This window comes from Oceaniferula marina (assembly GCF_013391475.1).
In the GTDB taxonomy this organism is placed as follows: domain Bacteria; phylum Verrucomicrobiota; class Verrucomicrobiia; order Verrucomicrobiales; family Akkermansiaceae; genus Oceaniferula; species Oceaniferula marina.
Window position 1 is genome coordinate 461,370 of the sequence record NZ_JACBAZ010000003.1, and the last position, 57,671, is coordinate 519,040.

44 protein-coding genes (2 of these 44 cut by a window edge) are annotated in these 57,671 nt (G+C 53.6%); 20 read left to right on the forward strand and 24 right to left on the reverse strand.

What is annotated here, in order from left to right; translation table 11 throughout:
• Positions 1 to 924, reverse strand: the 5' portion of a protein-coding gene (gene hisD / locus HW115_RS09705) for a histidinol dehydrogenase (protein ID WP_178932423.1). 375 nt of this gene lie to the left of the window's left edge; the window shows 924 of its 1,299 coding nt (coding positions 1–924); it begins with the start codon at positions 922 to 924; its stop codon lies beyond the left edge, outside the window.
• A gap of 174 nt (positions 925 to 1,098) precedes the next feature.
• Here hisD and HW115_RS09710 point away from each other — a divergent pair, with 174 nt between their 5' ends.
• Positions 1,099 to 2,358 carry a M29 family metallopeptidase gene (locus HW115_RS09710; protein WP_227021400.1) on the forward strand — a complete coding sequence of 420 codons (1,260 nt, stop codon included), beginning with the start codon at positions 1,099 to 1,101 and terminating at the stop codon, positions 2,356 to 2,358.
• Positions 2,359 to 2,370: 12 nt separating this feature from the next.
• Here the strand turns inward: HW115_RS09710 and HW115_RS09715 are convergent, their stop codons facing one another.
• Positions 2,371 to 2,751 carry an FHA domain-containing protein gene (locus HW115_RS09715; RefSeq protein WP_178932424.1) on the reverse strand — a complete coding sequence of 127 codons (381 nt, stop codon included), beginning with the start codon at positions 2,749 to 2,751 and terminating at the stop codon, positions 2,371 to 2,373.
• A gap of 190 nt (positions 2,752 to 2,941) precedes the next feature.
• Between HW115_RS09715 and HW115_RS09720 the strand changes: the two genes are divergently transcribed.
• The 5 genes from HW115_RS09720 (at position 2,942) to HW115_RS09740 (ending at position 11,201) form a co-directional block, all read left to right on the forward strand.
• Complete coding sequence (locus HW115_RS09720) at positions 2,942 to 3,685, forward strand: LamG domain-containing protein (protein WP_178932425.1); 744 nt, start codon at positions 2,942 to 2,944, stop codon at positions 3,683 to 3,685.
• Between the two features lie 186 nt (positions 3,686 to 3,871).
• Complete coding sequence (locus HW115_RS09725; RefSeq protein WP_178932426.1) at positions 3,872 to 6,817, forward strand: DUF2339 domain-containing protein; 2,946 nt, start codon at positions 3,872 to 3,874, stop codon at positions 6,815 to 6,817.
• Positions 6,818 to 7,273: 456 nt separating this feature from the next.
• Positions 7,274 to 9,448: a hypothetical protein gene (locus HW115_RS09730; RefSeq protein ID WP_178932427.1), complete on the forward strand. Its 2,175-nt coding sequence runs from the start codon at positions 7,274 to 7,276 to the stop codon at positions 9,446 to 9,448.
• Positions 9,449 to 9,830: 382 nt separating this feature from the next.
• Positions 9,831 to 10,655 carry a hypothetical protein gene (locus HW115_RS09735; protein ID WP_178932428.1) on the forward strand — a complete coding sequence of 275 codons (825 nt, stop codon included), beginning with the start codon at positions 9,831 to 9,833 and terminating at the stop codon, positions 10,653 to 10,655.
• A 108-nt stretch (positions 10,656 to 10,763) separates the two neighbouring features.
• Positions 10,764 to 11,201 carry a hypothetical protein gene (locus HW115_RS09740; protein ID WP_178932429.1) on the forward strand — a complete coding sequence of 146 codons (438 nt, stop codon included), beginning with the start codon at positions 10,764 to 10,766 and terminating at the stop codon, positions 11,199 to 11,201.
• Positions 11,202 to 11,511: 310 nt separating this feature from the next.
• On the opposite strand, the gene HW115_RS09745 is transcribed toward HW115_RS09740, so the two are convergent.
• Together HW115_RS09745 and HW115_RS09750 are read right to left on the reverse strand one after the other, a co-directional pair.
• Positions 11,512 to 13,071: an aldehyde dehydrogenase (NADP(+)) gene (locus HW115_RS09745; protein ID WP_178932430.1), complete on the reverse strand. Its 1,560-nt coding sequence runs from the start codon at positions 13,069 to 13,071 to the stop codon at positions 11,512 to 11,514.
• 79 nt (positions 13,072 to 13,150) lie between these two features.
• Entirely contained in the window at positions 13,151 to 14,131 is a 981-nt protein-coding gene (locus HW115_RS09750) for a proline racemase family protein (RefSeq protein ID WP_178932431.1), read from the reverse strand.
• A gap of 69 nt (positions 14,132 to 14,200) precedes the next feature.
• Between HW115_RS09750 and HW115_RS09755 the strand changes: the two genes are divergently transcribed.
• Positions 14,201 to 14,947 carry an AraC family transcriptional regulator gene (locus HW115_RS09755; protein ID WP_178932432.1) on the forward strand — a complete coding sequence of 249 codons (747 nt, stop codon included), beginning with the start codon at positions 14,201 to 14,203 and terminating at the stop codon, positions 14,945 to 14,947.
• A 118-nt stretch (positions 14,948 to 15,065) separates the two neighbouring features.
• Here the strand turns inward: HW115_RS09755 and HW115_RS09760 are convergent, their stop codons facing one another.
• Positions 15,066 to 16,328 (reverse strand): NAD(P)/FAD-dependent oxidoreductase, encoded by a 1,263-nt coding sequence (locus HW115_RS09760; protein WP_178932433.1) that lies wholly within the window; start codon positions 16,326 to 16,328, stop codon positions 15,066 to 15,068.
• 215 nt (positions 16,329 to 16,543) lie between these two features.
• Positions 16,544 to 17,893: a C39 family peptidase gene (locus tag HW115_RS09765; RefSeq protein WP_227021401.1), complete on the reverse strand. Its 1,350-nt coding sequence runs from the start codon at positions 17,891 to 17,893 to the stop codon at positions 16,544 to 16,546.
• A gap of 152 nt (positions 17,894 to 18,045) precedes the next feature.
• On the opposite strand from HW115_RS09765, the gene HW115_RS09775 reads away from it, so the two are divergent.
• A complete protein-coding gene (locus HW115_RS09775) occupies positions 18,046 to 18,219 on the forward strand; it encodes a hypothetical protein (RefSeq protein WP_178932436.1) in 174 nt (57 codons plus the stop codon).
• 8 nt (positions 18,220 to 18,227) lie between these two features.
• On the opposite strand, the gene HW115_RS09780 is transcribed toward HW115_RS09775, so the two are convergent.
• Entirely contained in the window at positions 18,228 to 19,730 is a 1,503-nt protein-coding gene (locus tag HW115_RS09780) for a sulfatase family protein (protein WP_178932437.1), read from the reverse strand.
• A 293-nt stretch (positions 19,731 to 20,023) separates the two neighbouring features.
• On the opposite strand from HW115_RS09780, the gene HW115_RS09785 reads away from it, so the two are divergent.
• On the forward strand, positions 20,024 to 20,530 hold the full coding sequence (locus HW115_RS09785) for an aminoacyl-tRNA deacylase (protein ID WP_178932438.1): 507 nt from the start codon (positions 20,024 to 20,026) through the stop codon (positions 20,528 to 20,530).
• Between the two features lie 47 nt (positions 20,531 to 20,577).
• Here HW115_RS09785 and HW115_RS09790 read toward each other — a convergent pair whose 3' ends face one another.
• Positions 20,578 to 22,047, reverse strand: coding sequence for a protein adenylyltransferase SelO (locus tag HW115_RS09790; protein ID WP_178932439.1), 1,470 nt, complete (start codon positions 22,045 to 22,047; stop codon positions 20,578 to 20,580).
• A gap of 158 nt (positions 22,048 to 22,205) precedes the next feature.
• Between HW115_RS09790 and HW115_RS09795 the strand changes: the two genes are divergently transcribed.
• Positions 22,206 to 22,436 (forward strand): hypothetical protein, encoded by a 231-nt coding sequence (locus HW115_RS09795; protein ID WP_178932440.1) that lies wholly within the window; start codon positions 22,206 to 22,208, stop codon positions 22,434 to 22,436.
• A gap of 73 nt (positions 22,437 to 22,509) precedes the next feature.
• On the opposite strand, the gene HW115_RS09800 is transcribed toward HW115_RS09795, so the two are convergent.
• Complete coding sequence (locus tag HW115_RS09800) at positions 22,510 to 23,205, reverse strand: hypothetical protein (RefSeq protein WP_178932441.1); 696 nt, start codon at positions 23,203 to 23,205, stop codon at positions 22,510 to 22,512.
• Between the two features lie 287 nt (positions 23,206 to 23,492).
• On the opposite strand from HW115_RS09800, the gene HW115_RS09805 reads away from it, so the two are divergent.
• The gene (locus tag HW115_RS09805; RefSeq protein ID WP_178932442.1) at positions 23,493 to 26,036 is read left to right on the forward strand and encodes an alkaline phosphatase D family protein; all 2,544 of its coding nucleotides are present in this window, start codon (positions 23,493 to 23,495) and stop codon (positions 26,034 to 26,036) included.
• Positions 26,037 to 26,194: 158 nt separating this feature from the next.
• A complete protein-coding gene (locus tag HW115_RS09810) occupies positions 26,195 to 26,701 on the forward strand; it encodes a hypothetical protein (RefSeq protein ID WP_178932443.1) in 507 nt (168 codons plus the stop codon).
• Positions 26,702 to 26,971: 270 nt separating this feature from the next.
• On the opposite strand, the gene HW115_RS09815 is transcribed toward HW115_RS09810, so the two are convergent.
• From HW115_RS09815 to HW115_RS09825, 3 genes are all read right to left on the reverse strand, one after another.
• A complete protein-coding gene (locus tag HW115_RS09815; protein WP_178932444.1) occupies positions 26,972 to 27,235 on the reverse strand; it encodes a Txe/YoeB family addiction module toxin in 264 nt (87 codons plus the stop codon).
• A complete protein-coding gene (locus tag HW115_RS09820; protein ID WP_178932445.1) occupies positions 27,232 to 27,474 on the reverse strand; it encodes a type II toxin-antitoxin system Phd/YefM family antitoxin in 243 nt (80 codons plus the stop codon). The genes HW115_RS09815 and HW115_RS09820 overlap by 4 nt, the downstream gene beginning before the upstream one ends.
• A 104-nt stretch (positions 27,475 to 27,578) precedes the next feature.
• Positions 27,579 to 30,524, reverse strand: a complete 2,946-nt coding sequence (locus HW115_RS09825; protein ID WP_178932446.1) for an endo-alpha-N-acetylgalactosaminidase family protein — start codon at positions 30,522 to 30,524, stop codon at positions 27,579 to 27,581.
• 206 nt (positions 30,525 to 30,730) lie between these two features.
• Between HW115_RS09825 and HW115_RS09830 the strand changes: the two genes are divergently transcribed.
• On the forward strand, positions 30,731 to 32,941 hold the full coding sequence (locus HW115_RS09830) for a hypothetical protein (protein WP_178932447.1): 2,211 nt from the start codon (positions 30,731 to 30,733) through the stop codon (positions 32,939 to 32,941).
• Positions 32,942 to 32,989: 48 nt separating this feature from the next.
• Here HW115_RS09830 and pyrC read toward each other — a convergent pair whose 3' ends face one another.
• The 9 genes from pyrC to HW115_RS09875 all read right to left on the reverse strand — a co-directional run bounded on the left by pyrC (position 32,990) and on the right by HW115_RS09875 (position 46,486).
• The gene (pyrC, locus tag HW115_RS09835) at positions 32,990 to 34,000 is read right to left on the reverse strand and encodes a dihydroorotase (protein WP_178932448.1); all 1,011 of its coding nucleotides are present in this window, start codon (positions 33,998 to 34,000) and stop codon (positions 32,990 to 32,992) included.
• Between the two features lie 64 nt (positions 34,001 to 34,064).
• Positions 34,065 to 35,069 carry a hypothetical protein gene (locus HW115_RS09840; protein ID WP_178932449.1) on the reverse strand — a complete coding sequence of 335 codons (1,005 nt, stop codon included), beginning with the start codon at positions 35,067 to 35,069 and terminating at the stop codon, positions 34,065 to 34,067.
• 84 nt (positions 35,070 to 35,153) lie between these two features.
• Complete coding sequence (locus tag HW115_RS09845) at positions 35,154 to 35,546, reverse strand: hypothetical protein (RefSeq protein ID WP_178932450.1); 393 nt, start codon at positions 35,544 to 35,546, stop codon at positions 35,154 to 35,156.
• A 389-nt stretch (positions 35,547 to 35,935) separates the two neighbouring features.
• Positions 35,936 to 36,259: a hypothetical protein gene (locus tag HW115_RS09850; RefSeq protein WP_178932451.1), complete on the reverse strand. Its 324-nt coding sequence runs from the start codon at positions 36,257 to 36,259 to the stop codon at positions 35,936 to 35,938.
• Between the two features lie 73 nt (positions 36,260 to 36,332).
• Positions 36,333 to 36,935, reverse strand: coding sequence for a hypothetical protein (locus HW115_RS09855; protein ID WP_178932452.1), 603 nt, complete (start codon positions 36,933 to 36,935; stop codon positions 36,333 to 36,335).
• 137 nt (positions 36,936 to 37,072) lie between these two features.
• On the reverse strand, positions 37,073 to 38,752 hold the full coding sequence (locus HW115_RS20070) for a PEP-CTERM sorting domain-containing protein (RefSeq protein WP_178932453.1): 1,680 nt from the start codon (positions 38,750 to 38,752) through the stop codon (positions 37,073 to 37,075).
• A gap of 400 nt (positions 38,753 to 39,152) precedes the next feature.
• The gene (locus tag HW115_RS09865) at positions 39,153 to 40,961 is read right to left on the reverse strand and encodes an MFS transporter (RefSeq protein WP_178932454.1); all 1,809 of its coding nucleotides are present in this window, start codon (positions 40,959 to 40,961) and stop codon (positions 39,153 to 39,155) included.
• Positions 40,962 to 41,060: 99 nt separating this feature from the next.
• Positions 41,061 to 43,244 carry a 1,3-beta-galactosyl-N-acetylhexosamine phosphorylase gene (gene gnpA, locus HW115_RS09870; RefSeq protein WP_178932455.1) on the reverse strand — a complete coding sequence of 728 codons (2,184 nt, stop codon included), beginning with the start codon at positions 43,242 to 43,244 and terminating at the stop codon, positions 41,061 to 41,063.
• Positions 43,245 to 43,351: 107 nt separating this feature from the next.
• Positions 43,352 to 46,486 (reverse strand): endo-alpha-N-acetylgalactosaminidase family protein, encoded by a 3,135-nt coding sequence (locus HW115_RS09875; protein WP_178932456.1) that lies wholly within the window; start codon positions 46,484 to 46,486, stop codon positions 43,352 to 43,354.
• 191 nt (positions 46,487 to 46,677) lie between these two features.
• Between HW115_RS09875 and HW115_RS09880 the strand changes: the two genes are divergently transcribed.
• Positions 46,678 to 47,439, forward strand: a complete 762-nt coding sequence (locus tag HW115_RS09880) for a helix-turn-helix domain-containing protein (protein WP_178932457.1) — start codon at positions 46,678 to 46,680, stop codon at positions 47,437 to 47,439.
• A gap of 23 nt (positions 47,440 to 47,462) precedes the next feature.
• Here HW115_RS09880 and HW115_RS09885 read toward each other — a convergent pair whose 3' ends face one another.
• Positions 47,463 to 48,230 (reverse strand): PEP-CTERM sorting domain-containing protein, encoded by a 768-nt coding sequence (locus tag HW115_RS09885; RefSeq protein WP_178932458.1) that lies wholly within the window; start codon positions 48,228 to 48,230, stop codon positions 47,463 to 47,465.
• A gap of 170 nt (positions 48,231 to 48,400) precedes the next feature.
• Here HW115_RS09885 and HW115_RS09890 point away from each other — a divergent pair, with 170 nt between their 5' ends.
• On the forward strand, positions 48,401 to 49,030 hold the full coding sequence (locus HW115_RS09890; RefSeq protein ID WP_178932459.1) for a nitroreductase family protein: 630 nt from the start codon (positions 48,401 to 48,403) through the stop codon (positions 49,028 to 49,030).
• 111 nt (positions 49,031 to 49,141) lie between these two features.
• Positions 49,142 to 50,572 (forward strand): Gfo/Idh/MocA family oxidoreductase, encoded by a 1,431-nt coding sequence (locus HW115_RS09895; RefSeq protein ID WP_178932460.1) that lies wholly within the window; start codon positions 49,142 to 49,144, stop codon positions 50,570 to 50,572.
• On the opposite strand, the gene HW115_RS09900 is transcribed toward HW115_RS09895, so the two are convergent.
• Positions 50,573 to 51,481, reverse strand: coding sequence for a sugar phosphate isomerase/epimerase family protein (locus HW115_RS09900; RefSeq protein WP_178932462.1), 909 nt, complete (start codon positions 51,479 to 51,481; stop codon positions 50,573 to 50,575). It lies immediately after the preceding gene.
• Positions 51,482 to 51,502: 21 nt separating this feature from the next.
• Positions 51,503 to 52,249: a 3-keto-disaccharide hydrolase gene (locus HW115_RS09905; protein WP_178932463.1), complete on the reverse strand. Its 747-nt coding sequence runs from the start codon at positions 52,247 to 52,249 to the stop codon at positions 51,503 to 51,505.
• A gap of 117 nt (positions 52,250 to 52,366) precedes the next feature.
• Between HW115_RS09905 and HW115_RS09910 the strand changes: the two genes are divergently transcribed.
• From HW115_RS09910 to HW115_RS09925, 4 genes are all read left to right on the forward strand, one after another.
• Positions 52,367 to 53,530, forward strand: coding sequence for a TMEM43 family protein (locus HW115_RS09910; protein ID WP_178932464.1), 1,164 nt, complete (start codon positions 52,367 to 52,369; stop codon positions 53,528 to 53,530).
• The gene (locus tag HW115_RS09915; protein ID WP_178932465.1) at positions 53,531 to 54,064 is read left to right on the forward strand and encodes a CAP domain-containing protein; all 534 of its coding nucleotides are present in this window, start codon (positions 53,531 to 53,533) and stop codon (positions 54,062 to 54,064) included.
• A 114-nt stretch (positions 54,065 to 54,178) separates the two neighbouring features.
• A complete protein-coding gene (locus HW115_RS09920) occupies positions 54,179 to 55,519 on the forward strand; it encodes a DUF1501 domain-containing protein (protein ID WP_178932466.1) in 1,341 nt (446 codons plus the stop codon).
• A gap of 11 nt (positions 55,520 to 55,530) precedes the next feature.
• Positions 55,531 to 57,671, forward strand: partial view of a PPC domain-containing protein gene (locus tag HW115_RS09925; protein ID WP_178932467.1) — the 5' portion only. The gene runs 280 nt beyond the window's last position; the window shows 2,141 of its 2,421 coding nt (coding positions 1–2,141); the start codon lies at positions 55,531 to 55,533; the stop codon falls past the right edge of the window.

Consider the following 57,671-nt stretch of genomic DNA (forward strand, 5'->3'; position numbering starts at 1 on the left):
GGTTCCTTTTTTCAGCACTTCACGGATGTATTTCTCTCGGGACAGTTTGGGTGCCTGCTTTTCAATCTCCTTCTGCACCCGGGTCAGCAGGGCTTTGGAGTTAGTTGCAAATCCGACCACACTGTCACCGGCGTGCTCGGCCTGGGCCAGCATGTCCGCCGCGATAAACCGGGCATTCGCCGACTTATCCGCCACAATCAGAACCTCACTCGGCCCCGGAAGCAAATCGATGGATACCGCGCCAACCAACTGGCGTTTCGCCTCGACCACAAAGGTATTTCCCGGCCCGAAGATTTTTTCCACCGGACGCACGGATTTGGTTCCCAGAGCCATCGCAGCAATCCCCTGCGCACCGCCAACCTTGATGATTTCGGTCGCTCCGGATTCCACCAGAGCATACAACAAGGCTGGATTGATTTTCCCATCCGCCCCGGCCGGCGTAGCAGCCAGAATCTCGGGAACACCAGCGGCCTGACCAAAGGCAGCCGTCATCAAAGCCGATGAGACAAGTGGTGCTTTTCCGCCGGGAACGTAAACGCCCACGCGGTCATACGGAGTGAAGCGTTCACCCACCTCGACACCTTCTTTGTTTTTTGCCTTCCAGTCCTTGCGCATACTCCGCTTGGCGAAGGCGTGAATGTTCCGCTTGCTCATCGCCACTGCCTTTTTAACGTCCTCGTCCACAGAGGCGTAGGCTTCCTCAATCTCCGCTTCGGAGACAAACATCGATTTGGCCGTAAGCTTCAAGCCGTCAAAACGCTGGGTGTATTCAAAGACCGCAGCATTACCCCGCTTCTGCACGTCGGCAATGATACCGGCAACAATCTCTTCCACCTGCTTTCCCGCAGCACCTGGCACGGCACGGCGGTCGAGTTTTTTGACGAAACGGGCGTAGGCTGAGTCCTTGTGACTGAGAACTTTCATGCCCCTGCCCATACATGCTTTGACCAGCCTCTGCAAGCGTGATCCGCCGGTAGATGACAAGGATCCCAAGCCTCATCATCCCTTGGAATAAAGCGCAGAAATGTGTCATGGAGAGGACAATCGATGCTCGTTGAGTTGACAGTCCTCTGACGGAGGATAGGTTAGCCGTTATCTATGGCCTCTAACTCCACTGCACTCTCCCCCCTTTCCTCCGCCGCGGCGGCCCTGCCCCGCACCACCATTCTGGATCCCGCCAAACGCGCATTCCCCCCTTTCTCACTGACCGGCTTACTGGGCTCCGTGTTTGAGCCGACACAGGGTTGCAAGGTCTGCATTTTGATTGATTTTGATGACCCCCAGACCTGGATCACCGATTACGCCTTCGTTGGCAAGGAAGGTTTCGAGGTTCAAAACAAAGCCTATGATGAATTTTTTCAGCCTCTTGAGAACGGCCCGGCATCCAGACAGTTAGGCTTTGCCCCGGTATCAGCTTTCTCCCCTCAAGAGAACGTCGCTTTGTTTGCCTACCGCTGCACGCATGGATCCAATCTGGACCTCAAGGACGAAGCCTGGAACACTGATGGACAACAGCTCTCGCTCGAGCGCGATATCTACCCGAACTTCGATCTGATCTTGTGTATTTCCACCTTCTCGGCCACAGCCCCGTTAACCGAAAAATGCAAGATCCATGGGTTTCGTGGGGCCACGATGCACGGACTCAACGATGTCATTCTGGAATCCGGCCTCGCCGTCAACTACGATGACGTTTCCTCGGATGCAGAAAAAGTGCGCCAGGCCATGACCGAAGCCGATGCAATTGAAATCGATTTTGGTCTGGAAGACGGTCGGGTGCTAACCGCTTGGCTCGGACTGGAGCAACAGGCAGCGCAAAAGTCGCACGGACTCTGCAAGGGGAAGGATAAACCCGACATCGCGAACCTCCCGGCCGGTGAAGTTTATTTCGTCCCTACTGATGCCCGGGGCCAGTTCCCCATGAAATACGAAGATGGCACCCTCGGTGTGCTGGATGTGGAAGACCGAAACATCATTCGCTCAAGCTTGATCGAAGGAAAGCAGTCAACCATTGACGAGCACAACCAACGGCTTACCGACGACCCGATGACCGGAACCATTGGCGAGTTAGGCTTCGGCACCCAGGTATTACCTGTATCCGGTCAGGATATTCAGGACGAAAAAGTACTGGGAACCTGCCACTTGGCAACCGGACGGGATGACCACCTCGGTGGCGACATCATCCCCTCGATGTTCAAAAAGCATGAGAATTCGACGCACGATGACATCCTCTTCGCACCCCACAAAACCCCGAACTTCAACATTCAACAAGTCCGGATGAAACGAGGGGATCAAGAGGAAATCATCATCGAAGACTTCCGCCCGTCCGAGTACATCCTCAACGCCATGGGAGTGGTGTAACGCCCGTGGGGCTTACTCCTCATCCGCGTCTTCCTCTTCCGCGGCCTCGGCTTCCCGTTTCGCTTTGAAACGTTCCTCGGTCAGCTGGTCACATTCCTCGTCGCTCAGACTGAATTCCAGGGAAACGTCCCCCACTTCCACCTCCATACCGTTGGTGAGTGTGATCTCCTCCTGCCTCTCACCATCGAGTTTGACTCCATTTGTGGATTCACAATCGCAGATCACCAAGCCTCCCTTGCGGCGTTCAATCGCCGCGTGTTGCTTGGATACGGATCGATGCTCGATCTTGACATCATTGCTGCTGCTGCGACCCAGGCTCACTTTCATACGCTTCATGTCGAAGCGATAAGCCTGGCTGTCTTTTCCGGGTTCGGTAATACTGATACGTGGCATAATGTTAGAATAGGGTTGGATTATTTCATATTCCCTACGTCAGGGAAAGAGTATTTCTCACAAAGAAATACAAAGCTCTAACCCTGCCCGATTCAAATGGTTGTTGTTCTATAGAAAAATGACCTCCCCCAAAGCTATCGCTTTTCCTTTGACTCTTCAGAGTATTTCATTTACCTAATGGCCTATGTTTATGAAAAAATCTTCCTTAGCAGCAGGTCTGATCATGACCAGCCTGGTGTGCAGCAGCACACAAGCAGCTCTGGTTGGCTACTGGGCGCTGGACGAGACCTCCGGAACAACCGCCTTTGATTCATCGGGTAACAATGTTGATGGAGCCCACGTCAACGGCCCCACCATCGGTGAAGCCTCAGCGGACCTCAGTCTGGGAACAGCCTACCGCTTCAACGGAGCCAACCAGGAAGTTGACCTTGGGGCCACCTACAACAGCCTGAACTCCAACCTGACGGTATCCGCATGGATCAATCCGGATGACACAAACGGCATCCAGCGTGTCTTTTCCTCTTCGACCGGGGCAGGATGGGGGGTTGGCCTCGATGGCGCGAATCTGCGTTTCACCACCTTTACGATTCTCGATTACAACCTCAACCTTGGTGCGAACCCAATCCAGGCAAACGAATGGACCCATCTCGCGGTTACGTTCAACAGCAGCTTCGATGCCGAGTTTTTTGTCAACGGCGTCAGCCGAGGCTCCATCGCGGGCAGCTCTGCAGCCAACCCCGGAACCAACGTCTATCGGATTGGTAGCCGAAATGGAGAAAATTACGACGGCCTGATCGACGAGGTGCGCCTCTACAATGAAGTCTTGAGTGATGCTGAAATCGCTGCACTCGCGACCATCCCGGAGCCCGCTACATCCAGTCTGGCTCTGCTCGGATCCCTCAGCCTGCTCATGCGCCGCAAACGCACAAGCTGAACCCAGGGTTACCGCTACTGTCATAACAATCACCACAAGGGCGAAGGCTCTTCATCCACCAGCGACAAAGGCTTCTCAGGTGGGTGATAGAATTGTAGCGCTCACTCATGCCTCATTCACCTGAGTCGATGATACCGTTATAACAATCGATGCTGTATTCTAGCATCTTTATGCTAGTCTGCGGTTATGGATCGTCATGTTTCTAGCCAAATTGAGGCGCTGCGCCAACAACAGGAGCGCATTCGCGAGACCTTACAGGGGCTCGAAAAACAATGCCAGCAAGTTGACCGGGACCTTGATCAACTGACGGTTCGTACCAGTGAATCCTCATCTGAGGCATTTCCGACTACAGACAAGCCGGCCAGCGATGAGACAAAGCAGCCAGCGAATCCCGCCCCATCCCATCCGCTTCAGCAAGCAATCGCCCAAGACAAACAACAGGTCGAATCTGCCACGCCACCACCGCTGCCCGCAGCCGTAAAAACAGCCGTAAAAACAGCCGTAAAAGCAAGCAAAGCATCCGGGCTCGAAACACCCGTCACATCCACAAACCCCACCGCTGCAGTCGAATCCACCAAGGGTGATTCAAATCCCCGCGATCCCGGCAAAGACAAGCCTGCCAAACCCGCTTCGCCGAGCCACCAATCAAAACCATCCCCTACCCTCGGAGAATGGGAACTGAACTTTGGGAAAATCTGGCTGGTCCGTCTTGGGGTCGTCTTCTTACTCACTGGCCTCATTTTCCTCAGCACCTACGCCTACCGCAACTGGCTGTTCCATTCCGGTCCAGCCGTCAAAGTCGCCTTCTTCATGCTGATCTCAATCTCCCTGACCGGAGTCGGGCTCTGGCTGGAGCGATGGAAAGACCGCTTCAAACACTACGGCCGGGTCCTGGCATCCGGCGGACTGGCCGCAGGCTATTATACATTGTATGCCGCCCATTTTACTCCCGCCCTGAAAATCATCGACTCTCCGGTGCTGGCGGCCACCCTGCTCACGCTGTGGGCTGGAATCATGCTGGCATTTGCCGTATGGAAGCAATCCAGAATCATCGCCGTAATGGCGATTGGCCTCGCCTTCTACGGCACCATCGTCAACCCGGCAGGAACCCTCTCCTTGTTCTCATCCCTGCTGCTGGCATCCGCCGGCGTCTGGCTGATGCTCCGATTCCGCTGGGTCGCAATCGGGCTCGGCACCACCCTGGCTGCTTATGCAGCCCATGCCTTCTGGCTGGGATACTACCCGGGGCAGATCGCAGAGCCCGTCCGCTTAACCTACCTCGCCTCATACTGGTTGCTCTTTTCCTTCAGTTTACTCACTCCGCAGGCAAAACGACTCGATCACGCCGTGCAGCGCGCCATGGCAGCCATCAACAACACTTCCGCCTGGGGGCTGACCGTCTTTCTGATTCCGAGTTTCACCGCCCACCCGCAGATCGGTTGGATCTCGATCGGTATCGGCGTCTTATGGCTGGGGATGGCGGCGGCTATCCGCTGGCTACCCGGTGACCGAGCCTGGCACCGCTCACTCGCCGTCATCTATGGATACCAAGGAGCTTTGATTGCCAGCCTCGGTATTTTGCTCGAAGCCACGGGCTACACCCGCTTTCTGATCTTTGCAGTGGAAGCCTGCATCCTCCTGGCCGGGGCGAGGCAGTTTGGTGGCACTCTCGCGCGTCTGGCATCCACCCTGGCTATCGTCGTCTCCGTCCTCGCGGCATTACCGGAGGCCAATGGCCTGAAAATGGCAAGCTGGCCATCCTACGCAGCACTCGCTCTGGTCTATGCGGTCTACACTGCCATCGTCCGTTGGGACTGCGGAAAAAACAGGCAAAACATCGGGGTCGCCATGATCCCTGCCGGGCTCGTCTGGTTGGTCCTCGCATTCGGGGTGTTCAACCAATGGTCCGCAGTCCTCGGCCTGCATGGGCTATTCCTGACCTCTGCCGCCACCCTATGCGCTTACCTGTTCACGAAAAAGCCATGGTGGTTTGCCGACCTCGCGCTGATCTCCTTCCTCCCCTGCCTGGGTGCCGTCTGGTGGTTTTTCTACGAATCACAAAATATCGGTATCCCCTCTTCTGTGACCCCCGTGGCCACGGTCATACTCTTCTGGTTTCTCATCCCCCGCCACCTGAAAGCGTGGGACGAACTGATGGATCATCGTGAGGCCTCCAGTAGTATGAGTCTCGAGTGGGTATTCAGTATCCTCGCCACTCTGATGACCGCCGTCACTCTGAGCGATCCTTCATTTCCCGACTCCCTGTGGTTGGTCGCCGGCGGCCTGCTCGCCCTATCCGCCCACGCCGTCTCACACTTCACCCAACGTCGTAGTTTCGGCGTCCCGGCATTACTTTTTCACGCCATCGCCTGGGTTCATCTCCTTGCCGAGGGAAGGCAATTCCCCCTGCTCGGCTGGATGCCCATGGTTCTGGCCCTCGTGCAATTGGCTGCGGTCGATACCATCAGCCCGATACTCGGAAAAAGACGACTGCGGATGATGCTCGCTCTGATGGTTCTGGCAAGCGGAGGCGTTCACGCTTACCAAGAACTGGCACGCCCCGACCTGATGCTGACGGTCATCGGTATCGGTATGATCAGCTGGGCCTACGCCCGAAACAGCCGGGGATTCGCCTCAGCATGTGGCACCCCCGCCTTGATTCTCGCCTGTGTTGTCTCGCTGCTGAGCCATCCGGTGGACGACTGGGCTCGCTATCTCCCCATGCTGGCGACTATCGGTGTGCACGCACTGCTCTGGCGACGCAGGCCAAGCACCGACTCAAACGACCCTTGGCTTCCCACCCGTTCACTCATCCTCGGGGCCTCACTGCTCAGCCTGTTTTTCGCCACCTCCATCCATGTCAGGTCGAGCTTCGAGGGCTCCGGACTCTCCATCTGTTGGGCCCTACTGGCAATCAGTTTGTTCTGCCTCGGGCTGCTGATGCGCTGTCGACCCTACCGCTTAATCGGCCTTGCCTGGCTGGCGCTCGCCGCGATTCACGTGGTCAGTGTGGACGTGATGCGTCTCGGCACCCTCGGCCGCATCCTCAGCTTCATCATCCTCGGCGTAGTGCTGCTTCTTCTCGGGTTTCTTTATAATCGATTCCAGGAAACCATCCGTAAGTTCCTCTAATACAAAAACATCGGGAGACACCCTCAAACCCTTGCCCTGCAAGAGGTGAAGCCCGAATGATCCCTATCCGTTGAAACGAACGTTTTACAGTTGTTGGGCGATTCCATTTGTGCGCTTGGCTGAATACCCGTATCGAATACATGTGCCATCCCCCCAGCATAAGTCACTGAAGATTAACATCTAAAGTCAAAGCTGATGACACATCCCCAAACACCCCTTACATCCTCTTCCTCTACTTTGAGACAAGGGAAGAGTTCTGTCCCCGTTGATCGTAGCTTCTTTCGTAAGCTCTACGACGATCCGGATCGTGTGTCCGACCGCAAGGCATAACCTTGCATTTTGTTATTAGGCTCGCTCGCCCCCCCATGGTGAGCCCTCTCCCCCCCACGGAGAAAAATAGACCCGAAACACTGCTGTCGCGGTGATCTATTGCCCTAATAACCCAATACACAACCCATGCAAAAAACCCAGTTCGCGCGTTACGGCGCCGCCGTCACCGCACTCACCCTCATCCCCCTCACTTACCAACTCATCAACCGCCCCAACAGCATTCCCCATGCCGAAACCCATACGGCGGTCGATTCCAAAACTAAACAACAGACACCCCACTCACACTGCCAAGGATGCACCGGTCACGCACCGCATGACGCCCGCCAGAACAGTTCTTATGGAACCATCGGATTGCTCTGGGAGACGTCACTGCCCAACCCCGCGGAAGCCGCCATCACCCTGGAAATCACCAACGGAGCCCCGTTGGCTAGTGAGTATCGTGTCGGCGAACGTCCACAACTTGTGCTCGAAGACGGCACCGAGGTTCAAGTGGAGGTCTCGTCCCGCTATGTCCACAGTGACGGAACCGTGGCCGTGGATGCCCTTGTGCCCATCAAACAAGATGGAGCACCCGATGGCCACTTGCACATGCAGTGGAATGATCAGGATGGATTTTTCCTCGGCCAAATCGAATTCCCCAACCACCCGCTGGCCTACGAAATCACCCGCCAGAATGACGGGACCCCTGTCATTACCCGCCGCACCATCGATCAACTGCTTTGCGCAGAAGTCGAACCTTCGACCATGCATGTCCGCTACGGCATGCCGGCCGTCGATGAAGCTTTGGCCAGCGAATGGGAAGCTACCAGCGAAGAAACCACAGCGGCGGAGGGTGAAACCACCATCACCGAAGAAGCGGCCATGCTGGTACCAGCTCTCAACAGCTACCCTTCGGCCGAAGCTGTCGTTTACCTCGATTTCGACGGAGAAGAGGTTAAAGGCACCTCCTGGGGGTCAAACATCAGTGCAGCACCAACCGGTTACTCCGCAGCCAAAATCACTGACATCTGGAAACGGGTCGCCGCCGATATGGAACCATTCAATTTGAACGTGACCACCGAAGAGGCCGTTTATCTCAACGCACCTGCGACACGAAGAATCCGCTGTATCATCACCCCTTCCAACGAATGGTATTACAGCCCCTCCGTGGGTGGCGTGGCCAAACGCAGTTCCTTCACTTGGTCTGGTGACACCCCGTGCTGGGCATTTTCCGACAACTTGCTCAACGGGACCAAATATATCGCCGAGTGCTGCTCTCACGAAGTAGGACACACCCTCGGATTGGCTCACGACGGAAAAGACTCCACCACTTACTACGCCGGGCATGGGTCCGGAGCCGTTGGCTGGGCTCCCATCATGGGCAACGGCTATTACAAAACCCTGACCCAGTGGAGCAAAGGTGAATACTCCGGAGCTACCAACACTCAGGATGACCTCGCCATCATCGCCTCCAATACCAACGGATTCGGCTACCGCAACGACGACCACAGCAGTAAAAAACAAACCGCCAGCGTCATCCCACGCAATGCCAACGATCAGATAAGTGCCACGGGTGTCATCGAGACCCGGGGCGATGTCGACATCTTCGAACTCGAATCCGGCAGCGGCTCCGTCACTCTGGAGGTCCAACCAGCCAACAGTATTGCCAACGTCGATCTGATGGTCGAACTCTACGACGCTCAGGGATCGCTTATCTCCACAGCCAACCCCGGAAGTTTACTCAACGCCTCCATCAGCACCCAACTAGATAGTGGAACCTACTACCTCCACGTCAAGGCCACCGGATACGGCACGGCCGATACGGGAAGCTCAGACTATGCCAGCCTGGGGGCCTACACCATCCATGGTCAACTGGCCTCCGATTCGCAACCAAGTCCCTACGAGCTCACCGTTTCCAGCCTGCCCGAAGAAGATCGCGATCTTGGTGACGACCCCGATGGCGACGGCTTAAACAACCTCGCCGAGCACGCACTGGGAACCAACCCCGATACTCTGGATACCATCCAAAACTTCACTTCTATAGAAGCCCTCGGACCATCCGCCGCTGAATTTATCATCGATCTGCCCGCTGAGATTCCAGCCGATACCATTTATGTCGTCGAGGCCACATGCGCTCTGGAATCCAATGAATGGACCAGTATCGCCATTTGCAGCGATTCGGGACAATGGTCCGGCGATGCCAGCGTCTCCGAAGAAATCGGCCCGAACGGCAAACGCCGCTTCCGTATCAACGATCACTCCGGCGAATCCTGGACCTGCCGCTTCATGCGCGTCCGCTTTGAACTCGCCAACAACAGTTAAATCCACACTTACTCAAGCTTGCTTAAATATATAATCCAAGCATCAAATGTGTTAGATTATAAATAATGAAAAAAGAGTCGGAAACAAGATGCCAGAATATGCACATAAGTCACTCAAGATGAGCCATCAAACCATCAGCTTTCACAACCAGCTGTTTTATTTTTACAAACTATTAATATCTTGAAATTATCAAGATATGCTTTTATATTAAGTTACCCTGCAACGTGATTTTTATTTACGGCAGGCAAAAAAAAGAGACACTATCAGGTGCTGGATAACCCCCCCCTTTGATCCCGCCCTCAAGACATACATATAGATACATAGACCCTCGGGTCATCCAGTCATTTCACGGAACTTCTAATCAAGGAAGGAACCCCCCTCCATGAAAATGACCCCCAAACCCCCACATAAACGTGCGGCCGCCAAATACGCGCTAGCGATAGGCTGCACCCTCTTCGGTTGGTTAAGTCCACCCGTCGAGGCAGTATCCATTGATTTGACAACCAGCATAAACGCTGGAGGTGAGATCAACGGTGCCATCTTCTTAGTAGACAACTCCCAGCCTGCCGGAACCGGCATATTCGGTCGCGATGCTGGTGGCGTATTTCTGCGTATCCAAGTAACGGGAACCGAGCAAGGATACAATACGAGTGCCAACGGTGTCATGGACAACAAAACAGGTCCATTCACACGAGATTTGCTCTACTCCACACTCAACACGGTAAGCATTGAAGGTTCGCTCTACGTCCCGTTTCTGCTGGACACCAATGAGATGAACACAGTTGAGGGCCGCACTATTACCATGGAGAGCCTGAAAATATTCAGCTCGACCACGGGAGGCCTGTCCCATGGCGACATTGGAGGACTGGAAGGCGATGCGGCAACGACGTTGCTGTATGACCTTGACGGAACTCCAGACGGCGACAGCTCAGTGCTACTCGATTACGACCTAATCGGTCGCGGCAGTGGAGCTGCTGACATGGGAGTATTCATACCGCTGATCAATTTTGCGGGTGTTGAGGATGACGAATACATCGTTCTCTACAGCTCTTTCAGTGGTGCTGATGCTGGATTCGAGGAATGGACACCTGGTGCCCAGGGGCCACTTCCCCCCGATGATCCTGGACCCAACCCTTTGCCTGAACCAAGCACAGGAGTAATGGGATTGATTGGCTTGATGCTGATTCTCCGCCGTAGAAACCGATAAAACCACTACCACCGACCTGCTCGCCTCATGGCGTGCAGGCGGTAGGTTTATTGCGGCTTCCCCGCCGTTGACCCCCAACCGTATCACCCGATGAACATCCCCCCTTTCATGAAATATTGGTTCTCGCTCGTATGGACCATTTCCACAATCACTGGAGCTCAAGCTGCCAGTATTTGCTGCCCATTGAACGGGCAGGCCGCTATCTCCGTCTTGTGTGACCAGCCACAGATAAGCACCGTCGTCGAACAAAGGTCATTTGTTCCCATTCCGGTGCAACCGATCGCCATCATCGACCCGGTGGATATCGTTCAAGTTACCTATTCCTGCGGTCTGGCAGAGAGCAGTGTTGAAATTGAATCGTGGCAAGAAAGCTTCCCGCTCCTCGCCCCAGTTGAGCATGCCGTGACGATTACCGCACCGAATTTTACGATCGGGCAAACAGAAACAATTGAAAACTTTAGCCAATTTGGCGTAGTCCCCGAACCGAGCACCGCGACGTTGGGGGTTATTAGCCTGATCCTACTGTGGAGGCGTAGAATGCCTTAAACCCCCACGAGTAGGAAACATACCGGAAAGAAGTTCCGGAAAAATGAGTCCGCACGCTGTTTGGGCAGTGTGCGGACTTTTATTTTTAAATAAATTACATCTTTACATTTATTTTTAATAAAACTATAGTCAACTGTCGGTTAAACTGACCATCTCGCATTTTTATATACCCCCTTTCCTGGCAGGAAAATTCCGGGTCTCCCGGAGGAACAATAAAGCCCGCGTGCCCTAGGGAGGCATGCGGGCTGTTTGTTTTGATGTGATGTCATTTGTGAAAATACCACGCATGACCACGCTCTCATACCGTATCTTACACTTCGGCACGCACAATCCCCAGGGGATTGCTCTCTTTCAATTCGTCAGGCAAGAGGAAATCCGGACAGTCCTGCCAGCAAACAGCACGGGTAAAGCGGTAAATCGACATCGTGCCCACCGAAGTACTCCGGCCGTCCGAGGTGGCTGGGAATGGCCCTCCATGCACCATGCTGGCACACACTTCCACGCCGGTTGGAAAACCGTTAAACACCAAACGCCCGGCACAGGCTTCCATCCATTGACACAGGCTGGATAATCGGCGCAGCTCATCATCCGTTCCGTGCACACTGGCTGTCAATTGACCTCCCAAGGATGCCATCAATGCCTCGAGCTCTTGATCATCACCATACGTAACCAACAAAGTCGCCGGACCAAACACCTCCTCCGCCAAATCATTGGCAGCAAGAAAATCAGAAGCCGTTGTCTTGAACACAGACGGCACGGCCTGGTTCAAAGCCCCACCGCAGCTGCCCGAAGCCAGAAGTTCGACACGATCATGTTGATTCAAATGCTCCAGTCCCTGATCGTAGGCTTGGCAAATTCCAGCATTCAACATCGTGGCACTAGCACTGGCGGATACGAGTTCGCTCAGCTTGCCCGTAATGTGTTGGGCCGCATCTTCCTGGATAAAAACCAACCCCGGATTCGTGCAAAACTGGCCTACGCCGAGAGTCAGCGATTGGAACAACCCTTCAGCAAGCGTATCCCCTTTGCTTTTCGCCAACTCAGCCAAAATCACGACCGGGTTAATGGCACTCATTTCGGCATAAACCGGGATAGGTTCGGGGCGTGCCGCAGCCAAATCCATCAAGGCCCTTCCACCGGCATAAGAACCGGTAAACCCAACCGCCTTAATCGATGGATGCGTCACCAACGCCTGCCCTACCGTCCGACCCGAGCCATAAAGTAACGAAAACACACCTTCGGGTAATCCACAGTCAGCGACGGCCTGCTGAATCGCCAGCCCCACAATCTCAGCCGTCCCACTATGGGACGAATGCGCTTTGACAATCACCGGACAACCTGCCGCTAAAGCCGAAGCCGTATCTCCACCTGCCGTGGAAAAGGCAAGGGGGAAGTTGGATGCCGCAAACACAGCCACAGGACCGAGCGGCCGCATCATACTGCGTGTATCCACTTTCGGCAATGGCTCGCGATCTGGCTGGGCACGATCAATACGGGCATCCACCCAGGACCCCTCCTCAAGCATGGCAGCAAACATCCTGAGCTGTCCACAGGTCCGGCCTGCCTCACCACGAACCCGCATTTCAGGCAATCCGGTTTCCAATGGCATCCGGGCGACCAAATGATCCAGTGAAGCTTCAATCCTATCGGCAATCGTTCTCAGTAAGGTTGCTTTATTCTTCCCTGAGGTCGAACGAAAGGTCTGGAATGCCTCTGATGCGAGTTGCACAGCCAAAGCCAGTTCCTCGTCGCTCGCCGACACATAGTCCGGCTCGAGTTCCTCATTGGTCGCCGGGTTGATACTGTTACCAGCCTGGGCAATTCCCTGGCCCCTGCGAGCTCCTATAATCGATGTTCCGTTAAGTTTCATATTGTTAAAAATAAATTCGTTATGTTCTCCTGTTGGCTCTGGCAATACACGGGATTCGTGGATGCATGCCCCTGTTGGATTAATGCGTCGGGATACCATAACGGAAAGGGTCCTCTTCCCGAAGAAAGAAAATAGCCTCACCATTGACATGGGCATGTCCCGAGATTTGCGGTGTCATTTGCCCATCTGATTCGGCAATCACCCGCCCCTCAAAAACGGTGTTCAAAATACTTGCCTGCTTCCAGACCTGACCGAGCTGCAACTTGCCGTCAGCAAACAGACAGGCCAGCTTGGCAGAAGTCCCGGTTCCACATGGAGACCGGTCATAGGCCTTACCCGGGCAAAGCACAAAACTACGGCTGTCAGAAATACCAGGCGTCGGATCTCCGAACACTTCCACATGATCAATCTCCATCCCCTCGGCTCCAGTCACCGATTGTTCTTTTAAAGCGGTGGAAACGGCTGAAGAAAATTCAGTCAAGGCTGCGATACACTCAGGAACGACTTCCGGGCACTGCTCGGCTTGCGATCGATCCACGAGAAAAAACCAATTCCCCCCCCAGGCAACATCACCCGTCACCTTTCCCCATTTCCCCACATTCAAGCTTACACCTCTGCGGTAGCGATAACTCGGCACGTTTGTCACCGTCACCGATCCATCATCATGCCACTCCGCCAGCACTTCACCCACGGGTGTTTCAATCCGGTGTTTCCCCACCGCTATTCGACCCAAATGAGCAAGGGTAACGGTCACCCCAATCGTTCCATGAACACAGCCATTCAAGTACCCCACGTTATTGAAAAAAATCACCCCCGTAACACACTCCGGATTAACCGGTGGGCAAAGCAAGGCACCTACCATTGCCTCATGACCGCGTGGCTCGTGAATACAAGCACTACGTATCCAATCATATTTCTCCTCGAGCAGCTTCCGCCGCTCCATCAGCGACCCCTCATCCAGCCCCCGAACAGACTCCGGCCATGCCGTGACGACACGGGTTGGTTCGCCTCCGGTATGTGAGTCAATAATACGGAGAAAGGGCTGTTCGGGGTTGCTCATTGGTGTTGATTACTCTACCATGCGGGTCTTGTCAGAATCCACAGAAGCCACCTTTTAATCCGCACACCTATGAGTAGCCCAGCTGATATCCGAAAAGCCTTTTTTCAACGTTTGGACCGCCCTCTTCTCGTCGAGCATCTGTTTGACCAGGTTCCCGACATCGCTTTCTTTATCAAAGACCACTTAGGCCGTTATGTCGCTGCCAACAAAACCCTCTGCCAACGATGCGGTGTAGAGAACAAAGATGGAATCATCGGCAAAAAAGCAGACGAGTTATTCCCTGCACCACTCGGAACCACCTTTGCCGAACAAGATCAACAAGTACTCAAAATGGCACGCAGCATCAATGCCCGGCTCGAACTCCACCTCTACCCTGATGGCCACGAAGGGTGGGGTCTAACATACAAAGAACCCATCTTCGATAACAACCGTTTGATCATCGGTGTCTCCGGCATCACCCGGGACCTCCACACCTTCACAGAGCACAGTGACGACCTCTCATCCGTCTCGGACGTGTTAGAATACATCCGGAATCACATCGATCAACCTTTGCGCCTGCCTGATCTGGCGAAAATGGCAGACCTTTCCGTATATCAGTTAGATCAACGCATTCGCTCGATTTATCAAATATCCTCCGGTCAGCTGATTACAAAAACACGCGTCAATGCGGCCTGCCATATGCTCACCGCTACCGGCAAAACCATTTCTAACATCGCCCAGGAATGCGGCTACTCCGACCAGTCAGCCTTCAGCCGGCAGTTCAAGCAAACCACTGGTCTGACACCGAAGGCCTACCGTGACCGGCAACTCCCCTAGCTCGGCACAGCAGCACACTAACAACACCTTGATTGAATCCTGATCGAAGGACTGGAGAGATGACCCCGGTCCTTCATTGGACTGCGCACGTGGGCGAAAAGCTTCCTCTGGCCCGCACTCAATCAAATCGCATGGGATCCAACTTTTGAATATCCATCAGAGGAGGACGGCCAAGCATCGATTCCATGACCAGCTGCCCGGTCACGGGCCCCATACTCAGCCCCATCATCGAGTGGCCGGTTGCCACCGTCAGATTGGAACATCCTGCAACACGCCCAATATATGGAAGTCCATCCGGAGAACATGGACGAAGGCCTGCCCATGCTGGGGTGTCTTGAAAATCTTCTTCTGAGAATGAGGGGAAATATTCACAAGCGGAGCGGACAATGCCACGAATTCGGCGGGAATTAACACTCAAATCCGCTCCACAGATTTCCATGGTTCCGGCGAATCGAAGCCGCTCACCCATGGGAGTTACCGCCACCTTCGCCTCCGCTAAAATCGAGCACAATTGTGGCTGCTCCCTGGGGGACTTCAATGTGAGCGAGTACCCTTTGCCGGCTTGCATGGGCATGCGCTTCCCCATCGTTTTTAGCAGACCATCGGTCCAGACACCGCAGCACAAGAGGATTTGACTGCCCGGAGGCACAACCGCACCCTTCAAGGAAACCTGACCATCCCCCTGCCGATCCAGACCCGAGACTTCGGCATCGTAGATCATCTCTGCCCCCATGGACTCAAGCTCACGACGCAGGGCGGACAAAAACGCAGCAGGGTCGAGGTGGCAATCCTGCTTGAACCAGACCCCACCAACAACGTCCATCTGGATCTTTGAATCCAACTCCGTCAAGCGCTGGGGTGAACACAGTTCGGCATCCACTCCAAGCTCACGCGCCATTTTCGCCACTTCAGCCTCTTCCTCCATGCCTTTTTCCGTCCGACACAGCATCAGCAATCCACGTTGCTCCACAGGGATTCCGATTTGTTTTGCCATGTCAAGAAACAGGCGGCGGCTCGCCAAATTCAGATCCCGCAACAACTCGCGGCTCGCCATCACATGTTTATCCGTTGCATGAGAAGTAAACAGCCTCCCCCAGCGCATCAGGTCGAGACTTGCTCGTGGCCGAATAAAAAACGGACCCTCAGGGTCGGCAAGCCACTTGATCCCCTTACCGATGATTCCCGGTGCAGCCAAAGGGATAAAATGGCTGGGGACCACCATACCGGCATTTCCGTATGAGCAACCGGAAACATCAGACTCAGATGGGGCCCGGTCAATCACACTGACGCGCATCCCTGCCCTCAGGCAGTGCCATGCCGTACACAGACCAATAATACCTGCACCTACGATAATCACGGGTTCGGAGTGCTTTGCGTTCATGACAACCAACTTACCATCAGGGTCTAGTCAACATGTGCAGCCCGCACCTCGATATCCGCACAGGTGGCGTCCACCCAAATCATCCAAGGGAACGATTAGCACACACCCCGATGTAACGCCCACATGCGCCACGCACACGAGAACACCTTTGTCACACCTTGAACTCAAGGCCAAACGAGCACCGCCATTCCGACAAACGAACCACTCAAATGGGATTACTTGGTCGGAGGCAATGCCAGCAAGGCACTCGTCATACAAAAGGCATCCGGAACAGGCATCCGCTTTTTACCGTGCCCGGCACCCCAGGAATCCGTGTAAATCAGCTCGTCCGTTTTCTTGTTGTAACCAATGATGAGTCGCATGTGACCGCCAAACGCCTGCGGTAGGTTTTCCTCCTTAAACATACCGAGCTGCAAACACCAACCGACGGGAACCCCTTGGTCGATATAAGTATAAATCTTATTTTTAAACCGTGAATAACTCGATTTTTTGACCATCACACTGCGGTAAATGTCTTTATCACATTCCCTACTCAGCTGCTGACGACTGACAACCCCTTCATCGACATCATCCCGAAATTCTGTTTTGCCCTGTTTCTTAGCGATTTTATTATAGCTCTTTACGTCGCGGGCAAACTCCTTGAGCCCCCGGTTGTAGTTGCGAATCACCCGGTCATAATCCTGATACGAGCTCTTTCCATCCGGCATTTTATCCGCCAAGCCTGTTGGATACTCATACAGAACCAAGACCTTGGAGTGGACGTGGCGCGTCACTTTTTTCAATGAGGCGACCATCTCACCGAGAGACGTTCCACTTCCCGGGCCGGTGCCCGCAATTTGAGCAAGCTCGTGTTGGTCGACTTCCAATCCATAATATTGATAAACACGCGCAGCCGATGCCACGGCGCAGTATCCCTTACGCCCCTGATCGACCATCGGCACCCCTTCGATAAATACATCACCACTGGCCCGGTCCTCGACTACATTGGATTTCAGCGATGAGCGATTGGCAATCTTTGCCTTATCCGCATTCTTGGGCTTCATGCGCAAGCGCAGAAACTCAGCATTTTTCCCATCCCGGCTGATACTCTTCTCCAAGAGCAAAGCGCTTTTGTCCCACATCCAAAGCTGTCGGTCCAGCTTGACAGTGCCTCTCTGGCTCATGTCTCTTGGGCGCACTTTGGTTTTTGTAGAAATCTCGTTCATGATGTGATTCCGGCGGTCATTAAACGCCGACAGGCCAATCGCGCCATCATCACCACGGTTGTATACAGATACCGTCAACGAACTGATTTTACCGTTCTCCGAACGCAGAACCGTTTCCCCTGCTTCCTTCCCGAACAAGGTAAACCCCTTACCTTCCGATCGTAAATCCTTCTTCGCCGCAGACATAAATACAAAGCCATTGGCTTTGTGCTTTTTCTCAAAATCCGTGACAGACATGGACCAGATCTCCTGGTTGAGCACAAGGCTCTCCAACTCAAAAGCCTTGGGTTTCACTTTCGTTTTACTGAAAGCCGGGGCACAAAAGAGCAAACAAACAGGCAGAAGGAGGAAATACTTCATCGTGCTGATTTATTATAAAATCAGACCAATGATGAAAAGAACAATTGTTCCCATTTTCCGTAGCACAGCGATGCAAGCCGGTACGCATCCTAAATCCAGCCTTTACACAGTGATCCAGCCAAGCACATGCTGACGAATCACTTCATCTCGCCATGACCGCTTTCTTCAAATTCTGCCTCCTGATTGTTACCGTCACTCCATTCTGCTTAACGACCTCCTCCTGTGTCGTCAAGCAAACCACCACCAGAGATGGAGCCGTGGTCGATGAAAAATACATCATCAAACGCCCGGTCAAAAAATTCATCCAGAATGCAGAATTTGAATAGAGCTCGAATCATCGTGTCCGACCGTCACTGATGGCTTTTTCGAGCCGCTCCATCAGCTCCTTGACCTTGGCTGGCTGCGTTTTTGCCAGGTTGTTTTGTTCGGCCAAATCGTCCTTCAGATGATACAACTGCAATGCCTGGTCCTTGGATCGCTTACCGGGAACCAGTAGCTTCCAATCGCCCACCCGGATTTGCTTGGCACAGTCCGGGTTACTGGCAACCCAGCTCTGGGTGATGATCTGCTCACGCACCGCTTGCTTTGGATTGGTCAACACCGGCAGCAAACTCACACTATCAGGCGCATCCTGTTCAGCCAGTGGCTGTTTCACGATATCGGCAGCCGTGGCATAACAATCGACCAGACCAACGATTTGCTCACTCACGGAGCCGGAAGGGATAACACCAGGCCACCGAGCGATAAAAGGTTCACGAATGCCCCCTTCATACGGCGTCACCTTGTAGCCACGCAAAGGACCGTTAATCTTCTGGCCATACACTTTCTCCTGCTCGGCGTAAACACCACAGCCACCATTGTCACTGGTGACAATCAGCAGGGTATTGTCAGCCACTCCTTGCTCGTCGAGCGTTTTCATAATTTCACCGACACACCAGTCAAATTGGTGAATCGTATCCCCTCGACGACCAAATCCACTGCTTCCCAAAAAGCGAGGGTTAGGGGCAATCGGAGCGTGGACATCATGAGTGGAAAAATACAGGAAGAACGGCTTGTCCTTGTTTTCCTTGATAAAATGCACCGCCTTGTTCGTGATGGTATCGGCAATCGAATCATCCTGCCATAAAGCCGTCTGACCTCCGGTCATAAAACCAATCCGGCAGATCCCATTCACGATCGAGCCACCCCGAATCTCATGCACCGGATCACGATGCGTCGGACGAATCAACTCCGGGTGGGTTTTTGCCGTCGGGCTATCAAAAACATTCCCTCTGAAGCTCACCTTGATCGGGTCCGCAGGGTCCAGATTCACCACCTTGTGATCTTCCACATAGACGCAAGGCACCCGGTCACCAGTGGCAGGGATCAAAAACGAATAATCAAAGCCCAGCGTATTCGGGCCGGCATCAATCTCAGCATTGTAATCGGTTTTCCCCTCACGCCCCATACCGAGATGCCATTTGCCAATAGCCGCAGTGGTATACCCGGCTTTTTTCATTACCTGGGCAATCGTCGATGTGCCCTCAGGAATACAAAGCGGGGCATCACCAGATAAAATCCCGGTCCCCGGTTGGCGCCACGCATGCTTGCCCGTCAGCATGGAAAATCGCGTCGGAGTGCAGGTCGCCGCACCCGCATAGGCATCGGTAAAACGCATTCCCTCCTGGGCGAGCCGATCAATATTCGGGGTCTTGATTTTTTTCGAGCCATAACAACCAAAATCCCCATAACCGATATCATCGGCAAGAATAAGAACAATGTTAGGTTTTGATGTTTCAGCTGCGGCTACCAATGTAGAAACAGACAAGGCAATAAATGTTAGTTTAAAATGATTCATAGTCATGACATGCGTGATGGATAGAATGAAGGGGCTTGAAATGACGTCCCTTCTCAGAGAGATCCACGTCGATGTCAATGGGTTTGCTCAGCGCCGTCAAATTAGACGATAAAAAAGAAGTTCCTCTCATCCACGGTTCTCATTCTCGGCTTGCAACGCAATCATCTTGATTGTTGTCGAGAATAGCTTAGGGTGTAAATGGTCTCATTGGCGGATTTTACAGGCGCTGCTTGGTTTGATCTCTCCCCTGAGCCCCCATTCGACGCTTCGAAATACCAACCCCCAAAGAAGCCATGATCGTCAAAACCCTGAAAGAGCATCTGGATGCTCACCAAATCAAATACACCACCACCAGCCACTCCCCGGCATTCACTGCCATGGAAGTCGCTGAAATGGCACACGTTCCAGGCAAGCAAATGGCCAAAGTCGTCATCATGCGATTGGAACAACGCCTGACCATGACCGTCCTACCTGCGAACTACCGGATCAACTCCGCCCGTATGGTTCAGGCCATGCACACAGCCAACCTGCGCATTGCCAATGAAGATGAATTCGGCCACATGTTCCCGGATTGTGAGCTCGGAGCCATGCCTCCTTTTGGCAACCTGTATGGCATGCACACCTACGTGGCTCGTAGTCTGGCAGAAGACAAGTGGATCACCTTTAGCGCGGGCACCCACTCCGAAGTCATCACCATGCTGACGGAAGATTACCTGCAGCTGGTCAAACCAAAGGTGATTTCTTTCACCGACCGTTTTTACCCGATTCCTGAACAGCACAAAACCAAACATCGGCTTTAATCGGCAAGCTTCACGGTGGATTGTGTATCACCGATTTATCGGACCATTCAGGTGCCGCAGAAGGTTGCATGTACCACTTCATCAGGAGTCGGAGGCCGTTCATACGGTTCATTTTCAGCTTGATCGTCGTATGGGTGCGCAAGCACTCCAAGCAAACGATGAAACACAGAAAAGTCACCCGCATACGCAGCGGCAATGGCTTGCTCCACACGATGGTTTCGTGGGATAAGCACCGGATTGGCCGAACGCATCCTGTCCACGGCACCGTGCGGTAAGGCATGGGCGGACCAAACGGAAAACCATTCGTCAAATGGCTCGGGGTCATCAAATAGGTCCGACAAGAGACCCCCAGACTCACCGGAAGCACACTGGGTCAGACGGCGGAAAAACAAGGTGTAGTCAACGGACTGATTCGCCATCAATGACAAGGCATCCTGGATAAGCGAATCCGGGGCATCATCCGCCAGTCCGAACTTCTCCCGGAATCTACGGAAATAAAGATCAGAAAAGCGATCTGAAAAGGTATCCAACTCAAGTTTGGCCATCGCTACCGCCTTATCTTGATCCGGGTCAAACAGCGGCAGCAAAGTTTCCGCCAAACGGGTCAGATTCCAATACGCGATATTCGGCTGGTTTCCCCAGGCATAGCGACCCTGCACATCAATCGAGCTGAACACACAATCCGGATGAAAAGCGTCCATAAAGGCACAGGGGCCGTAATCAATGGTCTCTCCTGAGATCGATGTATTATCGGTATTCATCACGCCGTGAATAAACCCCAGCGCCATCCAATGCGCGACAAGCTGCGCCTGACTCTCGATCACGGCCCGGAAAAATGCCAGATAGGGGGCAGCCGCCACCGGCTGCCCTGACGTGCCAAGGCACTCTGGATAATGGCGGGCAATCGCATAATCCGCCAATTCACGAACCGCCGCCGTATCCCGCTGGGCCGCGAAATACTGAAACGTCCCCACCCTGATATGACTGGCGGCTACGCGAGTAAAAATTGCCCCAGCCAGCGGCCCGTCCTGACGAAAGACCGGCTCACCGGTCGTCACGGCCGCCAAAGCGCGCGTCGTCGGCACCCCGAGCGCATGCATCGCCTCGCTGAGGAGATACTCACGAAGCACAGGTCCCAGCGCCGCCTTACCATCGCCACCCCGTGAAAACGGCGTCAGACCAGACCCCTTCAGCTGGATATCTCGCCTCCCCCCGTGGCGGGCAACCACCTCACCCAGCAACAGGGCACGACCGTCTCCAAGCTCGGGAACAAAGCCCCCAAACTGGTGCCCTGCATATGCTTGGGCCAAGGGGTCAGCTCCTTCCGGCATGTCATTCCCTGAAAGCATCCCGATCCCGGCCGGGGACTGGAGCCAGTCAGGATCAATGAACAGTTCTTCTGCCAGCGCCCTGTTGATTTGAATCAGATCAGGCGAAGGAACCTGCGCGGCGGCCTGTTTGACATAAAACCGTTCAGGCAATTGGGCATAAGTGTTATCAAAAGGGATGCTTGGCATGCTGGGGGGGGATCTTGGTTGATGCTGATAGAAGCAAAGAAAAAAGAACCCTGCTCATGGACGGGTTTAATGTCGACCCTATTCAATCTTCTTCAATCACCTATTTTTCACACGACTTTCATCAATATTTCACGGTGCGCTGCCATGATCAGCCCATCATGAAGGAAAAACCCACAGAGCAAGTCACCATCACCCTGCCGAGCGATCTCTACCAGCAACTCAGAAGCCAGGCCCATCGGAACCACCTCTGCCTGGCCGATTATATCCGGAAAAAGGTAGAACCTCACATCACCAGCCCAAGTCTCGGCAAACTACCACTCAGAGAAATCATCGCCCGAACCACACCACATAGCATACCTCCGGATGCCCGGCTGGATTTTTATACCTAGTAGCCAAACAGATGGTAGTACTGGTATTACTCATCACCATCCCCCCCATCGCACGAGTTGTTAGCCATCCGGATCATTCATCAGTGCACGCTACACGCTTCCATTCCTCAAAACACTTCTTTTTTTTATTCCAACGGTAATGGATGTCTACGTCGACGTCCTCAATATTTCCGCGCTCGGTAAACATAAAACAAAACCCCTCCTTGGTCGCCCGAATGACATCAGTGGATGGCAAGCTACATTGTGGATGGAGGTAATTTTCGTCGGGCTCGTCATCCAACCTCACCGCCTGCACCTTTCCCTTTCCATCGTCTGAAAAAGTGAACAACATGTAATGACTTCCCCAGCTATTACCCGGCTGACTCAAATTAAATTCACTGATGCCATCCCGATTGAAGTCACTGGTGACAATCTTCCAGGGCCCGACCGGAAACATCAGTGGATCTCCAAACGTCAAGGGGAGGCAGAGCGGGTTGAGTGACGTAATCTGGAGACGACCATCCTGTTTGGTCAGAGTGAGCGTAAATGTCCCCTTCTTATGCGGATCCCCAAGAAACATCACCTGCTCCCCCTTGTTCATCTGAAGACGCAGCTTCCCCGATTGCTTTTTCCCCTTCTTGTCCAAAGCATACACCACCTTGACTTCAGCAATGGTTTCCAGCTCGGCGGGCTCCTTGGCATCGACACAAGTCACCGAAACCAAGGCCGTCAAAGCACCTAAGAACGAGCAGGGAACAGAACGGAAATGAGAAAATAAAACATCAAACATCGACCGCCAGAGTATGGCTCACCCCTTGCCACCTCAAGGGGATTCGTTCCTGTATGTCAAAATCAGAAACCTGAGTGCCTACCGGGAGCAAGCCCACACAAAAAAATAGCGATCCAAACTCTGTTTTGTTCATTGACAGATGATTGTCCTGAACCCGAGCCTGTTATTGCTTCATTGATCTGTGCCATATCGGAATCACCAACCTAACTGCATTCTTGGCATCAAGCATACCAAGTCCCTTTTTTACCAGCGAGCCACGTTCCACCCAGCGACCAACACACAACAGCATGAACCATCTGATCACCACCATAAGCGCCGTCATCGCACTGACAGCATCATCCACCGCCAGCCCTGATTTCAAACTGGACTGGGATCAAACCCCAGACCAACAATGGACAGGCCCTAGCACCTGGGCCAACCGACTCCAGGACTGGAACGTTCATCAAAACCGGGTCGAATGCACTCCGAACCGTAACCTGCCGATGCGCACCCTGCATCTGTTGAGCCACGACGTCGAAGCCGCCAACGGCAGCATCGAATTAAACGTCGACCTCGGCCGTCTGGACCAAGAGACCACCCAAGCGACAGGTGGTGCCGCCGGATTCCTGATCGGAGCAGGCAGAGGAAAAATGGACTACCGTGCAGCCTCCATCGTGCATCAAGTCCCTGGCCCCGGTGCCGGACTCTTTACCGGAGTGGATCTACAAGGCCGCGTCTTTATCCACGACAACGAACTCGGGGTGTATGGCTACGACGATCTCAAGCCACTCGCACAAAGCAAAGCACAGCCAAAACTGAGCAGTGGAACGGTCAAGCTGAGCTGCTCCGCCACAAAACAATCCAATGGCACTTGGAAAATCGAAGTCACTGCCAAGTCAGCCGATGGAAAACAATCCTCCACCGTATCCGGTGAGGTGCCCGAAGAACGCATACTCGGCAACCTCGCCCTGGTCGCCAACCCAGGAGGCAAAAACAAAGACTATGCCCGGTTCTGGTTCGACAACTGGGCGGGTAAAGGTGAAGGCTTGAAGGCACACACCGATCGCAGCTTCGGTCCGGTGGCCGGAACGCAATACACCGTGAGCCGACGCATTCTCAAAATCAACGCACAGATGGTACCACTGCCCGCCAAACGGCTGAAAGGTGCCATCCTCGAAGTCAAAAAGGACGGTAAGTGGCAAAAGATCGCAACGACGGACATCGATCCCGTCTCGTTCACCGCCCTGTTCCGTGTTGAGAACTGGGACGACACCCAGGATGTTCCCTACCGCGTCACGGCCCCCATGCCAGCCTCGGACGAACAAGCATGGGGTGGCACCATCCGTCGTAACCCACGCGAGAAGGAAGAGTTCGCCGTTGCCGCTTTCACCGGGAACCACAACTTCTGCAAACAAATTGCCGCAGGGCCGCGCCACAACAAGGGGCGCAAAGGAAGCTGGATCGAAGGATCATGGTTCCCACATGCAGACCTGGTCGACAGCATTAGCGCACAAAACCCAGACCTGCTCTTCTTTTCCGGCGATCAGGTGTATGAAGCCGCCAGCCCCTCGTTCCCGGATCGGGCCGCCGCCGAACTCGACTACCTCTACAAGTGGTATCTCTACGTCTGGGCTTTCCGCGATCTGACCTGTGATATCCCAACCGTCTCCATCCCCGATGATCACGACGTGTTCCAAGGTAATTTCTGGGGCCAGGGAGGCCGCGCTGCCAAGCGGCAAAACGACGGAGGCTACGTCTATCCGGCAGAGTTCGTCAAGATGGTGGAACGCACCCAGACAGACAACCTTCCCGACCCCTATGACCCAACACCGGTCGAACAAGGCATCGGCGTTTATTACACCGGACTCAACTGGGGGCCCATGAGTTTTGCCATCATCGAAGACCGCAAGTTTAAAACCGGCCCGGATTCCGACGAAGTGAAATCCGGAGACAAAAGCAAGTTAGTGCTTCTCGGAGGCCGCCAAATGAAATTCCTTAACGAATGGGTTGGCGACTGGAGTGATGGTGCCGCAATGAAAGCCTCGCTGACCGCTACGATTTTCGCCCAGCTCCACACCTGGCGCAATAAAGACGGCAGCATCGAACAAGACAAGGACACAAACGGCTGGCCGGTAGCCGGCAGAAACGAGGCCCTACGCTCATTGCGCAAGGGATACACGCTCATGATTGGCGGCGACCAGCACCTTGCCACCACCGCCCACCATGGCGTGGATGAATTTGGCGATAGCGGCTGGAGCATCTGCGTGCCATCGATTGCTAACTATTTCCCACGTTCGTGGAAACCGATCAAGGCAGGCATGAACCGCAAACCCGGCCAACCGGAGTGGGCCGGCGACCACCATGATTCATGGGGGAATAAAGTCAGCATGTATGCTGTGGCCAACCCAGGCAAAGAAAGCGGACACAAACCGGAGCTACTGCACGACCGCGTGCCGGGCTATGGCATCATCCGCTTCAACCAAAAGACGCGCAACATCGAGATGGCAAACTGGCCGCGCTACGCAACCGTTGGTAAAGGAGAGCCCTACGAAGGATGGCCGGTCACGGTGAGCCAGCAATCCAATTATGGACGCAACCCGGTTGCCTATTTACCTGAAATTTTCTCAGAGAAAACCAATCCGGTGGTGAAGGTCATTGAGAAAAAATCAGGAGAGCTGGTGTATGCTCTGCGGATCAATGGTAACAAATTCACTCCGGGCGTTTTTGCTGAAGGTGAATATACGGTCAAAGTCGGTGAGCCAGACACCAAGGAATGGGCGGTTTTATCGGTAAAAACAGGAGCCAAGCAAGAGACCATCAACCTTGGCGAAAATGATTTTGATGCTGAGTAGTCCTGTTTGAGAAAGACCTTCGTGGTTGTTGAATGCGGCAGGTTGCCGCTGCTGCGGGGGCGTCCAGAGCAGAGCCGGCCATCCTCAGTTTTTCTATTGCTTAAACCAAGCTATAATGATATCCCAAAAGAGAATTGTTAAATAAAATTACCAACCTTATGAAAAAGCATCAAATACTAATAGTAGTTTTCATCGCTTCGTTGCTCTTCAGCTTTAATTCATATGCTGCGAAAAGTGCACGTCATGCGATTGCGGGGTCCAAAACAGTGGTTGATTTTGTTGAGGGTAAAGTGGTTTTAAATAAAAATGGAAAAGCTACACAAGGAGTGTTGTTGCGAAATATGCACCTACTGGTTACTGGCAATGCCTACACAGCACCCTTTCTTTTTAAAGCTGGGACCATGGTGAAATTCGATGCGAAAGGGAAGGTTGTTGAGGGGGTTTTGGCTATGAATACACATTTCCAAGTTCCAGGATACACCTCCCTTAGACTATTTCAGGCTGGGACTATGGTGAAGTTTAATTCGGCTGGGAAAGTTTACGATGGAACTGTAGGGCAAGGCACAACGATAAGGGTTGCTGGCGGTCGGATTGTGAACCTTACCAAAGGTACCCGTATTGTTCTGAATGCAAAGGGGGAGGCTACTATTTATAAGTCTCGATAATGGAAAAGCCGTGGCATTAAGGTGTAGATTGCAAAGTGCTCGTAATCGCTCGATATCTACACTGTTAGAGTCACATTGAAGGAACTCCAGTGAGAGTCTCACTCATACTGGACACCTCCCACGAGTTTATCGTGGCTCATTCTCGGTGGCCGCATTTGTGAACCACTTTCTTCTAAGTAAAGGCATGTAATCACCATTCAAAAAACATCCCCCAAAAACACTTTTCATCGGTCAACCCTCATAGAGGCTCAACGTCTTGCTGGCTTTCTTTTATTCGTAGTGTGTCCAGAGCCTCAAAACTCTGATAACCCCTTCATTCTCATCAACCGAGTAGACCAGTCGATGCTGAATATTGATACGTCGAGAATACGCCCCCTTAAGATCCCCCACTAGCGGCTCAAAAGGCGGAGGGTCAGCAAATGGGTCTTCGGCTATAACCTCAAGCAGTTCCTTAGCTTTCTTCGCCATGTGAGTGCCCTTAAGTTTTTTAGCGTCCTTTTTGGACTGACGCGTATAAACCAGCTTATAACTCACAGATCGATCTCCTCTGAACAATCATCAATATTCTCGGCCATCCCCTGAATGATTGAATCTCTCATTCCCGGAATCCCAAGCAGATAAATAGTCTCTTGAATGGCTCGCCAATCATCCTCGGCGACCAAAACAGCATTGCCGCGCTTGCCCGTGATCTGAATAGGCTCATGCGTAGACTGTGCTGAATCTATGATTCTATATAGATCTGAGCGTGCTGATGTCGCTGTAATTGTCCTCATGGGTGAAGCGTGCGCTATAACGTTCGTTTTCGCAAGCTGATTCTTTTGCCCAATAAGGCTTAACGAATACCGCCATTCCGATGACTTCAGCCTCTCCAATGCTATTACTGGGCTTCTTTGACTAGGAAATCATCGATAACAAAGAGTTTGCCGCTTTTTTTGTCCGTCCCCAATGTGAGGTAGTAGTCGCTGTGCTTGCCTGTTTTGAACGTGGCGGTGAAGGTGCCTTTGCCCTTGGGGATAGCTTTGTTGAGGGTGGTGGCAGCCTCGCCTCCATCCTTGCTTTTGGCGGCTATGAACCGTCCTTCCGCATTCTCATTAAGGTATTCGAAGCGGATCGTGTATTCCGTGTTTGGTTTTAGTTTGAGCGTCGACTGAAGCGTGCGGTAAATCTCACCGGTTTTTCCTTCGTTGAGGTTTTTCAAAGAAAAATTTCCGTTGATGGTATCTTTGGTTTTCCCCGGATTCAGCTCGGAGAGGTGAGTATGATCGGTTCCATTCGCGGCAACAAACGGCCCCCATTGCTCATCCACATGTTCAAAGTCCTCAAAAACCAATGCGTTTTTACGGTCGGTTTTCCCTTGAAGCTCAATGATCCGAACATCGTCGAACCGTGCAGATGATCCCGCGTCACCCTGCTCGGCCCAAAGCATGAGATTCACCTTCCCTCCCCCTTTGGGGGCATCAAATTCAACGGCAAGGCGCTGGAAGGTCGTACCTTTATACTTCAAGCGACCTTCGGAACGAACGTGGTCGGTCCGGTCCACCCAGTTACTCAGCATTTTTTGTCCCGGGGCGTTCACCCCGATCGAGGCCTTACGTCCTCCGGTCACCTTCACCCAGACAGAGGCGGTGTAGGTCGTCCCGGATTTTAACCCGCTGATCGTCTGGGAAACGCCGACCGCTTTGGCATCACCCGATTTGCCGGAGTCCAAACTCAGCATCGCGTTGGCATGGGCATCCACCACAATCTTGGCCTCTCCCGTGCTTCCCTCGCTTTGCTGCTTCGTCCACGAATCAAAGGTTTCACTACTGAAGCCCGGGTCTTTCACATGTCCACCCTCACCCCAGATGACATTCTGGGCAGGAGCTGCTGCCGGATAAAGAACATACGGCGTATTGGGCTCGGCCAGAATACCTACCTTACCATCAACCACGGAGAGATCTTGGACAAACTTACGACCCAAACGCGTGAGTTGGTAGAGCTTGAGCGTTTTATTGTTTTTCCAGCTCTCGGGAAGCTCCCAGGTTCGGGTTTCGGTGCTGGTGCTACGGTAGTAGATTTTATCTTCCTTCACGGGGTCCCATGGAATGAACATGCTGTAACCATCGCTGAGAAGTACGCCGTCCCGGTAAAGTTTCCAACCGTTGGAATCTTCAACATGCACCTTACCCTCGAAATCGATGCGTTTGTCCGTCATCCTGGTGATCGGGAAATGCTGCATGTACTTGGTCGGTAGATTGGTTGTGAAGAAGGCATCCACCACTTTGTTAAAGTTGTAATTGTTTTCCCATCCGCCCACGCCAAAGGCCTTTGCTCCTTTCAGGAGTGGGTGCTGTTTGAAAATATCAGCGACATGGTTTTTTATGAAGCGAATCAGCTTGGTATCGGGAACCGCGTAGAGGTGGTGAGCCCAAAGTAACTGCCGCTCCATCGGTCCGAAATATTCGGTGGCGACCATCCAACCGTTGTCATTCAGTTTGCTGCCTAATTTGTGGGCAGCCCAGAAATCATTCCCGTAGTGATCGCCATACACATCCACATACACCCATGAAAGTCCCGGGAGCTCTTCATTCATCTGGTCAAGACGGGCATCCAGGCTGCCGGAAAGGATGTCTTTGCGGTAGTCCATTTTCAGAGCGCTGTCATACCATGACCACCCACCTTGGTATGGCACCCTAAGGATAGTGTCGCTGAAGTTTTTCGCCTCAGGATAGGATTCCGACACGTTAATGTGCACACCGGGTTTGATATTGTACTTCGGAGCATGTTTCAGAAACACCGAGAGGTCATTGAGTCCCCCTGCACGACGGTTGTAATTACCGGCACAGTCCGGGTGCGCGGCGTCATGCCCTTCCGATTGGTATCCTTTGAGCTGGATCATCTGTCCGAAGCCATCAAGCATCAAGTTCAGCTGCTTGGCATCTTCCAAGGCACGCAAAAAGGGCGCTATCGCCACACTGCCACCATTGAAACTGATATACGAAATCGAGCTGCGAATGTCATCGGATCCCACCGGCTCGGGCATGTTCTTCCGGTAAGCAATCGCGCCGTCCTGCCAGTTGACGGTGCCGTCCCCATTTTCATCCGCTGTGATGAACACTTTCGACCAAGGAAGCGCAAGCGTCTCGGTATCAATTTCACGATACGTCCAGACACCATTCCAGATTGAATACCTTTTTTGATCGCCGCTCGCCGTCGTCTGTGCCCGGACCCGCTCATACTGGATGACATTGTTATCGATGCTGGCCGCAAGCTGACCGGTGTTGATGACCGCATAGCTTTGCTTGACCGGGGCTTTATCGACAGCTTTATCCGCAAGGGTGGTGAACTCTTCGGTGATTTTGTTCCAGTTGCCGGTTGTCAGGGCTGTGGCAAGTGCCGCATCGCTTTGGTTGCTTTGGATGGAAACGAGGGCATGATTGGGAAACTCAATACTCTTCACCTTGAACGCCCCCTTTTCATCCATATCAGAGACCTTCCACTGCAACACATTGCCGGCAACACTGAGGTCCACGCTCATGCTGAGCTTGAGTTTGGCGAAATCCAATTGATATCGGGCCTTGTCGCTGCCCATTTTGCGGAAACTCACTTTCGGAGTGTGCGCTTCCCCGTTGATCTTCACCTCGCTCAATGCGGCTTCCTGGCCATAAAGAACCGCTTTGCTCTCCTTCCATGTGTAGTCGATCACCCGCGGAAAGGCAGCGTCAATCTGCACATTCAACTGATCGGATTCGATGGTCTCGGACTTGGCACTGAGGGGGAAAGCACTCAGAAGGAAACCGGCGGAGCTAGAAAATACAATCGACTTCAAGAAGTGGGTTCTCATCGCCACAGATATTCGTCGATGAACGTATATTATCAAGCGATAAGCATGGCGGCTAAATTTATGCCTGTTTGACAAAAAAAGCCCCGCCACGCAGGGTAATGGATGGTTTTAGCTGCAACTATACGTTTTCGATTGTGTGATGACAGCGCTTGTATCATGCTGATGTTATGAGATTTTCCAAAGCATTTTATTGGCTTGTATGCCTCATGCTCCAGCACACTACCCACCCACTGCAGGCGCAGCATTGGAATTTCGCTCCTGAACGTGATGCTTTTTCTTCTGACTCCCTACTGGATTTACGTGAGCTCAACGAGCGCACGGCAGGAGAAAAAGGCTGGGTTCAAGTGACAGCCGACGGCGATTTCGCACTAGGCAACGGTCAATCGGTTCGCTTCTGGGCAGTCAATACAGGTGTGGCGCGCGATTTACCCTTCGTGGCCCGCCCTCGCTGGTCACAACAAGCGCCAGACCTCCACCATCACGCCCGCTGGTTGGCAAAGCGCGGTGTCAATATGGTCCGCTGTCACAGCCACATCAACCCGGACCTCAACAAACACCCCCACGCCAAGATCTCCGATGCCAATATGGCTGAAGTCGAGTGGATCTGGCGCACCGTCGCTGCCATGAAACAACAGGGCATCTACACCACGGTATCCCCCTATTGGGCCAACAGTATGAAAAGTGACGATCCGCACTGGGGCACCTCCTGGAACGGCAACCATCACGGCTTGCTCTTTTTTAACCCCACACTGCAGGCCGCCTACAAGGAATGGCTGCGTGTTCTCTTCACTACCCGCACTCCACATCTGGGGGGAAAAACCCTGGCCGAAGAACCCGCGCTGGCGATCTTCCAGATTCAGAATGAAGACAGCTTGCTCTTTTGGACCGTGCAAAATCTCGACGGCCCGGCCAAACAGATGATTGGTAAACAATTTGCCACCTGGGCCTCCACAAAATACGGCTCACTCAACAAGGCCATCACCACCTGGGGCGGTGGCTCGCTCAAGGGAGATGCTCTCGATGCGGGCGTGCTCGACCTGCAACTCGTCTGGCACCTGACCAGCGACGCCCAAAGAAAAGGAGCCAAACGAACCCCTCGACTCAACGATCAATTGCAGTTTTTAACCGAAACCATGCACAGCTTTCACGTATCAATGGCCAGGTTTGTCCGCGAGGATCTCAACTGCCCCGTACTGATCAACGCCGGCAACTGGAAGACGGCCGATGACATCCTACTCAACGATGCCGAGCGTTACAGCTACACCGCAAACGAAGTGCTCGCCTGCAACCGATACTTTGGCGGGATCCACCAAGGAAAACACCGTGGCTGGGCCATCGTAAAAGGAGATCGCTACACCAGTGAATCGGTGACCGCCGGTGCACACCGCAAGTTTCCACTCAATCTCAAACAAGTCCACGGCCACCCCATGCTGGTGACTGAAAGCGCCTGGGTGTTCCCTAACGAATATGCTGCCGAGGCTCCCTTCCTCGTCAGTGTTTACAGTAGCCTGACCGGAGTCGATGCCTACTACTGGTTTGCCACCGGGACGGATGAATGGACGCCTCCCCAATCAGCCAACGGCTACCTCCCGTCACAGGGGAAATGGATTTTTTCCACACCCGAGATGGCCGGGCAGTTCCCCGCCGCCGCACTGTCGTTCCGCCTCGATTATGTCCGCCGCGCAAAGCCCGCAGTCAGTGAACACCGCGCGTTGACGTCCATCTGGAATGGCCGAACCCCGGTCATCGCTGAAACATCAGGATTTGACCCCAACCGGGATGCCGGAGATATCGCAGCTGGATCCTCGGTGAAGAACGGCGTTGATCCTGCAGCCTTTTTTATGGGACCGGTCGAAGTGCACTACGGTTCTCCTGAAAAACACACACGGGTCTCCAATATTGCCCGGCACGTCAAAGGTGGCCGCATCCAGAGTCTAACTGGGGAAGTTTCACTCGATACCACCACTCGGCAATGCACGGTGAATGCCGCCCGCTGCCAAGGCGTAACCGGACACTTCGGGCCGAATGCAGCACCCATACACCTGACCGATGTCGATATCCTATGCAAAAACCGACATGCCACCGTGATGCTTGTTTCCATGGACGGCAAAGCGATCCAACAATCGGGAAAACTTCTGGTTCAGGTTGGCACCCTTGCCCGGCCCAGCGGCTGGAAGACCCAACCGGTACAAATCAAAGCTGCTGGCGGCGGCCAGACAATCGATGGCCGGGAGATCATCGACTACGGTGGCCCTCCCTGGCAGGTGCGTAACGCGATGGTCCAGTTACGGGTTCGCAACACAGGACTCCGCAAGGCCACCGTGCTCGACATGAACGGTATGCCTGTTCGAGATATTCCTCTAACTCAAGGCCGCTTCGATTTTCCTCAGGATGCGATGTACGTCCTCTTGAGGTAGAAATCAGCCGTCTCAACTTGAATCCACACCGCGGGATGGCTGTCGAGCTTAAGTAATGGAAGTCACCTTCCAGTCCAGCGTCTCCCCAGCATGCATGGGAACCACGCGATGGCCGTGCCCCTCATATGCTTGAGGTATTTCGAATGGGGTTTTCGTAACGGTCACCATTTTCTCGGCAGGTTTCACACCATACTGCCGCTGGGCATTCTCGGAGATAAAGTCTTGAAGGTTTTCCAGCGCGCCATGTTGATCAAACAACTGGGCCAGTCGAGCGACAGCGAGAGGGGCAGTGAAGACACCAGCCGCACAACCACAACATTCTTTCTTGGAGATCGGGTGGGGTGCGGAATCGGAACCAAACATCAATTTCGGGTGAGCCCTGAGTGCAGCATCCAATAATGCCTCGCGGTCTTCGGGTCGCTTCGCAATCGGCTTGCAAAACAAATGGGGGTTGAGCAGCCCACCGGCGACATCATCCAGAGTGATGATGAGGTGCTGGAGTGTGACCGTGGCACGTAGATTCTCATAACGGTCCAGGAGGCTCACGGCCTTCGCCGTCGTGATATGCTCCATCGTGATCTTGAGCTTGGGAAACTTGGTAGCGATATGTTCGTAAATGGAAAGAAACTCGGATTCACGATCCATGACAAAGCCATGGGTCTCACCATGGACCATCAATGGAATCTCCATCTCCTCCATCATTTTGAATACATGCTCCACGGAATCAATTTGAGCCACCCCCGCTTCGCTATTCGTCGTCGCGCCCGCAGGATACAGTTTCATTCCGATCATATGATCTTTGGCTGCGGCTAGTTCTGCTTCCGTATAATCCTTAAAGAAGAGCACCATATACGGGTCAAAGGCGTGCCCCTCCGTATTCGCCATGATACGTTGCTTATAGGCTTGTAACATCTCAAGGCTGGTCACAGGTGGCACCAAATTGGGCATAATCACCGCTCCCGAAAAGGTTTCGGTCGTTAAAGGAGTGACCAATTGCATCATCTCCGCATCGCGAAGATGAAGGTGCATATCCAAAGGTGCGCGTAGCGTGATTTCCATGCCGCTACTTCGCCTAGATTGTCCGAGCCGTCAAGTGCGGAGCGTGATTACGGGATGGGCAGGGTTAAGCTGAGAACGAGTCTTGCAAGAGTTCGAGTGCTTCAGCTGTGTTTTTTTCTTCGGTCAAGTCAAAGACAGAGATGGCTCCATCAGCAGTTTCCACATTGGGATTGGCTAATATCGAGGCCGTTTTTTCCGCGCCGAACGTTTCGACTAAGTCTCTTCCAAAAGAAAAGTCTTCGGCCGTAAGGATGTTTTGTTGTTCAAAGTCAGACTGATAACGAATCAACTCGGTGAGAGCTTCAATTGGCCCCGCTGAGAGGTGGACTCCGTTCCAGCTGGAATTGACAGCCTTCAAGCCGTAGGCTTCCATGTTATCGAGAAGCGTTCGCCTGATGCTACCTGTTTGAGCGGCGTCAGGAGCGGTGGCTCCAATCAATGATTGGCGGGCTTCTTTCCAGCTGATGTCTCCGGTGAGTGTGAGAGCGACAATGCAACGTCCGGGTTGGGTGAAATGCTCCAACTGCCTCGGATGGAACCCGTTGACCAGATAGATCGCTTCACCGTCAAGCGTGATGGAGCTTGCGTAGGTTCCTCCGGCGAGTTTTTCGGCTTTGGTGTTTTGCCACAGATAGTCCAATGAGACCGCTGATAATTCAGGGAAGCGTGCGATGATTTCGAGACCTCCCAGAACGGGTGCTGATGAGAAAGGTTCTCCGAAGATGGATTCGAATGTTTGTTTCGCTCCATCGGATGCCGCGGTTTGAACATCACGGGCGATTTGGTTGATCACACCATAATGCTGGGCAATGATGCCATGCTTTGAGAGATAGCCAGCAGAGAGGACTCGAGCATTTTTCACCGTCAAATCAAAGGCTGTGATTTTCTCGAATATCATTGCCATGATTTGGCGCGTATCCAGCCCAGGCGTGTCTAAAAGTAACTCAGGCTTGATAAAGAAGAGAAATTCATTGCTCCCTTGCGCATCAGGGCTCTCATCAACCATTTGATTGAAGAGGTCGGTGGTGCGCGCTTGGTCGATGGAGCTAAGGATGTTATCTAAGTGCATATGGGGAGTGTCCATGGTTCGGTGAGGGGAGCCAATGGTATAATGTGTTGATTTGCTCACCCCCTGTGGGGGATGAGGGAGGAGTTAGCGTATGGAAATGGTATAGTTGGTTTGTAAGATACTGCTGCCGGGCGATACGCTGATCTTATAATTCCAATATTTCATATTGTTGCTCGGTTTCGATGTGGGCGCTGTAAAACTCAATGTGTGGCGCGTTTTATTTTTGCTGCTTGATTTTAAATTTTCGGCCCTACGCCCCTGAGCAAGGGTCGTGTAAACAATAGAGACATTGGTTTTTTTGTCTGAAGAGACAGTGACTGTAAATCGTTCACCAGGTTTACATGCCACTAAATGGGATGTGGATCCTGGAGATTTGACCCAGCCTTTTTTGCCGCTCACTTTACCTTCTAATGCGTAAGCACAGGTAGAGATAGCAAGAAGTGATAATAGCGAATAAAGAATTGTTCTACGTTTCATGATGTTATTTTTCTTTGAATGTTAGAATTTCATTGCTTCAAGCGGGGTTTCCCTGAAGTGACAACCATGACGAAGGCAAGTTCGTGATTTTTGATATACGAACGACTTCAACTAAAGGAATGCATCAGAGTTTCTAATGCATGCATATCCTCTATCCCCTCCGCTTGACAAGACAATAACAAGACGACTCTATCAATCGATTCCATCTTCTGCAGCATTTAGGATAAAAAAACCCCGCCGATCCTGGGGTGGACGGGCGGGGCTTGGGGAATGTTGCGCCGCAGAATGCGGCTTGCGATGTGTATTACGCTTTCGCCTTGGTTTTCCCTTCGAAATGGTCTTCGATTTCTTCGAGGGTTTTGCCTTTGGTTTCGGGTAGGAAGTCGCCATCATACATCGCTGAAGTTGGCGCGTTTCTCAGCGAGGTGCGCCTTGACTGCCTTGCGTGCGCGATGGAGATCGAGATCATCACAGGATCGTCCGCCGTTTTTCAGATTGCCGTTTTGGTCGAAAGTGCAGATGCATCCACCTTGGAAAACAATCTCAATATCACCGTTAGGCATAGTGCGGAGTTCAGGGGCGGGGCTCATATTCGCCTGTGTTGAGACTTCAGTCGAAGAAGGCGCCGTCGCATTTTCGGGGGGAGGCGCCACGCAGGACGAGGTAGCGAAAGACAAGCCAAGAGCCAGAAGCGGAATGAATAATTTAGTCATGGTTTTATTTTAGTGTGAATGAGGTATTTAATCCCTATTAATCCTTGTTGTTCCATTTCGTTCTTTAGATTGATCAATCTTGCATTCCGCGTGCCCAGGAGGGTTGGCCGTTTTTAATCGCATAGGCGAGGACTTTGTCGCGCAGGACGCCTGTCCGAGTGTCAAACAGCTCGACCGTCGCGGGGCCATGGTTTCCACGAGACTTCACGACCATTTGAGATTGACCGGAGGTGAAGTGATGGGATTCAATGTTGGGTGAGGCGGTGCGTAAGGTTGAGACGACCCGGCCATTTTGCATGATCTGAACCTGACGCTGACCGACGGTGGCAGTCATGCGCCCGTACCCCTGTGGGTGGTTACCGTGTACATTGTTGCGGGTGTAGTTGGTGTAACCGGCACGATACCCTGCGCTGAATTTATATTGAGTCGAGGGATTGTATTCATAGCTGTAACGGCGGAAATTTTGTGATTTATTTGTTTGGCCATCGGAGCGACCATGACCGTAGCCCATGCGGTAGGCGGCCTGTTGGTCAGCGGCATAGTTATTAGCCGGTGCATAGGCCGCGGGGTCGTAGGTTAGGTTACCATTGGCACCGGGTTCGACAACACAGGAGGTGAACATGCAGGATGACGCGCCGATGAAGGCCAGAATGATGGTTTTGTTGATAGTTTTCATAGAGTACATCTTCGACATATATGTGTGGTTAAACGGTCTGTCAAGGAAACGGCTCAATTTGTGCTAAGCTCGAGGATATCCAGCCGCAAAACAGAGAGGATGGGTTTCATCAGCCGATCTCTGAGAATAACGCGCAATCAATTACTTTTTCTGCGCCGGAGCAAAGTGCCTCCTAATAAGCCTAGGCTGGCGAGGATTCCCGTGCTCGGTTCAGGAATCACTGTCAATGTGATGATGCTAGAGGTACCGGGGCTGTAGTCGGCATCTTGGTACGACAGGCGGAAGGTGTTTATACCCTCGGTGATCAAGTCACCTTCGAGGATAGAGCTGTTGTCATCTCTGAGGAAGAAGCCGCCCCAGCTGTCACCATCCATATAGTCAATGAGCGCAAATTTTGTACCGTCTGCCAGTGGGGTATCAACGCTGCTTGTTATAACGGGGTCCAAATAAGCACCGATTGGGCTGATTTCGAAGTTGCCGGTAGTGATCATGAGTTGTGATTCTTGCAAGTCTGGCCTCAAGAGTGTTTGAAACGTCGAGAGACCTTCCATGAAGACGTCATTGGATGTCGTAAAGGTCTCCGTGCCGTTCCCTCCGAAGACACCCAGTTGGCCGAATGGCTGAACCCGGATATAACCATCACCGGTGATTGTTCCCGTCGGCTCAAGCCGGCCTGAAACCAATAGTCCTCCGTCGTTGCGGATGGTGCTTGATGCTGCCACGACTGCAGCACCTGCTTGTATGTCAACTAGAGCATTCACACCGATGTCGATGGAGCCTCTTTCCAGTAATTGGGGGGTGCCGGCACCAGAGGTGACCTCGAGTTTTGCCGATTCAGTGACGTTGATTTGGTCACCCGCTTGAATAAATGCTAATCGCTGGGTGGATACGGTCCCGGTTCCGGAGATTGTTATATTACCACCAGCTGTGCCAAGTAGATCCGTCGAATAGCGTGCGTTGTCCCCGAGGGTAATGGTGTTTGTTCCTGTAGCTACGCTAGCACCTGAGCTCTCTACGGTGGAAGACGCGCCGATATTAACTGTGGCACCTGTGAGGGTGAAGTCGTTGGTTGCCAAGCGGGCACCGCCAACTCCGAGGTTAACGGTTCCGCCAACAACCCGGAGGTCACCGGTTTCCAAAACGCTCTGTGAGCCAATGAGGGAGAGCTCGCCACCGCTATTGACACGCATTTCCTGACTGGGGCCGGTATTGAAAATAACATAAGACTGATCAATATTGAGCGTGCCGTTGACAACAGCGCTATTGGATTGATTGAAATTGGCCCGGGCTGAGTCTGCAAGGCCATCAACCAAACTACCTGATTCAAAAAAGCGGAGGGTTGTCCCACTGGCAACATCGATGGTGGTTGGTGAGTTTTGGTCCCCAGTGAGTTTTATGATGCTGCTGGTGCCGGTTCCTTCTGACCGCAGTGACAGTTGTGAGGTGACTCTGAATACGGGTTGGTTGCTTAGCTTCACCGAGGCATTGTTGAGTACCAGCTCCGTATTAGTTCCATGAAAGTCGAACTGAGTAGTTTGCGGATCCAGGTCCATGTCTTCGATGGTCAACGTGCTTAGTGTAAGTTTGTTAGGTCCGTTGAGGAGGTCAAAAAGCGTGGTACCAATACGTCCCACATTGCTGCCCCAAGTTACGTTCGTCCACAAACGCTGCTGTGGCTCTGCCTCGGAGTCGATGTCGTCGATGAATGCTAGTTCATTTCCTCCGGGGCTTGTGACGGTTAAGTTAATTGCTGTAACAGTAGGGTCGGCCGGATTTGTAAAAAAACTGTTGGCGACGCTGCTAAAATCTCCACTCACTTCGGTTTGTGCGAAAGCGCTTTGCGAAACGAGTGCTAAGCCGATCGTCAATGCGCTTCTGGATGTCCTACAAAAGTGTGGAGCTAGGGTCGACTGAAACAGTCGGGCTGCTCTATTGGTTTGGGAGGATAGTTGGAAATGACTTCTCATTAGAATGATAGCTAGTCACACACTGGAGAGCATAGTCAAGAACTATTCTCTCGCAGCTTGCCCGTTCATATTATTTCGGTTAGGTCGGCAGAGGTCATAATGTGTCACGGGGTATGGTTAAGGCCTGCCAGATTTTGAGGGCATAAAAAACCCAGTCAGATACGGCCGTTATGGCTCGTTTCAGACTGGGTTTGGATGAGATGTTTTGCTATATCTGAATTTCTAATCAGATGATCTCACGAGGGCTGGATCACGCCTTTGCCTTGGTTTTCCCTTCGAAGTGGTCTTCGATTTCTTCGAGGGTTTTGCCTTTGGTTTCGGGTAGGAAGAAGGCGGCGGTGATGAAGTAAATCACGGTGAAGCCACCCCAGACGTAGAACATGGCGTAGAAGCCATATTGGCCGACCACGGCGGGGAACAGGAAGGCACTAAGGAACTGGACACCATTGTTAAGCACCATGGCGACACCCATACCGATCGAACGGATACGGGTCGGCATGAGTTCGGTGAGTGCGAGCCAGACACAGACGCCGGGGCCAACGGCGAAGAATGCCATGAAAGCACTGAGGATGATAGTGATCCAGAGGCCGGTGTTCCCGCTGGCAATCGGGCCGTAATATGCCCGGCTGATTTCGAGCTTCTCCACATCCTTAACGATGGTTTTCTCGACTTTCTTGCCATCGACATCAACCCAGCGCGTCTCACTGGGCGGTTCGATGGTGAGGACCCGACCGGCAGACTCATTTGCATTGGAGAAGGCGGTAGCCACCACGGGCTTTGCCTCTTTGCCCTCACTGTCTATAAATTTGTAAACCACGTTGAGCTGGCCGGGGACATTGCCGATGAGTTGGTCAAAGGCTGGGTCTTCAAGGTTCACCTTCAGGCTTTTGCCGTCTTCAGCGAGACCGGCCTGGACGAGTTCGCTGGCATCCACCCGCTTCGTCTCAAACTGGCTGAACAGCATGCCGGCAGCAACCAGACAAAAGATGAGACCGCCGGTACCGATGCTGAGCAAAATCTTGCGGCCGACTTTGTCCACCAGAATCGTACCGAGAAAGGTGAAGGCGACGTTAATAGAGGTGATGATGATCAGCTTGCTGGTGGCATCACCCTCGTCGAGTCCGGCACCCTGGAGGATTTTGGCGGCGTAGGCGATGATGGTGTTGACGCCGGTCGCTTGGGTGCAGGCGAGGATCACGCAGGCAATAATGAAGGGGACAACGTATTTGCGCTGCAGCAACGAACCGGATGCCTTGCTTTCGCCGGCTTCTGTCGAATCATCGCTTTTGCCGTCATGTTCTCCCATTTCGCTGATTTCGAGCTGGGCTTGCTCTTCGCTACGGGAGAGGCGCAGCACGTCGAGTGCCTCTTCCTTGCGTCCGCGTCTGTATAACCAGCGTGGTGATTCTTTCAGAAACAGAGCACCGATGGTGAACAGGATCCCGGGCACGGAAGCCACCAGAAACATCATGCGCCAGGCTTCGTCGTCGGCTTTAAAGATCAAGTCCGGATTACCTGCTGCGACGTCCACAGCTTTGTCACGAATTCCAGTGAAGTACTTCGCAACCCCGCCGGCAACGGGAAGACCGGCCACCAACATCAGTCCGAAAGCAGAGGTTCCTCGCCCGCGGATATAGGAAGGCAAACACTCGGCCATGAAGAGCGGGACAATCACACAGATCAATCCGCCGGAAAGCCCCATCAGCACACGGCCAACCAACAGGGAGTAAAAGCCCGATGAGGTGTAAATGAGCAGAATACTGGTGATGAAGATTAAACCGGCAGCAATCATCCCCTTTTTGCGGCCGATCAATTCGGCCAAACCACCGGCAAACAGAGCGGCAAGCAAGCCGCCGACGAAATAAATCGCAACCATCAGCCCCTGCTCGGCCTCGGTCATCGTGATGGTTTTATCCAGATAAAGCAGAGCACCTGAAATGATGCCGAAGTCCACGCCGGCGAGCAGGCCGCCCATGCCGGAGATCAGGATGAGAAAGGGAAGATACCACGCGGGTTTTGACGCGTTGGAGCCGAGTTTTGACGATGTTTGGGAACTCATAATCCGAGTTAGGTTGTTTGAAATTGGTTGATGTTGGGTGAAGTGATAGGGCGATTGCGAGGCATGCGCCAAGCAATCGCCCTAGAAGTCATGCATGATCTAGGCGCTAACCCAAGTCATTTCGTACGGCTTGAGCTCAACGCTGTGTTGCACACCTTTGGCATCGCTAAAGGTGGTGGTTTGAGGCTCATCCGTATGGTTGGCTACAGCAATTTTTCCCGTTGCTGCGTAATAAGCGCAGTCGGTGTTCGGGTTGTCGCAGATCAAGGTATCAAGCGAAGTCTCCTTGCCGGCTGCCCAAGCAATGGCGCGCAGCAGCAAGCGGGAGTTCTCGAGATCGTAAGGAAGCTCCGAGAGATACACGCCGCGGCCATTGGCGAACGCATTCGCGGCCAGCTGGACGTGTCCTTTTTCCGATGTCGAGATGACGTCGGCGTCGCTGGACGCCGGGTAAACAAAACTCATGCCAGCGCCGAGCTGGATGTCCTCAGAAATGCCATCGGTGATGAAGTGGCTGTCCGGGGTGTTTGCCTTACGGGCGGCGACCATGCAGCTTTGCCCGGTTTCCTTCTGCACGCCAAGCACGTCTTCGAGCTGAAGGTAGCGTCCGTTGTGCTGGTGGCCAGCCGGGTCGGTGATGCCGAGGAACCCGCCACCGTTGGCGACCCACTCACGAACCGGTCCGATGATGGCCGGGTCGGCCCACTCACGTCCACCGGTCCAGGCAGTGTCGCCGGTGCCGTCGTTGATGATCACATCGATATCGGCAGGGATGCCGTTCTCGCGGATTTCATCGAAACTGATAAAGGTAACATCGACCGGCAGGCCGGAAAGGCACTCCAGCATGTTTGAGCCGGCAATGACGGTGACGTCCGGGCGCTTGTCGAGGAACTTCTGGTGCGGATTGGTGTAATTGATCCATGCTCGCAGGTTACCCCAGCAGTTGAGCACGGCAACTTTCAGCGGCAGGCGCTGGGAAAGCTCCCCATCGGTACCGTCGCGGATTTCGCGAAATTCGTTACAGATGGTCTCAACGCTTTGCACAAAGTCCGGGAATTTAGCGGCCAGCGAGAGGTAACCGCCGTAACCGATGCGATCGACAGGCATCCGCAGCATCGCGCGGCGAATCTTCGCCCAGTTGGAAATGGATTCTCCGGCTGGGTCCCCCCCTTCGCGGAAGACATCCGGGAAGAAATACGGGTAGAGGCGGATTTCCTTTTCCAGCTTACCCGGGGTGTCGGAAAGGCGGCGCAAAGCGACGCCATCCTCGACCGCACCAATGTTGATATCGATGCCGATCTCTTGATAAGATGGGTGATAGAACTCGGCACCAATCCAGTGGTCTCCCCAGAAAATGGCGGCTTTTTTACCGGCGGCATGCACTTTTTTCACCAGTTCTTTACCGAATTTGACGGTGAAGTCCTGAATGAAAGTCATCCAGTCGCGGTAGGCCTTGGTCGGCACACGGTAGGTCGCATTGTAATACCCGTCATCGACAAAGTCCTCAGCAGTGAGTGCGTAGCCGAAGCGTTTCTCGAAGTCCTCGAGCGCTGGGATACTGATGGTGTCCTGATAACCGGTCCAGTCACGGAACTTGTCCACCGCATTCTCATCGGAGTCGACACAGAAGTGGTAAGCGAAGGTCGTCAGGCGGACGACGTCGGTGTCCTTGTGGCTGTCGATCCAACTGTCGAAGAATCCCATCAGGTGGTCCCAGGTTTCCTGATGATAGGGGTCCACGCTGATCACCTTCGGGGTCGTCCAGTTGTTTTGGATGTGGTTGTACATCGATGTCGTGTCCCAGGTCAGATAGACAAGGACATTGACCGTGTATGAGTGCCATGGGGCGATGCCGGTCACGGTAACGATACCGCTTTCGTTATCCACGGACCACTTTTCCGCGGGCACGATCTCACCGGTGGTGCGGTCGATGACCTGCCACCAGCGTTTTGGATCGTTATCGAAATCAAGTTCGTATTTATCGCGGCAGAGGGTCGCCAGCGGGTCGATCTCGACGCTGTCCGACGTGGCTGTAACCGCATCCGAGATCAGGAATTTCTGGTGCAGCGACTTTGGGTTGGCACGCGGATACTCTTGGTCGGCACGGACGATGCAGACCGTGGAATAAATCTGATAACCCATCTCCAGAATTTGAGGAGAAAGGGCGGTGCCGTCACTGTCGCGGATATAGTCCGCGCCCCAGCGATCAAACATTTCGACGACGGTGTCTTCTGCACCGGTTTCTGCGGGCAAGGTGACCCGGCCTGTGGATGGATTCGACATAGAAATTAGTTGGTTAGAATGTTTTATTTCAGAATGAAATCAGGAAAGAAAAGAGCGGGGGCGAACTTGTGATACATGTACGCCCCCGCTGAGGAATGATAGCAGGATTACTTCAGCGTTTTGACGCCAAGGTTATCGAGAACGAAGTCGACATCCTTGTGCTTGGATTCACTCTTGATCCGGTTCACACCAATCCAGAGGTCCTGTCCTTCTTTTGGCTCAAGCGTCACGGTGAATCGCTTGGTCTCATGCGCTTCATTGAGAGGAAGCGTTTTCAGCTCCTTGCTTTCACCTTTTTCATCTGCTCCGATGACAAACTCATACTCGCCGCTATAGACGTTCTGATAGTCAAAGGAAACTTCATACTTCTTACCAGACTCGAAGCGCAGGGACTGAGGAATCGTGCGGTAAAGCAGGACAGTGTCGCCCTTTTTACCTGAGGAGCGCTCACGGTGGCACTTCAGTGACCAGTTGCCACCGAGGGTGTCATCGATCTTCTGGTCGTTCCACCCCTTGTTGGTGTAAGGAGCATTGAGCTCGGACAGGTGGGTGCGAGGGTCTTCCACGCCACCGGCAGGGCCTTTGACGAATGGGAACCATCCTTCATCGATGTTTTCGAAGTTCTGATAGTAGTCGTATCCTTCTTTTTCGCTGCGAACGGTTTTCTGGACCCGGATGTTATCGAACATGACGCGGGAGTCACCAGCATCGACTTTCAGGGCGAGAGTGACCTTATCCTTTCCGGCCGGCACATCGAAGACGGTGCGCATGATCTGGGTGCGGGTGCGGTTCCAGTGGCTGTTTTTCACCGTGTTTTCGAGAGGCGAGCTATCCGTCCACGTGGTGGACGCGTCTCCACCTTCAGGAGTGGCGGTCAGCGATGCCTTACGGCCTTTTTTGTCTACTTCGACCCATACGGAGGCACTGTAGGTGCCAGGCTCGAGAGCGATGGTCTGGGAAACGGTGGCTGGCTTTTTACTCGCTTTGTAAACCAGAGCGGTGCGCACGTGGTCGTCTGTTTCGACGGAAACGACATCTTTTTCAGCTTCAACCTTCCAGTTGGCGAGTGAGCTGTCCCAGAATCCAGGGTCCTTGATCGGCTGGCCTTCACCCCAGTTGGGTTTTGGCAGAGCAGGAGCCTCAGTCTGATAAACGACGTAAGGAGTCTTGGCCTTGGCTTCGATGGTGATCTTACCGTCGGCGACCGGAAGGTCGGCTACGAGCGTGCGGCCAGTGTGGCTGAGTTCGTAGAGTTTAACCGTCTTGGTCTTCCAGCTGGCTGGAATTTCCCATGTGGACTTGCCTCCTTCAGGGCTCCAGTGATAGAGCTTGGTCTCCTTGGTCGGATCCCATGGAAGCAGGTAGGTACCACCATCGAGCACTTTGAGTCCCTTTTTGAAGATCTGACGTGGCTTGTCACCATCTTTGGTGATTTTGACATCGCCGCTGAGCTGAACCTCGTCTTCTGTCCACTTCAGGATTTGGTGGTGCTGGAGGTACTTGCTAGGTAGGGCAGCTGAGTAGAGCTTTCCGAGGAACTGATTAAAGTCGGTACGTCCCTGCCAGGTTTCAAAGTCGCCTAGCTCGGCGTGGCCAATCAGTGGGTGGCGGAGGTAGGTATCTTTCTCGTGGTTACGGATAAAGCGAATGATATGGCTATTGATTCCCCGGCGCGTATTCGGCCCGTAAGTCACGTCTGTGGACCAGTGAGACCAAGTGGAGGCATGCTCAAGCATGGATGGAAACTCTGTGGTAATCCCTATATCATTACGATCTAAAATACGTGCCATCTCCTGTGCGAGCCAGCCATCACCCCAGTAGACATCCATGTAGATAAAGTCGAGACCTGGAAGCTCTTTCTTCATATCAGAAATACGCTTTTCGAAAGCGCCGGAGGTAATATCCCAGCGATGATTCATGATGTAGGAAAAGTCGATCCAGTCCCAACCCCGGCGGTCCTTAAAGACCATGGCGTCCTCAAACGTTTTGGCTTCGGGATATGCCTCTTGGCAGTTGATATGCACACCAATCTCAGCACCCCACTTTGCGGATGTATCGATGAGGAAGTTGAGCTCATCGACGCCGCCCTGGCGGATACCGACGTTGCCAGCGTAATCCGGATGGGCGCTGTCGTGTCCCTCGGACTGGTAGCCCTTGAGGACGACAAACTGGCCGAGGCCGTCGGTGGCGTAGTGAACACGCTTGACGTTGTCGAGTGTGCGGAGGAAGGGTTCGCCGGCATGGCTTCCGAAGTTGAAGGCGATGCGCTGGGCGACACGCTTAGGAGTCAGTCCCTTTTTATCGTGCACATCCATGATATCGCGGAAAGCGATCGCGCCATCCTGCCAGTCAATTTGCTGGTCTCCATTGCGGTCTCCTGTGATGATCACTTTGGTCCAGAGTTCATCGGTTGTGACCTTAGAGTTCAGCGCACGATAGGTCCACTGCCCCGAGCTCAAGCTTGCGTTGCCACGATTCTCTTTATTGTCGACCGCTATACGCACACGGCCGTTTCCTAATTTAATAGCTTTATCGACAGGTCCTTTATAGTCCTTGTCAATCGCTGCGTCGTTAGCATTGGGTGCTGCGTGGCGATCATCTTTATCGATATCATAGGCAGAGTTGTTCACCAAAGTAGCCGCAAGCTTATTGGTATTCACAATAGCATAAGCGGCTGAGCGTTTCTCCTCCTTGACTTGAGGTGTTACTTTTAAAAATGTATCCTTCTTCTTTGATTGATCTGTATGAATAATAGCAGATGATACTTCCGCCCCTGCTTGCTTACTATGAACAGAAATCATTCCGTGGTTAGGAATTTCTACAGAAGTAAGTTTGAAACCTTTGCCCTCTTTGATGTTTTTGAGCTTAAAGGTGAGGATGGAACCATCCAGCGAGATTTGCGCATCCATGCTGAGGTTATCAGCATCAGGGAAGGTTAGCTTGTAAGTTGCGAGTTTGTCTGAGCTGGCCCCCTTAACCAAATTAACCTTGGCGGTGTAGAGTTTCTCATTCAAGAGAAACTGAGTGAGTTTCTCGGATTGTCCGTGAATCTGAGCACCTGTTTTTAAATGTGAGTAAGAGATGACCTGAGGGAAGTTCTGGTCGAGCAGGACTTCAAGATCCGCAGATTTGAGCGTAATGGGTTCTCCGGCGGCGGCGTGGGTGATGGTCCCCAAGAGGCTGCTTGCGGCAAGCAGACCGATGGAGAGCACATGTTGCTTTTTAGGCTTGTTCTTGTTCATAAGATTTGTGTGTGTTGGTTAAGGTTAAGATAAATGAAATTTTGTGATCCATCATGGATGGTTGTGAAGATCATAGGTGCGGCATGGTATTCCGCATTCGAAAGTTAAATTTAACTCACTAATAACTGAAATTATGAGTTCTATACAGATTAAAAGATTGATGTGTTTCGATCATTTTGTGATATTTGGGCATGAACCGTGATCCCGAAGGAGCTGTAGGCTTTCCCCGCATACTTCTTTCTCAAAGAGAAAGTTACGAAGGCTCAGGGTATTGGCGCGACAATTCTGGAGATCCTCCGAACAGTGCATTAGTGATTCAGCACACCGAGTCGGGAACCGCCTGGTTAAAGACAAAAAACGGCTCCTACGAGGTGCCTGCAGGTTATGCCATGCTCTTTGTCCACGGCGAGGACTCCAGCTATGGAGCAAGAAGCTCCAAGTATCAGCTGAAGTTTGTCTCCATGGCCTACACCCGTAGTATTTGTGATTTGTTCAACAACGTTCGGCGTGAGTTCGGCTCTGTGGTTCAGATGCAGAACGGGGGTCAGGCCGAATGCCTGATGGGAAGCCTCATGGAGGCCTTTATGGCAAGGGAAGACCCCCTCTTGCAGGCCGAGGAAATCTTCCGTTTTTTGATCGCCGTCTACCGTGAACAACTCAATCGCCACCAGGGAGACGACCCGGTGGCCTATGGACGCTTTCTCTTGGAAAGCCAGTATCGCTCACCCCGAAACATGTCTGAATGGGCAGAGGTCATCGGGATCACACGGGAACATTTCTCCCGTGAATTTCAACGGCGCTATGGCGAATCACCAGCCGTGTTTCTTCGTAGGCAGCGATTGCACCACGCCCAGGTCCTGATGAAAACCAGTCCGTATTCCGTCGAGCGGATCGCCAGCCTGAGTGGATTTAGCAATGTTCAGTCGCTGCGCCGTGCCCTGCGGCAGGGTTAGGGAGTAATTTGATGACTGGCAGGCTAGACTCTGCGACGTCGAGCCAGTCCGCTAAATCCGGCCAAGGCCAGCAACAAGGAGGCCGAGGGTTCCGGGACTTGGCTGGTGGTCACCGTGATGTTATCGAAGGCGATATCCTCGTCGCCAGCATTAAGGTTGGAGATGGTGATGCGCAAATCCAGAATCGATCCTGTTCCAAGGGCGGAATCAATATCCGCGCTGAATTCGGTGAAAGTGTCCGTGATTTCAGTCCCGTCACCAATTCCGTCGAAATTGGTATCGACAGATGGAGCAGAATTAATCGCTCCGCCCGTAGATCTGATAGCAAAGAGATCCACAAAACCGCCCCCGTCGATCTGTGCCTGCACAACGAGGGATGAGTCGCCGTCCCAGTCTTCGTTTGGAAAATCATCATCTTCGGCAAACAAGCCTGAGAACGTGATCCCGGTCGCACCAGCAACCTGGACACCCGTCCATTCCAGCTGAATGAGGTCGATGTTTCCGGATGACGTGCTGTCAGTATCCTCAGCTCCGTAGAAGCCGCCCCCCTGCTGGTTGTTGTAGTTTAATTCTGTTCCGACGGTATCTGCAAAAGAAATGATCCCGAAGTAATTGCGGTCAGGAAACAGCTCGGAGGTATTATCTGGTATCAGCGTCGAGTCTCCCGCATTGGTTTGCACATAGTTGACGATACTGTCTTCAAAATCCTCGAACAGGACAAGGGTTGCCGGGAGGCTGGCTGTTGATGCGAAGAATAATCCGGCCAGTAGATTCAGAGCTTTGTTTTTCATTTTTATGTATTTAAGGTGTTGTGATCCATGCTTTCATTGAAGAATATTATTTCGCGGATTCGCTAAATGCGTCAAGCATTATCAAAACAAGCACGGAAGAATGTCACGCTTTCCTGCCGGATGGCGATTTTGGTTGTCGGCGCCGGCCAGTCGCCCGAGAATCACAGCGTATGAAAAACCGAAATGAGTGTGAGCTCACCACCAGGCAGGCGATTGCCCGTCGCCGCAGTATTCGTAAGTTTTTGCCTGACGACGTCAACGACGCGGTTGTCATGGAGTTGTTGGAGGCGGCGCGGCTTGCGCCGTCCGGATGTAATTCGCAGCCATGGCGGTTCAAGCTGGTGCGGGAGGCGGAGGTCAAAGAACGGCTTAGCGAATGTGCTTACGGACAGGAATTTCTCAAGCAGGCGCCGGTGGTGCTGGTGTGCTGCGCAGATATCCAAGGCTATCTGGATGGCAGGGCATCGGGGGTGCAAGACCTTGGCAAAATCGGCGCCTTCACAGGTGAAATCTGTGAAGTGCTGAACCATGTCACCAAGAAAAAATCTCGACTCTCCTTCCAAGAGCTCAGTGAGTCGATTGCGTTTAACGTGGCGATTGCCGGCGAACACATCGCTCTGCGCGCACTCGATTTTGGACTAGGCACCTGCTGGATACGCCTGATGGATGCCAACAAAGTTCGCCAACTCTTCTCATGGGACAACAATATCTACCCTGTCGCCTTAATCCCCATCGGCATCCCCTCCGAACAACCGGCAGCACGTAAACGAAAAGAGCTTCACGACTTGATGATTGATTAACCTCCACTTCATCGATGTCAGATATGCCGAGACTTCATATACGGATGGCTGGCACCGATATCATCAAAGATGAAAGAACCAGCAAGATCAAAGGGTAACTTCAGCGGCCAAATGAACCGATCCACGCATTCATCCTCAAGACGCAGTTTTCTCAAGAAGTCCGCTCTGTTCGGCGGACTTTCCATTCTTCCCTCCTCATTGGTTTTCGGAGCGAATGCCCGTTCTCCCAAGGCGATCTCCCCGAACGATAAAGTCAAACTCGCCGTTGTCGGCATCGGCAACCAAGGGTTTCAGGACTTGAAACTCATGGCCGACTCAGGACTCTGCGACATCGTGGCTCTCTGCGACGTCGACCTGAAGGGAAAACACACACAGGCTGCCCAGCAACGCTATGCCAGCCAAGGCAACGGCACTCAAGGTGCTCGCTGCTTCACTGATTTCCGCAAGATGTTCGACACCATGGCCGACGACATCGATGCCGTCCTCATCGCCACCCCCGACCATTCCCACTTTGCCGTCACCATGCTCGCCATGTCGCTCGGTAAACATGTCTTTGTCGAAAAGCCCCTCGCCCACACCTTCGGCCAGTGCGAACGCCTGATCGAAATGGCCGCCAAAAACCCACAACTCGTCACCCAGATGGGTAACCAAGGGCACTCCGGAGCCAACTACTTCCAGTTCAAAGCCTGGTCCGAAGCCGGCCTGATCAAAGACATCACCCGGATCACCGCCCACATGAACCGAAAACGCCGCTGGCACGGATGGGGAGAAAAAACCACCGCCTACCCAAAAACAACGATGCCCGAAGGACTCGATTGGGACCAGTGGATCGACAGCGCCCCGCACACCCACCCGTTCAGCAATAAACTCCACCCACAGGAATGGAGAAGCTGGTTCGACTACGGCAGCGGCTGCTTCGGTGACTGGGGGCCTCACATCCTCGACACCTGCCACCGCTTTCTCCAGCTCGGACTCCCGGAAACAATCAAGGCTGTGCGGCGCGACGGCGTGAATGCCGCCGGACTGATCTACCCCCAGGCCAGCACCATCCGCTTCTCCTTCCCAGAACGAGGCGACGGACTCCCAGCCTGCGATGTCGATTGGTATGACGGCGTGAACAACGTCCCCCAACTTGAAGGCGCATTCACCAGCAACGGTAAGGCCAAGCCCCTGACCTCCCCCGGCAAAGTGCTGTATGGTAAGGACATCGTCTTCCAAGGCGGATCCCACGCCTCCCCCCTGCGGATCTTACCACGGGAAAAATACATTGAAATGCACCCCACGCTGCCAAAGCTCCAGCTGAAAAACTCCAACCACTACGCCAATTTTCTACTCGCTTGTATGGGCAAGGAAAAGGCCCGCTCACCCTTCTCGGTCGCCGGCCCCCTCACCCAGGTCTTTACCCTCGGCATCCTCGCCCAACGGTTTGGCGGTGAACTGCAGTTCGACCGCAAACAAAAAACCATTATCAACAACGATACCGCCAAGGCATTGCTCGACCCCGCACCCCGCGAAGGATGGGAGTCGTATTACCAAGTTTAATCACGCCCCGGCGATCAAACATTTCCGCATATTGGCCAGAACCTCGGCACAACGCTTGCCATCGCCACCACGCACTTCAGCGGTGGCCCAACCATGGTAGTGAATTTCGGCCAGAGCTTTGCGGACATCCGCCCAATCGACATCGCCTTCGCCGATTTTGCAAAAACCGTTTTTGGTTCCCCAGTCCTTGACGTCAAGTTTGACGATGCGCCGGCCCAATGAACGAATCCACTCCGCAGGCTTGCCGAACTTCTGGTGGTTTCCGATGTCAAAATACGAGCCCACCCAAGGTGAGTTCACCTCGTCGATGTACTTCACCAGCAAGTCCGCGGACTGAGCATTGCCACCCTTCGGATCGTAGAGGAAGTGATTCCAGACATTTTCAATCAGCACATGCACGCCGAGTTTCGCCGCCAGTGGCAGGGCCTTGTGAATTTCTTCAATCGAGCGGTCCCAGGCCTGCTGGTGACTCACCTTTCCCTTGGCGACGGCCGGCACCAAAAGCACCGAACTCCCACCGACCTGATGGCTCTCACGGATCGCAGTCAACAAGCCTTCAAGCCCCTTGGCCCGAACCTCGGCAGACGGGTCGGACAAACAAACCCTCCAGTGGATTGAATCCACCACGCCATGGATTGGCAGGCCGGTCGCCTGTGAAGCTTTCAGCGCTTCCCGCTTATTCTGCCCTCCAGGAGAATCCAGCTCAATGCCATCGTAACCCAGCCTTTTGACCAGTTTGAATTTCTCTTCGAGGCTGGAGCCCTCACGCACCATCCCTGCTTTCAAGGCAAAAAGAATCGAACCGGTGTCCATTGTTGGACTCGGTTCCGAGGTTTCCTGAGCCGACGATGATGCGACCCCGGCCCCCATGGCGAGACCGGATGTCCGGATAAATTGTCTGCGGTTCATTGAAGGTAAAAATGGTTAGAACTACTTCTTCACCTCCTTGACTTCGATCTTGCGGAACTGGATCGGATGGCTCTCCGCCTGGATGGAAATCGTTCCTTTTTCCAGCAAGGTGCCATCATCGAGTTGGGGTTTGTTGTATTCTAAAACCACCTTGCCATCGATTTTATGGCGAATCACTTCGCTTCCCTTGACCTCCACTTCCACCGTTACCCACTGGTCACCGTGATAGGTTTTGGAGTCGGAATTGATCACGTGACGTTTTTGCAGTTTGCCATCGATCACCACGTGGGTGCCGGGGGTGCAGAGGTTCAGGTTCGTCCGCTTGCCGGTGCCGTCAGGCTTACCGCCCAATAGCTGGACCTCGATCGAATTCGGGAACGACTGATCTTTTTTCATCGATTCCGGCGTCTGGCCGTGAATCATAAATCCATTGTTCCGGAACGCCCAACCTGGCCCTCCTTTGACCTGATCCCCGATGAATCGGTATTCAGCACGCAGGATGTAGTGGGAAAATTCCTTTTTGTAAAACAAGTGGCCAAAATTGTTCTGCCACTTGTCGTATTTGTCATAAGAAACGGTCAACAAGCCATCTTCCACCCGGAAGGTATTCTTGTAGTTCACGCCCAGGTCTTCCCCCTTGAATTTCGGGGTCCAACCACTCAGGTCCTTACCATTGAAGAGCTGAATCCATCCGTCCTTTTTTTCTTCGGCCTGGGCTGTCGCCAGAGCCAGAGCGGCCACTACACATGCTTTGATCGTCAATTTCATCCCCGAGGATACGCCCCCGCCGTGGGGGATGTTTCACGGAATTGTGTCACCCTCCCCCACACACAATTTCCTTTTCCCCATTGCTTCTGACATATCGCTGGTGATAGTCTCATCCGCATGTCCAACGACAGCTTCACTGAAACCGTCAGCACCGGTTGGTTCAGCCGCATCGGCGACTCCATCAAAGGTATCTTCCTCGGCCTGCTTATGGTCGTCGCCGCATTCCCTATTCTCTTTATCAACGAAGGATGCGCCGTCGATGTCCGTAAAACCCTGGACCAAGGGAGCAAAGAAGTCATCGATGTGGAAAGCTCTGCCGTCGACCCCGCCAATGAGGGAAAACTCATTCACCTCACCGGCCAGGCCAGCAGCCCAAAAGAAATCGGCGACAAGGACTTTCGCGTAAGCTCCCAATCGCTAAGACTCGAACGCGAGGTTTCGATGTTCCAGTGGAAAGAATCCAGCGAAGAGAAAACCAAAAAGAAACTCGGCGGAGGCACTGAAACCACCACCACCTATACCTACACCAAAGACTGGCACAAGGGCCGCATCGATTCCTCCCAGTTTGAAAAACCGGACGGTCACCACAACCCCAGCCCGAAAGTCAGCAGCTCGAGTTGGACTGCTCCTGATGCCAAGCTCGGCGCCTTCACCCTGAACGCAAGCCTGATTGAAAAAATCGACAGCTTCCAACCCATCCATATCCACGAGGACAACACCAGCCGTCAAGTCGCCGCGAGCAACAAAAAACTACATATCCACGACGGCATCTATTACTATGGCAAATCCCCCGATGCTCCGGAAGTGGGCGACCTCCGGATTTCCTTCCGGCATATTCCGTCACCAACCGAGGTCAGCATGATCGCCCAGCAAAAAGGAACCGGATTCGAGCCCTTCATCGGTAAATCCGGAGCGTCCATCTACATGCTCCAAGTCGGAAACCACAGCGCCCAAGCGATGATCGAACAGGCAAAAAATAGCAATAGCACCAAAACCTGGATCATCCGAGGCGTCGGATTACTGGTGATGTTCTTCGGCTTCAGCCTGATCTTCAACCCACTCTCCGTCGTCGCCGACGTCATCCCGATCGCCGGCAGCATCGTCGGCGTCGGCACCGGTATCGTCTCATTTTTGCTCGCTGTCCCGCTCTCACTGGCAACCATCGCCGTAGCCTGGGTCTACTACCGCCCGATCATCGGCATCCCACTACTCATCGCTGCCGCCGTCGGCATCTTCTTCCTGATCCAAAAACTCTATCGCTACAACCGATCACGCGGATAAATGCTCACTCGCCTCCACTCCATTGATGCCTACCTGCGGATCGGGCTACTCTGCCTGATCGCCGGAAGCTCGGTTTGCTTGACGTCTTGCCAGTCCCCCGGCACCGACGCCAAGGCCACACTTCCCTCGACGGCACCCCTGCCCGTTGGCACCCTGCCCGAGGACGGTTCACAACAATTGCTCGAGCACATCAACCAAAGCCGCCGCCAACACAAGCTGCCGGTCTTGGTCGTCGACCCCAGGCTCACCCGAGCCGCGCTCGAGCACTCGGAGTCGATGCTGCGCCATCAGTACTTTGACCACCGTGGCCACGATGGCTCACGATTCCAGCAGCGCCTGCTTCGCAACGGTTACCCACGGTCCCACTCGGCGGAAAACATCGCCATGGTCCACGACCCCAAACTCGTCTTCGACATGTGGTTTAACAGCCGGGGGCATTATAAAAACATGATGAACCCAAAGTATTCCCGGGTCGGAATCGGCCGCGCGGGGAACTACTGGACAGCCAATTTTGCCGCACCCGACGGAACCTGACACGCTCACAGAACCTGTCAGCAAGAAGCTCGAAACTTGCAATAATTGGGGAATACGTGACAGTGGTCGATCGAACCTGCCGTAATATAGGTTTGCAACCCGACTGCCTGCACCATGAACCCCAAGACCTCCTGCCCCGGAAATCCCCTGTCGTCACCGATGTCACTGAACGGCTCTCGTCGTGAGTTTTTACACGTCGGACTACTGGCCGGACTCGGCCTGACTCTGCCCGAATTCCTGAAAATGCAAGCGCAGGGGGCTCAGAAACACTACGAAAGCAAAGAAGGCGTCGCAAAGTCAGTCATCCAAATTTTCCTGCCGGGCGGCCTGGCCCAACAGGAGTCGTTCGACCCCAAACCTTACGCGCCCAGCGAATACCGCGGCCCCTTCGGAACCGTCAAAACCAAGCTCCCCGGTGTTGTCTTTTCCGAACACATGAAACATCTGGCCCAGATGGCGGATAAAATCACCGTGATCCGCTCGATGTCCCACGGCGAGGCCGCCCATGAACGAGGCACTCACAACATGTTCACCGGCTATCGGCCAAGCCCCGCCCTCCAGTTTCCCTCGATGGGCTCGGTTGTCTCCCACGAACTGGGGTCGAAAAACAACCTTCCCCCCTACGTCTGCGTGCCAAACGTTCCCAACATCTTCGCCGGCTCCGGCTACCTCAGCACTGCCTACGGACCGTTCGGACTGGGCGCCGACCCCGCACGCGGCGACTTCAAGGTGCGCGATCTGAACCTCCCGCAGGGGGTCGATGACGAACGTTTTCACCGCCGCAAATCCATGCTGGCGACGGTGGATGCTCATTTCCGCTCCTTGGAAAAAGCGGACACCCTCGACTCGATGGATGCCTTTTATCAACATGCATACAAACTGATTTCCTCACAAAAGGCACGCGAGGCCTTTGACCTCTCCAAGGAACCGGAAAAACTCAAGGAGATGTATGGCAAAACCCAGGCAGGTCAACGGATGCTGCTCGCCCGGCGTTTGGCCGAAGCCGGGGTGCGCTTCGTCTCACTCACCGCCGGCGGCTGGGACCACCACGATAATATTAAAGAAGGTATCCAAGGGAACCTGCCCGCCGTGGATAAAGCCGTAGCCGCCCTGCTCAAGGACCTGGAACAACGTGGCATGCTGGATAACACCTTAGTGATGCTGACCTCGGAGTTCGGCCGCACTCCGAAAATCAATAAAACCAACGGCCGCGACCACTGGCCGCGCGTGTTCTCGGTCATGCTCGCCGGAGGTGGTGTGCAAAAAGGTCTGATCTATGGAAAATCCAATGCCCTGGCCGCCGAGCCGGAAGAAGACAAAGTCGGCGTCCAGGATTTTGCCACCACCATTTACCACCAACTCGGTATCACCGCCGACAAGGAACTCATGGCCCCCGGCGGACGGCCAATCGAAATTGTCGACGGTGGCAACGTCATCAGCGATCTCTTAATCTGACCCTTACCTCCATGCCCGCTCACCTCAGAGTCACGCTTGCTCTTCTCACGCTGCTGATGGCGTCAGGGCCACTGCACGCCTATGACCCGGCACTGAACCTGATCATGCCCCGAGGCGGTATGCAGGGAAAGGAGGTGGTCCTCCACCTGCACGGTGACAGGCTGTTCGCCCCCCGCGAGCTCCTCTTCTATCAGAAAGGAATCACCGTCAAACACCTTGAAAAAATCGACGACAAAAAGCTCAAGGTTACCATCCAAATCGCGCCCGATGCTCCACTTGGTGAGCATGCGATGCGGCTACGCTGTGACGCCGGCGTCACCTACATGCGCACCTTCTGGGTCGGCCCCTTCCCTTGCATCGACGAAGCCGAACCCAACAATGATTTTGCCAAACCCCAAACCATCTCAGCCAACCACACCGTCCACGGAACGGCCGGCAACGAGGACGTCGACTATTTTCAGATTCAGGCGAAAAAAGGCCAACGCATCTCAGCAGAAATCGAAGGCATGCGGCTCGGCAGCATCTTCTTCGACCCCTACCTCGCCATCCTCAACGACAAACGCTTCGAGCTGGCAACCTCCGACGACTCCCCATTGCTCCGCCAGGACGCCTTTGTCTCGGTGATCGCCCCCGAAGATGGAGCCTACACCATCATGGTCCGTGAATCCGCCTATGAAGGAAACGACCGCTGTCGCTACCGCCTGCACGTCGGCCATTTCCCCCGCCCACGTGCCGTCTATCCACCGGCAGCCACTCCGGGACAGGAAAACAAACTCCAACTCATCGGTGACCCCACAGGCGAATATGCACATACTCTCACGCCAGAGCCTGCCACCGAAGGCTCGATCTTCCCTCTCTTTGCCTCAAATGGTGGACTTACCCCACCATCCCCCAATCCTCTCTTAATCAGCAAGCTTCCCCACATCAACGAGTCCGAACCCAACAACTGGTGGAAAAACTTAAAACAACAAACCATCCCCAAGGCCCCCTGCGCCCTCCACGGCATCATTGCCGAACGAAACGACAGTGACTTTTTCTTCTTCCGCGCCAGCAAAGGGGAAAACCTCCGCATCCGGGCCCGCTCCCGGGACCTGCGCTCCCCCCTCGACACGGTGCTCACCCTGCGGGACGCCAAAGGGAAATACATCGCCCGCAACGACGACCAGGGAGGGCCCGACAGCATCATCGATTTCAAACCGCCTGCCGACGGCGAATACTCAATCCAAGTCCGCGACCACCTCGGACAGGGTGGGCCCGACTACACCTACCGTATCGAGATCAAACCTCGCCAAGCCGCGATCAGCGCCACGCTCCCCGTCGTCAAACGAAACGAAAGTCAATTCCGCAAGGTCATCTGCATCCCGCGCGGCAACCGCTACGCCAGCGTTGTCAACATCAGCAGAAAAAACCACAGCTGCGTCTGTGCCCTCGATGCCCCGAGCCTTCCGCAGGGCGTCCGTATGCAGGCGAGTGAGGCGGCCAAATCATCCAACAGCCTGCTCGCTGTGTTTGAAGCCTCACCCGATGCTCCGATCGCCGGTTCGCTCTATTCGCTGTTTGTCCGTGATACCGAACCAAAGAATCAAATTCGAGGCCCGCTGAACGAAGTCATCAACCACATTGAAATCAACAACACCGGAGTCTTTCACCACACCACTAGCCAACACATCGCCATCGCCGTGATCGAAGAAGCCCCCTTCCACGTCGATCTGCTCACCCCTCCCGTCCCCATCGTTCGAAATGGAACCTCCGAACTCCGGATCAAAATCCGCAGACAAGACGGCTTTGATGCCCCGGTCAAGGTCACACTTCCATGGAAACCCAGCGGCGTCGGAGCCCCGACCTCCATTACCATAGCCAAAGGAAAATCAGAAGCCGTCTACGCGATCAACGCCAATGCCGATGCCACTCTGGGAACCCACCAAATCTGCGTCAGCGCCGAAGCCAAAACCCCCAAGGGCACCGTGCTCACATCCTCCAGCTTGGTGCCGCTCAGCATCCGCGAACCCTTCATCAGTGCCAAACTGGAAATGGCATCCACCATCCCCGGACAAGCCGTTTCGATGCTCTGCAAAATCGAACACCCCCACCCGATCCAAGGCCAAGCCGAAATCCGACTGCTCGGCCTGCCTCACGGGGTCAAAGCCTCTCC

Bases quoted from the DNA above. Each gene is read 5' to 3' on its own strand.
- pyrC (WP_178932448.1), bottom strand. From the start codon at position 34,000: ATGGAAATCACGCTACGCGCACCTTTGGATATGCACCTTCATCTTCGC.
- HW115_RS09905 (WP_178932463.1), bottom strand. From the start codon at position 52,249: ATGAAATTGACGATCAAAGCATGTGTAGTGGCCGCTCTGGCTCTGGCG.
- HW115_RS09775 (WP_178932436.1), top strand. From the start codon at position 18,046: ATGACCGCTTTCTTCAAATTCTGCCTCCTGATTGTTACCGTCACTCCA.
- HW115_RS09730 (WP_178932427.1), top strand. From the start codon at position 7,274: ATGCAAAAAACCCAGTTCGCGCGTTACGGCGCCGCCGTCACCGCACTC.
- HW115_RS09840 (WP_178932449.1), bottom strand. From the start codon at position 35,069: ATGCACTTAGATAACATCCTTAGCTCCATCGACCAAGCGCGCACCACC.
- HW115_RS09745 (WP_178932430.1), bottom strand. From the start codon at position 13,071: ATGAAACTTAACGGAACATCGATTATAGGAGCTCGCAGGGGCCAGGGA.
- HW115_RS09855 (WP_178932452.1), bottom strand. From the start codon at position 36,935: ATGAAAACTATCAACAAAACCATCATTCTGGCCTTCATCGGCGCGTCA.
- HW115_RS09810 (WP_178932443.1), top strand. From the start codon at position 26,195: ATGAAAAAGCATCAAATACTAATAGTAGTTTTCATCGCTTCGTTGCTC.
- HW115_RS09865 (WP_178932454.1), bottom strand. From the start codon at position 40,961: ATGAGTTCCCAAACATCGTCAAAACTCGGCTCCAACGCGTCAAAACCC.
- HW115_RS09790 (WP_178932439.1), bottom strand. From the start codon at position 22,047: ATGCCAAGCATCCCTTTTGATAACACTTATGCCCAATTGCCTGAACGG.
- HW115_RS09895 (WP_178932460.1), top strand. From the start codon at position 49,142: ATGAACCGATCCACGCATTCATCCTCAAGACGCAGTTTTCTCAAGAAG.
- HW115_RS09720 (WP_178932425.1), top strand. From the start codon at position 2,942: ATGAAAAAATCTTCCTTAGCAGCAGGTCTGATCATGACCAGCCTGGTG.
- HW115_RS09875 (WP_178932456.1), bottom strand. From the start codon at position 46,486: ATGAACAAGAACAAGCCTAAAAAGCAACATGTGCTCTCCATCGGTCTG.
- HW115_RS09805 (WP_178932442.1), top strand. From the start codon at position 23,493: ATGAACCATCTGATCACCACCATAAGCGCCGTCATCGCACTGACAGCA.
- HW115_RS09755 (WP_178932432.1), top strand. From the start codon at position 14,201: ATGAGTAGCCCAGCTGATATCCGAAAAGCCTTTTTTCAACGTTTGGAC.
- HW115_RS09820 (WP_178932445.1), bottom strand. From the start codon at position 27,474: ATGAGGACAATTACAGCGACATCAGCACGCTCAGATCTATATAGAATC.
- HW115_RS09900 (WP_178932462.1), bottom strand. From the start codon at position 51,481: ATGAACCGCAGACAATTTATCCGGACATCCGGTCTCGCCATGGGGGCC.
- HW115_RS09885 (WP_178932458.1), bottom strand. From the start codon at position 48,230: ATGAAAAACAAAGCTCTGAATCTACTGGCCGGATTATTCTTCGCATCA.
- HW115_RS09825 (WP_178932446.1), bottom strand. From the start codon at position 30,524: ATGAGAACCCACTTCTTGAAGTCGATTGTATTTTCTAGCTCCGCCGGT.
- HW115_RS09850 (WP_178932451.1), bottom strand. From the start codon at position 36,259: ATGACTAAATTATTCATTCCGCTTCTGGCTCTTGGCTTGTCTTTCGCT.
- HW115_RS09740 (WP_178932429.1), top strand. From the start codon at position 10,764: ATGAAATATTGGTTCTCGCTCGTATGGACCATTTCCACAATCACTGGA.
- gnpA (WP_178932455.1), bottom strand. From the start codon at position 43,244: ATGTCGAATCCATCCACAGGCCGGGTCACCTTGCCCGCAGAAACCGGT.
- HW115_RS09765 (WP_227021401.1), bottom strand. From the start codon at position 17,893: ATGAAGTATTTCCTCCTTCTGCCTGTTTGTTTGCTCTTTTGTGCCCCG.
- HW115_RS09915 (WP_178932465.1), top strand. From the start codon at position 53,531: ATGCTCACTCGCCTCCACTCCATTGATGCCTACCTGCGGATCGGGCTA.
- HW115_RS09880 (WP_178932457.1), top strand. From the start codon at position 46,678: ATGAACCGTGATCCCGAAGGAGCTGTAGGCTTTCCCCGCATACTTCTT.
- HW115_RS09780 (WP_178932437.1), bottom strand. From the start codon at position 19,730: ATGAATCATTTTAAACTAACATTTATTGCCTTGTCTGTTTCTACATTG.
- HW115_RS09760 (WP_178932433.1), bottom strand. From the start codon at position 16,328: ATGAACGCAAAGCACTCCGAACCCGTGATTATCGTAGGTGCAGGTATT.
- HW115_RS09750 (WP_178932431.1), bottom strand. From the start codon at position 14,131: ATGAGCAACCCCGAACAGCCCTTTCTCCGTATTATTGACTCACATACC.
- HW115_RS09785 (WP_178932438.1), top strand. From the start codon at position 20,024: ATGATCGTCAAAACCCTGAAAGAGCATCTGGATGCTCACCAAATCAAA.
- HW115_RS09795 (WP_178932440.1), top strand. From the start codon at position 22,206: ATGAAGGAAAAACCCACAGAGCAAGTCACCATCACCCTGCCGAGCGAT.
- HW115_RS09725 (WP_178932426.1), top strand. From the start codon at position 3,872: ATGGATCGTCATGTTTCTAGCCAAATTGAGGCGCTGCGCCAACAACAG.
- HW115_RS09715 (WP_178932424.1), bottom strand. From the start codon at position 2,751: ATGCCACGTATCAGTATTACCGAACCCGGAAAAGACAGCCAGGCTTAT.
- HW115_RS09890 (WP_178932459.1), top strand. From the start codon at position 48,401: ATGAAAAACCGAAATGAGTGTGAGCTCACCACCAGGCAGGCGATTGCC.
- HW115_RS09735 (WP_178932428.1), top strand. From the start codon at position 9,831: ATGAAAATGACCCCCAAACCCCCACATAAACGTGCGGCCGCCAAATAC.
- HW115_RS09920 (WP_178932466.1), top strand. From the start codon at position 54,179: ATGAACCCCAAGACCTCCTGCCCCGGAAATCCCCTGTCGTCACCGATG.
- HW115_RS09910 (WP_178932464.1), top strand. From the start codon at position 52,367: ATGTCCAACGACAGCTTCACTGAAACCGTCAGCACCGGTTGGTTCAGC.
- HW115_RS09710 (WP_227021400.1), top strand. From the start codon at position 1,099: ATGGCCTCTAACTCCACTGCACTCTCCCCCCTTTCCTCCGCCGCGGCG.
- HW115_RS09800 (WP_178932441.1), bottom strand. From the start codon at position 23,205: ATGTTTGATGTTTTATTTTCTCATTTCCGTTCTGTTCCCTGCTCGTTC.
- HW115_RS09830 (WP_178932447.1), top strand. From the start codon at position 30,731: ATGCTCCAGCACACTACCCACCCACTGCAGGCGCAGCATTGGAATTTC.
- HW115_RS09845 (WP_178932450.1), bottom strand. From the start codon at position 35,546: ATGAAACGTAGAACAATTCTTTATTCGCTATTATCACTTCTTGCTATC.